Genomic DNA, 55,443 nt, shown 5'->3' on the forward strand with positions numbered 1-55,443 from the left:
GGCGGGCGTCCGGCCGAGCAGGCCCCGACCACCGATGTGTTCGCGATCGGCGGTGATCCGGGCGGTGGGATGCCCACGGCCGGAGAGGAACTGGGCGGTGGGCGGCGGGAGGACACCGTCGCCGCCGTCGTCCGGCAGTGGCGGGCCGTGCACCCCGGTCTCGACACCGGGCCCATGGAGGTCATCGGCCGTATCAACCGCTGCGCCGCCCTCCTCCAGCAGGCCGAGGACGCCCCGCTGCGCCGGGCGGGACTGAGCCGACCCGAGTTCGACCTGCTCGGCGCGCTGCGCCGCACCGGGCACGAGCTGACCCCCGGGGAGCTGGCGCGGGAGACCTTCTCCTCGGGCGCCGCCGTCACCAAGCGCCTGAAGCAGCTGACCGAGCGCGGCCTGGTCGAACGCCGCGGCGACAGCCGCGACCGCCGTGTCGTCCACCTCCGCCTCACCGACACCGGACGTGACCTCGTCGACGGCATCCTGCCCGCCCAGCTCGCCTACGAGACCGCCGTCCTGTCCGGCCTCGACGGCCCCGAGCAGGGCGAACTCGCCGCGCTGCTCGGCGAGTTGCTGGGCCAGCTGGAGGGCCGCCTCGGCGCGTTGCGGGCCTGAGCCCGAACCGTCCGCACGGCGGGGCGACGTCTGCGGACAGTCCGGGTCACCACCGTCGCCTCAGAAACCGTCACCGGCCCGGTACACGCCGAACATCGCCCCCTGCGGGTCCCGCAGCACCGCGATGCGCGGCCCGTCGGGCACGGACGTCGGCACCATCAGGACGGTGCCGTGCCGCTGGACGACGGCGGTCGTGTCGTCCACGTCCGCCACCGCGAAGTACGGCAGCCAGTGCGGCGGCACCTCGGGCGGGAACTTGTCGTCCATCGTCACCATGCCGCCGAAGCCGGCGCCGCCGACACCCCACCGGGTGTAGCGCTCCCCGGCGTCGACGCTCCAGTCGAACACCTGCGTGTAGAAGGCCACGGCCTGTTCCGGATCCCGCGTGAACAGCTCCACCCAGCCCAGCGCCCCGGGCGCGTTGAACAGCGCGGCGCCCGGGAAGGTCCCCGCCTGCCACAACTGGAACGCGGCACCGCCCGGGTCGGCGGCCACCGCGAAACGGCCCGCGTCGAACACGTCCATCGGGCCGAGCGGTACCGCACCGCCCGCCTCCGTCACCGCACGGGCGGCAGCGTCCGCGTCGGCCACCGCGAACGACACGTTCCAGGCGACCGGCTGCGACGGCTGGTAGAGCGGGGCGAGCGCGGCGACGGCCGCGTCCCCGACGTGCGCGACGGTGTAGCAGCCCGCCTCCTGCCGGGGGTCCCTCTCGGGCCGCCAGCCGAACAGCCGGGTGTAGAACCGCTGGGCCGCCTCCAGATCGCTGGTCCCCAACTCGGTCCAGCAGGGCCCGCCGGTCACCGGTGCGTCGAGCTTCATGGCGTTCCTTCCGCAGGAAACCCCCTCCAGCACGCTAAGCCGCCGCCGGGGCTGCCTGCCATCGGGGAAAACCCACTGGTGTGCGTCGCCCGCCCCGGCGTACCCTCCCCCCGTACCGCACCGCGTGGCGGCCTCCAGTTTTCTTCACCCCGCCCGGAGGTACGCCATGCCCGCACCCGAGGTGCGCCCCTTCCGCCGAACCGACCGCGACCAGCTCACCGACCTGGTCAACCTGCCCGTGGCGGCGGTCGCCCCCGGCGTCTCCGTCTCCGTGAACACCGTCCTCGGCGATCTGGAACGGCAGCCCGGCGAGTTCGTCACCGACCCGTGGGTGGCCGAGCGGACGACGCTCGTCGCCGAGCAGCGCGAGCACCTCGTCGCCGCGGCCCACCTGCTGCGCTACCGCGCCGACGCCGGGGTGGGCGCGGCCTACCGGGGCGCCGCCGAGATCAACTGGTTCGTCCACCGCCCGCCGGCGGCCCTCCGGCCGGACACCGACCGGGCCGCGGACGGGTTGATGCGGGCCTGCCTGGCGCAGTTCGCCCGCTGGAAGGCCCGCGTCCGGTACGCCGACGGCGCGCTCCCCGCCCCCCTCGTCTACGGCGTGCCCCGCCCCTGGCCGCACGTCCGGGCCGTCTACGAACGCGCCGGGTTCCAGCACGTCGGGGACACCGAGGTCATCCTGATCGCCCGCGTGGCCGACCTGCCGGCCCACGAACCCCGGCCGGGCGTCACGGTCGAGCGCACGCTGGGGGAGTGCGGCACCCGCTTCACGGCCCGCGCCGAGGGCCACGCCCTCGGCTTCATCGAGGTCGGCACGGCCCTGGCCCGCCCGGAGCGCCACGCCCGCGCGGCGGGCCTCGCCGACATCGGCAATCTGCACATCGACCGCGGGCAGCACGGCACCGGCCTGGAACACCGGCTCCTAGGGCCTGTCGTTTGGATCACGCCGCAGACGCGGGGTCTGGCACGCACATCTGCCGCGTTGTCGTCGGTTGCCGACGCTCCGCGTCGACGCCCTCCTCCGCCTTGCAGCCGCACGCGCCAGACCCCGCTCACCGGCGCTGAAAAGCACCGTCGCTTCCCTGCGACCTGATCCAAACGACAGGCCCTAGCCCAGGCCGCCGACTGGCTTCGCCTGTGCGGCATCGACCGGCTCGTCGCCTACGAAGGGGCCGCCGACACCCGCATGCCCGACCTTCTGACCGGGGCGGGCTTCTGTGAACTGACCCGGACCGACCGGGGCTGGGAGCACCGCCCCGGGCGACCTCAGATGCCCGGCCGGTAGCGCATCGGGTGGTCGGCGGGGACCTCCACCAGCACGATCGGCGTCCCGTCCGGATCCGCGATCCACATCTCGACCAGCCCCCACGGCTCCTTCACCGGCGGCCGTACGATCTCCACGCCCTTCGCCCGCAGCTCGTCCTGTGCCGCCGCGACGTCGTCGACCTGGAGCCACAGGCGGACGGCGGGCTCCGGGGGAGTCCCGGACCGGCCCGAGACTTCCAGGAAGCCGCCGCCCATGAAGTAGACCGTGCCGCGCTCGGGCCCCGTGCCGAACTCCCGGTACACGGCGAGGCCCAACTGCTCGCCGTAGAAGGCACGGGACTTCTCGGGGTCGGCGGGACGGAGCAGGATCCGGCTGCTGAGTACATGCACCATGCACGGGAGCCTAGTGGCAGGGTTACGCTCATCCCTGCCCGAGCCGCGCCCAGGACACGGAGACGTACGCCCATGGACACCCTCGCCACCGCACTGACCTACCGCGACGCCACCGACGCCGACGTGGACGAGCTGGTCGCGCTGATCGAGTCGGCGTACCGGGGCGACTCCAGCCGCGTCGGGTGGACCACCGAGGCGGACATCCTGGAAGGGCAGCGGACGGACCCCGAGGGTGTGCTGGCCGTCATCAAGTCGCCCGACAGCCGGCTGGTGACCGTGGAGCGGGAGGGCCGGATCGTCGCCTGCTGCCAGTTGGAGCACCGCGGTGACCACGCCTACTTCGGCATGTTCGCGGTCAGCCCCGCGCTCCAGGGCGCCGGCCTCGGCAAGGTGATCATCGCGGAGGCGGAGCGGCAGGCCCGGGAGAGCTGGGGCGTCAAGGAGATGCACATGACCGTGATCTCCGTCCGCGACGACCTCATCGCCTGGTACGAGCGCCGCGGCTACCGCCGCACGGGCCGGATGACCCCCTTCCCGTACGGCGACGAGCGCTTCGGCATCCCCCGGCGCGACGACCTGCAGTTCGAGCTGCTCGTGAAGGAGCTCGGCTAGCCCCTACGCCGTGAAGCGCCCCGTGCGCTTGATGTCCGGGTGGTCGGTGGTGGCGCCGTCCAGGCCGAAGGCGCGGACCAGGCGCAGATGGTCCTGCGTGTTCACCACCCAGCCGATGATCCTCAGGTCGGCCTCGCGGGCGCGCTCCACGATCTCCAGGGTGAGCCGGCGGATGTTCAGGCAGACGGTCTCGGCACCGGCCGCGACGGCGCGATCCACGATGTCGGTGCCATAGCGGCTGGCGATGAGCGCGGTGCGCACCCCCGGCACCAGTGGCTTGATCTCGGCGATCGCCTCGTCGTGGAACGAGGACACCTCCACCCGCCCGGCCAGCCCCCGCTCGTTCATCACCCGCGCCAGGGCCCGCGCCGCCTGCGCGTCCTTGATCTCGGCCTGGAGCGGCGCCTGGACGGCCTCCAGGACCTCCTCGAAGACCGGCACCCGCTCGCCCCGCCCCGCGTCCAGGGCCCGCAGCTCGGCGAGGGTCTTCTCGGCGATCGGCCCGGTGCCGTCGGTCGTGCGGTCCACATCCGTGTCGTGCATGACGACGAGCGCGCCGTCCTTGCTCAGGTGCAGATCGAGTTCGATGGCGTCGAGGCCCGCCTCCTGGGCGGCGACGAAGGACCGGAGGGTGTTCTCGGGTTCCACACCCATGACTCCGCGGTGACCGATGGTGAGGAAGTTCAAGACGCGACTCTCTTCCGTCGACAGGCGGCACTGGGGGCCTGACGGCCCACCTGACCGTATCGCCTGTACCCACCCCGTGCAGAGAGTGAGCGCATGGTCGGCGCGCATACGGGCACAAGCATGACCGGCAGGAAAAAGTGCGGTGAAGGCCGGGGTCGGGCAGGATAATTTCCCGAGGTGGCCCTTGCTGGGAGGAACCTCGTGTGTATACGGTCGGGGTACGCGAGATTCTCCCGTGGAGGATGGGACATGACGGAAATTCTTGTGCCGGTGGGTTCGGAGGAGCGGGTTCCTCCCGTGGCCAGGGTGGTGGAGCACCCGGCATGGCCCGTGCTCAAGGATGCCGTGGAGCGGATCCGGCCATGGCAGTCCAAGGACGGATCGATCGACTTCGACGCCGAGGGCGCGCCCGACCCCGCCGACGCCGAACTCGCCGTCCGCCGGGTCGCCGACGCGGTGCTGGAGCTCTCCCCGCTGCTCCCGCACGACAGCGCCTACCACGAGGCCCTGGTCAAGGACCTCGGCCGGTGGGCCGACGACGGCTTCCGCGTGCCCGACTTCCTCGACTCGCTGCTGGCCTTCCAGCCCGCCGCGAACCGCGCGGACGGCCTCCAGCACCTGGTCGTCTTCCCGATGTACACGCAGAACGGCAACCCGGACCGCAACCTCGAAGCGGTCGTGCTGCGCATGGTCTGGCCGGACTGGCTGGCCGAACTGGAGCGCACCCGCTACGACAACCCGCTGTTCTGCGGCATCAAGTTCGAGGACTTCACGTCCGGCTACGACACCAACTCCGCCGTGCTGTTCCCGGAGACCATCGCGGTGCGCGAGGCGCCGGAGCGGTTCACCTGGGGCGGCATCTTCTGCGACCGCGAGGCCGCCCGCTTCCGCCGCGTGACCGACGCCGCCGTCGACATCCTCGGCCTGGAGCTGCCCGAGGACGTCGCCGCGATGGTCCACGACCAGAAGCGCTGCGAGGAGGCGTTCGTGCTGTGGGACATGGTCCACGACCGCACCCACAGCCACGGCGACCTGCCGTTCGACCCGTTCATGATCAAGCAGCGCCAGCCGTTCTGGATGTACGGCCTGGAGGAGCTGCGCTGCGACCTCACTGCCTTCAAGGAGGCCGTGAAGCTGGCGGCCGAGGGCGTCCCGCAGGCCCGTGACGTCCAGGTAGCGGTCCTCTTCGACCGCATGTTCCGCTTCCCGGTCACCGGCGAGCGCGTCCGCAACTACGACGGCCTCGGCGGCCAGCTCCTCTTCGCCTACCTGCACAAGCACGATGTCGTCCGCTGGACCGACAACAAGCTCTCCATCGACTGGGAGCGCGCCCCGCAGGTCACCAACGAGCTGTGCGCCGAGATCGAGCAGCTGTACCGCGACGGCATCGACCGCCCCAAGCTCGTCCACTGGTTCGCCGGCTACGAGCTGGTCGCCACCTACCTCTCCCCGCACCCGGGCTCCAAGTGGGCCAAGGGCCCCGACGCCCTGGACCTGACGCAGCCGCCGCGGAAACTCGTCGATGACGTGCTTCCGGACGAGTTTCCGCTGAGCATGTTCTATGAGGCACTGTCCAAGAAGCTGAAGAACGTGATCGCCTCCACCAAGGGCATCACGGCGGACGGCGCCGAGCGGATCGCCGCGTGAGCGATCGGCGAAGCGAGAACACGGCTCAGGAGGCGAAGACCATGGCGGGGAACGGGGCGCTCAGCGGCGCGGTGATCGCGGTGGCCGGAGCGGGAGGACCCGCCGGGCGGGCCGCGCTGCTCAGGCTGGCCGAGGCGGGGGCCACCGTCATCGGCTCCGACAACGACCCGGAGCGGCTGGCGGAGGCGGTGGACGCGGCGAGCTACGCGACCGGCGGCGCCACCGTCACCGGCGACACGGTCGACCTGCTCGACCTGCAGGCCACCCGCGACTGGGCGAACCGCATCGAGAAGGACTTCGGCCGCGTCGACGGCCTGGTCCACCTCGTCGGCGGCTGGCGCGGCAGCGAGACCTTCACCCGGACCAGCCTGGACGACTGGGACTTCCTGGAGATGCTGCTGGTGCGCACCGTCCAGCACACCTCCCTCGCCTTCCACGAGGCCCTCCAGCGCAGCGACCGCGGCCGGTACGTGCTGATCAGCGCCGCCGGCGCCAGCAAGCCCACCGCGGGCAACGCCGCGTACGCCGCCGGCAAGGCGGCCGCCGAGGCGTGGACGCTGGCCATGGCCGACTACTTCCGCAAGGCCGGGGGCCCCGAGGGCCCGACGTCGGCGGCTGCGATCCTGGTGGTGAAGGCACTGGTGCACGACGCGATGCGCGCCGAGCGCCCCAACGCGAAGTTCGCGGGCTTCACCGACGTCAAGGACCTGGCCGAGGCCATCGCCGGGGTCTGGGAGAAGCCCGCCGCCGAAGTGAACGGAAACCGTCTGTGGCTCACCGAGAAGCCGTGAACCCGCCGAAGACCGACGCCCGCCGCCATCACGACCCCGACGTCCGCGGATTCGCCAGCGACAACTACGCCGGCGCCCACCCGGAGGTGCTCGCCGCCCTGGCCCTGGCCAACGGCGGGCACCAGGTCGCCTACGGCGAGGACGCCTACACCGAGAACCTGCAGAGCGTCGTCCGCAGCCACTTCGGGCCCACGGCCGAGGCGTTCCCGGTCTTCAACGGCACCGGCGCGAACGTCGTCGCCCTCCAGGCGGTCACCGACCGCTGGGGCGCGGTGATCTGCGCCGAGAGCGCGCACATCAACGTCGACGAGTGCGGGGCGCCCGAGCGGGTCGGCGGCCTGAAGCTGCTCACCGTCCCGACGCCGGACGGCAAGCTCACCCCCGAGCTGATCGACCGGCAGGCATACGGCTGGGACGACGAGCACCGCGCGATGCCGCAGGTCGTCTCGATCGCCCAGGCCACCGAACTGGGCACGGTCTACACGCCCGACGAGATACGCGCGATCTGCGACCACGCCCACGCGCACGGCATGAAGGTGCACCTGGACGGCTCCCGGCTGGCCAACGCCGCCGCCACCCTGGACGTCCCGATGCGGACGCTCACCAACGCGGCCGGCGTCGACATCCTCTCCCTGGGCGGCACGAAGAACGGCGCCCTCTTCGGCGAGGCCGTCGTGGTGATCGACCAGGACGCCGTCAGCCACATGAAGCACCTGCGCAAGCTGTCCATGCAGCTCGCCTCCAAGATGCGCTTCGTGTCGGTGCAGCTGGAGGCCCTGCTCGCCCGGGACCTGTGGCTGCGCAACGCCCGCCACGCCAACGAGATGGCGCAGCGCCTCGCCGAGGGCGTGCGGGCCGTGCACGGCGTGGAGATCCTCTACCCGGTGCAGGCCAACGCGGTCTTCGCCCGCCTGCCCCACGACGTGAGCGAGCGCCTGCAGAAGCGCTTCCGCTTCTACTTCTGGGACGAGGCCGCGGGCGACGTCCGCTGGATGTGCGCCTTCGACACGACCGAGGACGACGTGGACGCCTTCGTGGCGGCGCTGAAGGAGGAGATGGCCCGCTAGGGGGTGTCCGCAAAGTCCCGCCTGCCCCGCGACGCCTGGCACGCTCCCCCAAGCTCTTCGAGCAGGGGGTACCCCCACTCGCCGCACCGGGCCCCGACCCAAGTACATCCAGTACGTGGGCCAGGGCCCGGCACGCCGAGAGCACGCACCAGACGCCGCAGGGCCCGCCCTCCGGGCGAACGGCGCGACTTTGCGGACACCCCCTAGGGCCACCTCCCCGCCCCGGTTCAGCCGTTGACGACGATCCGCGCGCTGTTGTTGCGCAGGTTCGGGTCGAACTCCCGGATGCTCAGCTCGGGATCGTCGTTGACGGTCGCCACGGTGGCCTGCGCCCCGCGCACCACACGGTCGATCCGCAACCGGATGTCGAAGGTGTACGACGCCTTGTCGTGCAGGTAGATCGGCGTCTTGCAGTAGTAGGTCGCGGGGGACGCGCCGTCGCCCGAGGGCCAGCAGTTCTCCTCCTCCGGCGGGATCACGACCGTGGTGCCCTCCGGCGCCTGGAACCGCACCGTCGCCACCGCCGCTCCCGCGCCCAGCGACGCCACCCACGCCGGGCCGCGGTTGAGGACGGTGACCTGGGCCGTCACGGTCTCGCCCGCTGCGCCGCGCACCTTGCTGCCGGTGAGCTTCAGGTCGGCGGTGTTCCGGGCCTCGAGGATGACGCTCCCGTAGTTGTCCTGAGGGTCGATGTCGGGCTCCGAGGCCACGGACCGGGCGGCCAGGGGGCGCAGGTCCAGTTCCGAACCCGTCCCCCTGGTCCACGTCCACTCGCCGCGGGCCTCCTGGTACGCCTCGTCCGAGTAGGGCTGGACGGAGTGGTCGAACCGCTCGTACAGCGCGTTCCGCCCGACGCCGAGCCGCGTGCCGAGCGCGTACCGCTGCCCCGGGGCCACCGACTCGTCCAGCACGCACAGGGCGGAGGTGCCCCGGTCGTCCTGCCGGTACTCGCAGTTCGCGTGCCGCTCCTTGAAGCGCAGGCCGTACGAGGCGTCGAGCCACAGCAGTGTGCGCTCGGCGGTGCGGTTGCCGCTGTTGGACAGCGTCGCCCGCACGCTCGTCTCGGTGCCCGGCCGCAGGCCCCGCTGGTCGTCGACCGGGCCGAGCCCGAGGTCCGGCCCGTTGCCCACGCCGACCCGCGTCTCACCGGCGTGGGACGTCAGGTCACCGGCGGCGGCCGAGTAGCGCACGTATCCCGAGGCGCCGGTGTCGGCCCCCGGCAGCGCGCTCAGCCGGAACGTGGCGGCCGGCACGCTCTCCGTCCCGTCGGGCATCTCCGGGAACGCGCAGACCGCCCTGGCCTCCGTCTCGGGCACGCAGTTCGCGGGCCACGCCACCCGAGCGAAGGCGGCGACCTCGCTCACGTCGACCGTCAGCCGCCCCGCCGGCACCCTGCCGTCGGCGACATCCCGGCTCACCCGCACGTCCAGGGTGCGCTCCCGCGCGTTGCCGTCCGCGTCCGCGCCGGGCAGCACCGTCTCGTACGGTGCGCTGATCCACAACTCGTTCTCCAGGGCGTACGCGGGCCCGGCCGCCGTCCCGGCCGCCACGAGGGCGCAGCCGCCGAGCGCCACGCCCAGCAGGCGCTGTAGATGCTTCATGCCGTCTCCTTGTCGCTGATCCGCTGAGCCGAGACCGGCGGGGGACGGGAAGGGTTGTGCCGGGGCGAAGGGTTGCGGCGGTGTTCAGCCGTTCTCCCGAGCGCTGCATACATATGCGCTTGAGGGAAAATTCATTGACCGGGGAGTGGTCTCTCCCTATGCTCTGGCCGCATGCAGCTGATCCAGGAAACCCCTGACCTGTCCGCGTACTTGGCCGCTGATGAGGCAATCGACCACGACCATCCGCGCGTGCGCGAGACGGCCGCGAAGCTCGCTCAGGGCGTGGCGGACTCGTATGAGTATGCGCGGGCCGCGTTCGAATTCGTGCGCGACACCATTCCCCACTCGCAGGACTCCGGCGACCTCTGCGTCACCTGGCGCGCTTCCGATGTCCTGGAACAGCGCACCGGCATCTGCTACGCCAAGGCCCACGCGCTGGCCGCGCTGCTGCGGGCCGAGGACATCCCGACCGCGCTCTGCTACCAGAAGTTCGACGAGGTGCACGGGCTGGTCGCCGTCCGCTTCCACGGCGCCTGGCACCGGCAGGACCCCCGGGGCAACAAGCCGGGCGTGGACGCGCGGTTCTCCCTCGACGGCGAGCGGCTCGCCTTCACACCCGACCCGGCATCCGGTGAACGGGACTACCCGGTCCTGTACGCGGCGCCGCACCCGGTCGTACTCGACACCCTGAAAGCGGCTCGCGACCGGCCCCACCTGTGGCGGACGCTCCCCACCGCGCTCTGAGGCCCCGCCCACCCGCTCCCTTCCGGGGGCGAGGGCGTCGACCGCGTCGCGCGGACCGGGCGCGTCAGTGCGCCTCGGCCTCCCGCACCTGCTCCGGCGTCGGCGCCGTGCCGCCGAGGTGGGCCGGCATCCACCAGGTGTCCTCCGGGCCCTTCGGGCGCACCGGGTAGGCGCGCTGGGCGGCCTCCAGGAGCTCCTGGACGCGCTCGCGCACCTGGCGCGTGATGGCACCCGCGTACTTGTCGCGGGAGGCCTCGATCGCCTCGCCGACCCGGATCGTGATGGGGATGTGGCTGCGCTTGAAGTTGCGCGGGTGGCCCTTGGTCCACAGCCGCTGGGTGCCCCACACGGCCATCGGGACCAGCGGGACGCCGGCCTCCTGGGCCAGACGCGCGGCACCCGACTTGAAGCTCTTCAGCGTGAACGACTGCGAGATCGTCGCCTCCGGGAAGACCCCGACGATCTCGCCCGACCGCAGCGAGTCCAAGGCGTGCGCGTACGCCGCCTCGCCCTGCTTGCGGTCCACCGGGATGTGCTTCATGCCGCGCATCAGGGGGCCCGAGATGCGGTGGCGGAAGACGGACTCCTTCGCCATGAAGCGCACGAGACGTTTCTGCGGCAGCGCCGCCAGGCCGTTGAAGACGAAGTCCAGGTAGCTGATGTGGTTGCTCACCAACACGGCGCCGCCCGAGCGCGGGATGTTCTCCGAACCCTGACAGTCGATCTTGAGGTCCCACACCTTGAACAGCGTGCGGGCGAAACCGACGACGGGGCGGTAGACGAGCTCTGCCATGGGCGGTTCGGACCCTTCCTGCTCTGCCTGGGAAGGGATTCCCAGCGGACAAGTTACGCAGCCGTAGGTTTACGGCTTGTCGCAGATCGTGCCCGAAGAACGGCCGGGTAGCCAGTCCCCGTGCCCGTGGGGGAGGAGATTCTCGTCACGTCGCCGCCGGATCCCACCTCGTGCTTTTACGCGCGCATTACTCCGCGCGTACCGTGACCCGGCGGATGAGCAGGTACAACTCGCAGCCCAGGCAGTACCCGAAAGCGGCGTTCAGGAAGGCGGCGGCGAGCGCGGCACCGGTCGCCGCGAGCCCCAGCCAGTCAGGGACCAGGGTGTAGCCGACGAGCCCGAGTCCGGCGAAGAGCAGCCCCACCGCCTGGGCGAAGCGCGGCGGTTCGGGCGCCTCGAACTCGGTCGGCGGCCCGAGCCGGGACCGTACGGCCTTGGCGAACAGCAGGCCGTACGGCGAGCGGCCCACCCCGCCCGCCGCGCCCAGCAGGAACGCCAGCGTCTGCCAGGCCAGCAGCCACGCGTTCCCCGTGACCAGGACGACCGCCAGGACGGCGGTCGTCACGGCCGCGCCGAAGCGCGGCCCTCGTGCGTCGATGTCCATGGGAACCAAGCATTCCGCAGGGCGGGCCCGTTGGGAGGGCGGGAATCTTTGCGGTCTCGTGAACGCTTGTAGCGGGTGATGACCGGACTGGTGGTGTGTGTGCTGGTGCTCGCGGCGGCGAGCGCCTACGGAGTGCTGCGACGGCGGCGGAGCGGGAGAGTGCGGGTGCGCGGGCGGGACGACGGCAAACGGCTCGATGCGGCGGAGCTGGGCACGGAACTCGGCGAGCGGGCCACGCTCGTGCAGTTCTCCAGCGCGTTCTGCGCGCCCTGCCGGGCCACCCGGCGGGTTCTCGGCGAGGTGGCAGGCCTGGTCCCGGGCGTGACCCACGTCGAGATCGACGCGGAGGCCCATCTGGACCTCGTGCGCCGGCTGGACATCCTCAAGACCCCGACCGTGCTGGTCCTGGACGCCGACGGCCGGGTGGTGCGACGGGCCACCGGCCAGCCGCGCAAGGCCGATGTGATCGCCGCTCTGGGGGAGGCGGTGTGAGGGGTCCGGCGGGAGGCGGTGCGAGAGTGCGGAACCGCCAGTGAGCCATCTCCCACATCACGGAACGAACTTGACTGTGCGTACCATTTATCGTCAGCCTGACCCCATGCCTGCGGACCTTCTCGCCACGACCGACCTCATGCGCTCGGTCTTCCGGCGGCACGCGGCGGGAGTGGCCGTCATCACCGCCCGTGGCGACGCCGGTCCGGTGGGCTTCACCGCGACGTCCCTCACCTCCGTCTCCGCCGAGCCGCCCCTGCTGTCCTTCGGCATAGGCACCGGCGCCTCCAGCTGGCCCGCGATCGCGGCGACCGGCCACGTCGGCGTCCACATCCTCGGCGAGCACCAGCAGGAACTCGCCGCCACGTTCGCCCGCAGCGGGGCCGACCGCTTCGCGGCGCCCACCGCCTGGCGCGAGGGACCCGAGGGGGTCCCCGTGCTCGACGGCGTGCTCGCCTGGTTGGTGGGCCGGGTCGTCACACGCGTCCCCGCCGGGGACCACCGGATCGTGATCGCCGAGGTCGTGCACGGCGACCCCACGGGCACCGGCCGCCCGCTCCTCTACCACCAGGGACGCTTCCAGCGCCTGGGCGACTGACCGGGTGTCCCCCCGGGCTGCGTGACCGTCGAGTTCCGGTTACGCTGCGTTGCGAAGGTCACAGTTCAAAGCGCTTGCTTAGCGGGAACGAACTGGATGTACTGACGAGTAATATTTCGCTCGGAGCGTGGGTCGCCCCGACCGGGATCGGCCGCTTGAGGCGCCTATGCTGCCTGCAAGAGGCAGCCGAGAAATGACGATGCAGTAGGAGAGCCGGCGTGAGCTTGAGGATCGTTGTCACTGTGAAGTACGTGCCCGACGCCACTGGCGACCGGCACTTCGCCGATGACCTGACCGTCGACCGGGACGACGTGGACGGTCTGCTCTCCGAGCTCGACGAGTACGCGGTCGAGCAGGCGCTGCAGATCTCCGAGAACTCCGACGACGACGTGGAGATCACCGTCCTGACGGTGGGCCCCGAGGACGCCAAGGACGCCCTGCGCAAGGCGCTGTCCATGGGCGCGGACAAGGCGATCCACGTCGAGGACGACGACATCCACGGCACCGACGCCATCGGCACCTCCCTGGTCCTGGCCAAGGCGATCGAGAAGGCCGGCTACGACCTGGTCATCTCCGGCATGGCCTCCACCGACGGCACCATGGGCGTCGTGCCCGCGCTGCTCGCCGAGCGCCTGGGCGTCCCGCAGGTCACCCTGCTCTCCGAGGTCTCCGTCGAGGAGGGCACGGTCAAGGGCCGCCGCGACGGAGACGCCGCCTCGGAGAACCTGGAGGCGTCCCTGCCGGCCGTCGTGTCGGTCACCGACCAGTCGGGCGAGGCGCGTTACCCGTCCTTCAAGGGCATCATGGCGGCCAAGAAGAAGCCGGTGGAGTCCTGGGACCTGTCCGACCTCGACATCGAGGCCGAGGAGGTCGGCCTGGAGGGCGCCTACACGGTCGTCGACGGCGCGGCCGAGCGCCCGGCCCGCACCGCGGGCACGATCGTCAAGGACGAGGGCGAGGGCGGCAAGCAGCTCGCTGAGTTCCTCGCGGGCCAGAAGTTCATCTGAGCCCGGATTCGCTGACCGCCCCTCATCTTTCGCAAGCAGGAGAGAAGAAGTCCCATGGCTGAAGTTCTCGTCTACGTCGACCACGTGGACGGTGCCGTCCGCAAGCCCACCCTGGAGCTGCTGACCCTGGCCCGCCGCATCGGCGAGCCCGTCGCCGTCGCGCTGGGCAACGGCGCCGCCGACACCGCCGCCACGCTCGCCGAGCACGGCGCGGTCAAGGTCCTCACCCACGACGCCTCCGAGTACGCCGACTACCTGGTCGTACCGAAGGTCGACGCCCTCCAGGCCGCGCACGAGGCCGTCTCCCCGGCCGCCGTGCTGGTGCCGTCCTCCGCCGAGGGCAAGGAGATCGCCGCCCGCCTGGCGCTGCGCCTGGGCTCCGGCATCATCACCGACGCCGTCGACCTGGAGGCCGGCGACGAGGGCCCGGTGGCCACCCAGTCGGTGTTCGCCGCGTCCTTCACCACCAAGTCCCGTGTCTCCAAGGGCACCCCGGTCATCACGGTCAAGCCCAACAGCGCCGCCGTGGAGGCCGCCCCGGCCGCCGGCGCGGTCGAGGCCCTGTCGGTGACCTTCTCCGCGCAGGCCACCGGCACCAAGGTCACCGGCCGTACGCCGCGTGAGTCGACGGGCCGTCCGGAGCTGACCGAGGCCGCGATCGTGGTCTCCGGCGGCCGTGGCGTCAACGGCGCGGAGAACTTCGCGATCATCGAGGCCCTCGCCGACTCCCTCGGCGCGGCCGTCGGTGCCTCGCGTGCCGCGGTGGACGCGGGCTGGTACCCGCACACCAACCAGGTCGGCCAGACCGGCAAGTCGGTCTCGCCGCAGCTGTACATCGCCTCCGGCATCTCCGGCGCGATCCAGCACCGCGCCGGTATGCAGACCTCGAAGACGATCGTGGCGATCAACAAGGACGCCGAGGCCCCGATCTTCGACCTCGTCGACTACGGCGTCGTCGGCGACCTCTTCGACGTCGTCCCGGCCCTGACCGAGGAGATCAAGGCCCGCAAGGGCTGATCGGCCCCGCACGCGGAAGGCCCCCGTGACCGCGCGATCGGTCACGGGGGCCTCTTCTCATCCCAGGGTCATCGAGGCCTGCACCGGCAGATGGTCGCTCGGATACGTCCCGTCCACGCTGAAGGTGTTCATCCCGGCCCAGTGCGTGGTCACGCCGGGCGTGGTGAGGATCCAGTCGATACGCCGCCCGCCGGGTCTGAGCCTCCGGTAGCCGTGGTGCGTCCCGTACGCCGGGCCCCGCGAGGCCGCCGCGTCCCAGGTGTCCACCAGCCCGATGTCCAGCATGAGGTCGTACACCCGGTTGTCGTGGGCGGCCGCGTTGAAGTCGCCGGTGACGATGACCGGTAAGGACCGGTCCCACCCGGCGATCGTCTCGCCGATGAGCTCCGCGGAGCGCTCCCGGGCGTACTGGCTGACGCTGTCCAGGTGGGTGTTGAGGACGTAGAACTCCCGTCCCCCGTCGGCGAGATCGGCGAAACGGACCCAGGTGACCATGCGCAGCCAGTCCGCGCCCCAGGTGTTCGAGGCGATCGCGTACGGGGTGTCGGACAGCCAGAAGTGATCGAACTCGATCGGGCTGAGTCTGCGTGTGTCGTAGAAGACCGCCATGAACTCGTCCTTGCTGCCGCCCCCGCGTCCGGTGCCGATCCAGTCGTGGTGCCCGCCGAGATCCTTCTCGATCGCGCGCACCTGCCGGTAGAGCCCTTCCTGGGTGCCGATGACGTGCGGCAGCTCGCGGCGGAGCAGTTCCCGCATCACCGGTCGGCGCACGTCCCAGCGCGGTGTCTTGTCGACGACGGTCGCGAAGCGGACGTTGAACGTCATGACGTTCAGGGCGCCCGGGTGCTCGTCGGCGGAAGCGGGCTGTGTCGGGCCCGCGGTGGTGAGCAGCGGTCCTGAGATGGCGGCGGCCGCAGCCGCCTTGAGCCCGTGGCGGCGCGTCACTCCGGCCTCGTTCGGCACGTGGTCTCCCTCCCCTTGCACGTCAGGATGAAGCTTGCCTGCTGAATACGGAAGATGAGGGCGGGTCGGCAGTGACCAAGGGTGAAGGACGGGGAAGCCCACTTCAAGACGGTGTTGACCAGGGCGAAGGTCGGCCGATAGCTTCGCTCTACGGATTGTTGATTCCGTACAGCGGAAAACAGGAGGGTCTGGGAATGGGTCAGGGCCAGCAGGAGAAGGTGGCGACGAGCCTCGCGGGCGCCGTCAGCGAGGAGATCAGCGCCTCCCTCGCCCCGGTCGACGCCGAACTGGAGCGCCGCTATCCCGGAGACCCCGCCACCCGCCAGCCCGTCCACACCGTCTACGTGCCCGGCGACGCCTTCACCGCCGACACCGTCCGCTCCTGGGGCGACCGCGCCCTCGCCGCCCTCGACGAGCACGCCCCCGACGCCGCCTCCTTCGCCGCCGTCCTCGGCCTGGCCGACGAACTCGCCGAGCCCGTCCACGCGCGCGTGCGCACCAAGCTGGAGCGCGAGCCCATCGAGGACCTCCGCGTCGACTTCGAGGACGGCTACGGCAACCGCCCCGACGCCGAGGAGGACGAGGCCGCCGCCCGCGCCGCCCGGATCATCGCCGAGGCGTACGAGGACGGCACCGCGGCCCCCTACATGGGCATCCGCATGAAGTGCATGGAGGCGCCCGTGCGCGCCCGGGGCATCCGCACCCTCGACATCTTCCTCACCGGCCTGATGGAGGCCGGCGGCCTGCCCTCCGGACTGGTCCTCACCCTGCCCAAGGTGACCTACGCCGAGCAGGTCACCGCCATGGCCCGGCTGCTGGACGCCTTCGAGAAGACCCACGGCCTGGAACCCGGCCGGATCGGCTTCGAGATCCAGATCGAGACCAGCCAGTCCATTCTCGCCGCCGACGGCACCGCCACCGTCGCCCGTATGATCCAGGCCGCCGAGGGCCGCGCCACCGGACTCCACTACGGCACCTTCGACTACAGCGCCTGCCTCGGCGTCTCCGCCGCCCACCAGGCCAGCGACCACCCCGCCGCCGACCACGCCAAGGCCGTCATGCAGGTCGCCGCGGCCGGTACGGGCGTCCGCGTCTCGGACGGCTCGACGAACGTCCTGCCGGTCGGCCCCACCGAGAAGGTCCACGCCGCCTGGCGCCTGCACTACGGCCTCACCCGCCGCGCCCTGGCCCGCGCCTACTACCAGGGCTGGGACATGCACCCCGGCCACATCCCCACCCGCTACGCGGCCGTCTTCGCCTTCTACCGCGAGGGCTTCGAGCAGGCCGCCGGCCGCCTCGCCCGCTACGCCAACCGCACCGGCGGCGACGTCATGGACGAGCCGGCCACCGCCAAGGCCCTCAGCGGCTACCTGCTGCGCGGCCTCGACTGCGGCGCCCTCGACATCGGGGAGGTCGCCCGCCTGACCGGCCTGACCCGGGCCGATCTGGAGAGCTTCGCGACGCCCCGGCGGGGGAACCTGACGGCGTCCGCCTGAGGGCTGCCGGGCGCGCACGTACCGGCATGGTCACAGCCGTCGACGACGGCTGTCGCCGTCACCGCCGCCCCGTAGTCTGTACGCCACGTACGGGCGTGTCGGGACGTCCGGTGGGGTCACAGGAACGGGGCAGCGGTGTCAACGGGGGAGTACGGGCAGGTGGACGGGGCCGGTCGGCTGCTGGCGGGCCGTTACCGCGTCACGGCCCAGCTGGGGCGCGGCGGCATGGGCGTCGTCTGGAAGGCCGTCGACGAGGTCCTGGGCCGCGAGGTCGCCGTCAAGGAACTGCGCACCTACACCGACGCGGCCGGTCCCGAACTGACCGGTCTGCAACTGCGGATGCAGCGCGAGGCACGGGCGGCGGCCCGGGTGCGCCACACCGGCGTCATCGCCGTGCACGACATCGCCGAGGTCGACGGCCGCCCGCTCATCGTCATGGAGCTGGTCGACGGGCCGTCCCTGGACGACGTCCTGCGCGACCGCGGCACGCTGGACCCGCGCGAGGTCGCCGGGATCGGCGCGAAGGTCATGGACGCGCTGGCCGCCGCGCACCGCGTGGGCGTCCTGCACCGCGACGTGAAGCCCGGCAACATCCTGCTCGACCGTTCGGGCCGGGTCGTCCTCACCGACTTCGGCATCGCCACCATGGACGACCCGGGCGACGGCTCGGCCACCCACCTCACCCGCAGCGGCGAACTCGTCGGCTCCCTCGACTACCTGGCCCCCGAGCGCGCCCAGGGCGCCGACCCGGGCCCCGCCTCCGACATCTGGGCCCTGGGCGCCACGCTGTACGCGGCCGTCGAGGGCACCTCGCCCTTCCGCCGGACGTCCACGTTCTCCACGCTCACCGCCATCGTCACCGAGCCGCTCCCGGAACCCCGCAACGCCGGCCCGCTCGGCCCCGTTCTGCGGCAACTGATGGAGAAGCGCCCCGAGTCCCGCCCCGAGGCCGACCAGGCCCGCCGGCTGCTCCAGTCGGTGGCGGACTCGGGCAGCGCGGACACACCGACGTCGTCGCTGCGGGGACCCGCGGCCTCGCCCCCGCGCCCGGAGACGGAGCGCAGCATGCCGTCGGTACCGCCTGGCTTCGGCCCACCGCAGCAGGCGCAGCCGGGCGCGAGCGGAACCCACGAGAGCCAGGGCACGCCGGGCTTCGGCCCGGCCAACGGCCTCGGAGCGTTCGGGGCTTCCGGGGTTCCGGGGGCTCCCGGGGCGCCAGGTGCTTCCGGGATCTCCGCGGCCTCCGGGATCTCCGCAGCTTCCGGGATCTCCGCGGCGGCCGGAGCGGCGGGCAATGACCGGCCCGAGCAGGCAGGGCCGGGCGGCAGCACCCCCACCGGCCCGATGGACCCCCACCCCGCCGCCCGTCGCAAGAAGACCCGGGCCCTGCTCGCCGCCGCGGCCGTCGCCGTCGTTCTCGGCGTCGCCGGCACCACGGTCGCCCTGCTCAGGGACTCGGGCAGCACGGACTCGGGCGGCCGCACCGATGCCGTCGGCGCCGCGGCCTCCTCCGAACCCGGCCGCACCGACGACGGCTCCAACGCCCCGCGGGCCACCGAGCAAGGCGACGAGAAGGGCAAGGCCCCCTCCAAGAAGCCCGACGACGACAAGGAGCCCGAGCCGTCCGGCCGGCCCTCCACCTCGGCTCCCGCGAAGTCCTCCGGAGGCACCACAGGTGACACGACCGGCGGCGGCACATCGGCCGGTGGCACCTCCGGCGGCGGCTCGGGCGACGGCGGCGCGACCGGCGGCGCCCCGACCACCCCGGCCCCCGACCCGGCCTGCCACGCCATCGGCGGCGGCAAGTACAACTGCACGGTCTGGAAGACCGCCGACTCCTACACCGCCTCCGGCACCAAGGTGGGCATCCTCAAGGCGGGCACCAACTACTTCTACTGCCAGCAGAACCTGGGCCGCCGCGAGACGTCCGGGGAGTGGACCAACGTCTGGTGGGCGAAGACCGACGACGACAGCGGCAACGCGGACGTCTGGGTCAGCGACGTCTACATCAAGGGCGGCGACAACGACGCGCCGGTCCCCGGGCTCCCGGTCTGCTGAAGCCGCGCCGAGACCGCCGCGTACCGCTCCAGCCCGGAGGCCGTCACCAGCTTCTCCTCGACGAACAGCCGGGTGCCCCGCGCGCACAGCCGCCGGTCGGCCCGAGCCCGCGCGCAGAACTCCTCGGGCACGACGCCGAACAGCTCCCTGAAGCGCGGCAGACCCACCAGCAGCTCGGTGAGCAGCTCCCGCTGGCCCGGGTGGGTGCGCGGCGCGCCCGTGCCGTCGTGCAGGACGCCGTGCCGGTTGACGTAGGCGTACGCGCCGGGCAGCCGGGTGCCGTCCGCCAGGTCGATCCGCACGTCCGGCGCGGGCAGCCAGGCCCGGTCGAAGTTGCCGCCCGGCACCGGCACGCCCTCGCTCGCGTCGATCACCGCGAGCTGCTCGGCGTCGAGCCAGAGGACGAACAGTTCCCGCACGGTGTCCGGGGCGCCGACCGGCGAGGCCGACACGTACCCCATGCGGCTCACGTGCGCCGAGACACCCGCGTCGACGCCCGTCACCCGGGCCTTCACCATCGGCAGCGGCGACATGATCCCGAACTCCAGCATCTTGTGCCGCAGCTGCCCCGGGCAGGCGTTGGAGCCGATGGCCAGGACCGGCGTGCGGTCCTCGTGCACCAGCCGTTCCAGCGGCAGGAAGCGGTCCCCGTCGAGAAGCCCGGAGTCCGCCGGCCACGCCCCCGGATACAGCAGGGGATGCTCGCGCGGCGCCTCGGCGAGGCCGAGTGCCCGCAGCGTGCGATCGGTGTGCCGGTCCATGGGCCGCTCAGTCCGCCGGGGGGAGTTCGCCCGAGCCGCGGGTGATCAGCCGGGTCGGCAGCTCGATGCGTTCGGGGATGACCAAGGTGCCGTCCAGCTGCCGGAAGAGACGCTCGGCGGCGGTGCGGCCGATCGCCGCCGCGTCCTGGGCGACCACCGTGACGCCCGGCTGGAGCAGGTCGGCGAGCTCGATGTCGTCGAAGCCGACCAGGGCGACGCGGCGGGACTGCTCGGCGAGCACCCGGATCACCGTGACCGTCACGCGGTTGTTGCCCGCGAAGACCGCCGTGACCGGGTCCGGGCCGGACAGCATCGCCTCGGCGGCCCGGCGCACCCGCTCGGGGTCGGTGACGCCGAGGGACATCCAGGAGTCCGCCACCGGTATGCCCGCGTCCTCCATCGCGGCCCGGTAGCCGCGCAGCCGCTCGGCGGCGGTGTGGATGCGGGGCATGTCGCCGATGAAGCCGATGCGGCGGTGCCCGTGGGCGATGAGGTGGGCGACGCCGTCGCGGGCGCCGCCGAAGTTGTCCGACAGCACCACGTCGGCGTCGATGTGCCCGGCCGGCCGGTCCACGAACACCGTGGCGACCCCCGCCTTGAGCTCCGGCTCCAGATACCGGTGGTCGTCCCCGGCCGGGATCACCACGAGACCGTCCACCCGCCGCGCGCACAGGGCCAGCACCAGCTCCTGCTCGCGCTCGGGGTCCTCCGCGCTGGAGCCGTTGATCAGCAGGGCGCCGTGCGCGCGGGCCACCTCCTCCACCGACCGGCTCAGCGGCCCGTAGAACGGGTCCGCGAGATCCTCCAGGACCAGGCCGATGCTCGCCGTGCGGCCCTTGCGCAGCACCCGGGCGCTGTCGTTGCGGCGGAAGCCGAGCGCGTCGATCGCCTCCTGGACCCGGCGCTCCGTCTCGGGGGTGACCCCGGGCTCTCCGTTCACGACCCGCGAGACCGTCTTGAGGCCCACCCCGGCACGGGCGGCCACGTCCTTCATGGTCGGACGGTTGCCGTAGCGTGTTGCGGAGCGGAGATGGGTCTGGGGCACGGTGCGGTGTCCTGTCCTGTCGTCCACGTGGGTGCGTCGGTCCTGGGCTTGTATGAGGATGTGGCGTCGAGCATAGAGCCTGGACAACGTTGTCAGGCTCGGGGGAGACTGTCCACCGCACCCTCCGGCCCGGGCACCGCCGCGGGGCCGGGGCCGCGGCTTGTCCTGCCCGATGGCTTTTTTCTCGGCGTTTTTCTCATGGTTGACGGGGAGATCCGACACTGATGCACACCGACCTCGTGGCCGCGCTCGACATCGGCGGCACCAAGATCGCCGGCGCCTTGGTGGACGGCCACGGCCGGATCCTGGTCCGCGCCCAGCGGCCGACGCCCGCCCGGGAGGACGGCGACACCGTGATGCGGGCCGTGGAGGAGGTGCTCGGCGAGCTCGCCGTCTCTCCGCTGTGGGAGCGCGCCGCGGCCGTCGGGATCGGCAGCGCCGGGCCCGTCGACGCATCGGCGGGCACGGTGAGCCCGGTGAACGTGCCCGGCTGGCGCGACTACCCGCTCGTCGCCCGGGTCCGGGCCGCGGCCGGGAACCTGCCCGTGGAGCTGATCGGCGACGGTGTGGCGATCACGGCGGCCGAGCACTGGCAGGGCGCCGCGCGCGGCCACGACAACGCGCTCTGCATGGTCGTCTCCACGGGCGTCGGTGGCGGCCTGGTGCTCGGCGGGCGGCTGCACCCCGGGCCCACGGGCAACGCGGGCCACATCGGCCACATCAGCGTGGACCTCGACGGCGATCTCTGCCCGTGCGGCTCGCGCGGCTGCGTCGAGCGCATCGCGAGCGGCCCCAACATCGCCCGCCGGGCCCTGGAGAACGGCTGGCGGCCCGGCCCCGACGGCGACACGTCCGCCGCGGCGGTGGCCGCCGCCGCCCGGTCCGGCGACCCGGTCGCGGTCGCCTCCTTCGACCGGGCCGCCCAGGCCCTGGCCGCCGGGATCGCCGCCACCGCGACCCTGGTGGAGATCGACATCGTCGTCATAGGCGGGGGAGTGGGCAAGGCGGGCGACCTGCTCTTCGCCCCCCTGCGCAAGGCCCTGCGCGGCTACGCGACCCTGTCCTTCGTCCAGCACCTGACCGTGGCACCGGCCCAGATGGGCACCGACGCGGGCCTGGTGGGTGCGGCTGCGGCAGCGCTGGCGAAGCGTGCGGACGCCGCCGCGGCAGGGGTGTGAGACCGGGCAGGAACGTTCAGGCGGTGCGGACCGGGCGTCTCCCGGGGCTCGCCCGCCCTTGATCCGGAAGGAACCCCTCCGGCCCAGGCGGCATCTGGCCCCGCGTGAGCGTCGGGATGCTGTTCTTCGGGCTGGGCTTCATGGGCGGGTGGGCGGCGGCCCTCGCCGCGCTGGGGTACGCCGTCGTCACGCTGGTGCGCGTCCGGTCACGGGACCGGACGAACCGGACGCGGCGCCACGGCCACCTCGCGGCCAGGCTGCTGGTCCCGGCGCCCGCGTACCGGCGCTTCGACGTGACGCTCGCCGTGGCGGCCCTGCCGGCCGACCTCTGGCTGGTGTCGGCGGTCATCGTGTTCGGGGCCGACGGCGTCTTCACCGAGGACTGGATGGGCTACCCCGGCATGATCGACCCCACCGGGCAGGGATACCAGGCCGGCGTGGTGAGCATGCTGCGCACGACCGCGTGGTGGACCGCGGGGATCGCCGTCCTCGCCCGGTGCTGGACGACCGCCGGCGTGCAGCTGTGCGTGCTGCCGCCCGCCGCCTGGTGGATCGGCTCGTTCGACACCTACTACACCTGACGGAGACCGGTTACCGCATCTGACGCGGACCGGTCCGGGATGCCGGGCTCTGTCACGGAAACCGACCGCATGTCAGTGCGATGTGACACGATCGCGCATGTGAGCAGCAGACCCGCCTCGGCGCAGCGCCTGAGCGACCTCGCCCGGCTGCGCCGCGTCAAGGACCGGATCGACCGGGAGTACGCGCAGCCGCTGGACGTCGAGGCGCTGGCCCGGGGAGTGCACATGTCGGCCGGGCACCTCAGCCGCGCGTTCCGGCAGGCGTACGGCGAGTCGCCGTACAGCTATCTCATGACGCGCCGCATCGAGCGCGCGATGGCGCTGCTGCGCCGCGGCGACCTCAGCGTCACCGAGGTGTGCTTCGAGGTCGGCTGCCAGTCGCTGGGCACCTTCAGCACGCGCTTCACCGAGCTGGTCGGCATGCCGCCGAGCGCCTACCGGCGGGAGGCGGCGCGCGCGACCGCCGGGATCCCGTCGTGCGTGGCGAAGCAGGTCACCAGACCGGTCAGGAATCGAGAAGCGCCCGCCGGGAGCCGAAACTAGCGTGGGGGCCATGGACATCACCATTCACGCGAGTTTCCTGCCGCACGACGACCCGGACGCCGCCCTGGCGTTCTACCGCGACACCCTCGGCTTCGAGGTCCGCAACGACGTCGGCTACGAGGGCATGCGCTGGATCACGGTCGGCCCCGCCGGCCAGCCCGGGACGAACATCGTCCTGCACCCGCCGGCCGCCGACCCCGGCATCACCGAGGACGAGCGCCGCACCATCGCCGAGATGATGGCCAAGGGCACCTACGCCAGCATCGTCCTCGCCACCCCCGATGTCGACGGCACCTTCGAGCGGCTGCAGGCGAGCGACGCCGAGGTGGTGCAGGAACCGGTGGACCAGCCCTACGGCGTCCGCGACTGCGCCTTCCGCGACCCCGCGGGCAACATGGTCCGCATCCAGCAGCTCAAGGGCCAGTAGCGGCCCGCGCAGTACCCACCCCGCGCCGCACCCGGGAGGGCCGGCGCGGGGCAACGAGATCGTCCGAGCGCGGCAGCCCCGCCCGAAAGATGGAGACACGATGAGCCAGGCCACGACGGCGGACAGACAGTCGCCCGGGCCGCACGTCGCCGACAGCCATGACGTGATCCGCGTGCACGGCGCGCGCGAGAACAACCTCAAGGACGTCAGCATCGAGATCCCGAAGCGCCGGCTGACGGTGTTCACCGGCGTCTCCGGCTCGGGCAAGAGCTCCCTGGTGTTCGACACGATCGCGGCGGAGTCGCAGCGGCTGATCAACGAGACCTACAGCGCCTTCCTGCAGGGGTTCATGCCGAACCTGGCCCGTCCCGACGTCGACGTGCTCGACGGGCTGACCACCGCGATCGCCGTCGACCAGCAGCGGATGGGCGGCGACCCGCGCTCCACGGTCGGCACCGCCACCGACGCCAACGCGATGCTGCGCATCCTCTTCAGCCGGCTCGGCGAGCCGCACATCGGCCCGCCCAGCGCGTACTCCTTCAACACCGCCTCGGTCAGCGCGAGCGGCGGGATCAGGGTCGAGCGCGGTGCGGACAAGACCAGGACGGTCAAGGCGACCTTCTCCCGCACCGGCGGCATGTGCACCCGCTGCGAGGGCCGCGGCAAGGTCTCCGACATCGACCTCACCCAGCTCTACGACGACTCCAAGTCGATCGCCGAGGGCGCCTTCACCATCCCCGGCTGGAAGGCGGACAACGTCTGGACCGTGGGCGTCTACGCCCAGTCCGGCTTCCTCGACCCGCACAAGCCGATCCGCCGGTTCACCAAGAAGGAGATGCAGGACTTCCTCTACGGCGAGCCGACCAAGGTCAAGGTCAACGGCGCCAACCTCACCTACGAGGGGCTCATCCCCAAGATCCAGAAGTCGTTCCTGTCCAAGGACAAGGAGGCGATGCAGCCGCACATCCGGGCGTTCGTGGAGCGGGCGGTCACCTTCACCACCTGCCCCGAGTGCGACGGCACCCGGCTGACGGCGGCGGCCCGGTCGTCGAAGATCGACAAGATCAGCATCGCCGACGTCTGTGCCATGGAGATCCGGGACCTGGCCGAGTGGGTCCGGGGTCTGACGGAGCCGTCGGTGGCCCCCCTGCTCACCGCGTTGCAGGGCACGCTCGACTCGTTCGTGGAGATCGGCCTCGGCTACCTGTCGCTCGACCGGCCGGCGGGCACGCTCTCGGGCGGCGAGGCGCAGCGCGTGAAGATGATCCGCCACCTCGGCTCCTCGCTCACCGACGTCACGTACGTCTTCGACGAGCCCACCATCGGCCTGCACCCGCACGACATCCAGCGCATGAACGACCTGCTGCTGCGGCTGCGGGACAAGGGCAACACGGTGCTCGTCGTGGAGCACAAGCCGGAGACGATCGCGGTCGCCGACCACGTCGTCGACCTCGGCCCGGGCGCCGGCACGGCGGGCGGCACGGTCTGCTTCGAGGGCACGGTCGAGGGACTGCGGGGGAGCGGCACCGTCACCGGCCGTCACCTGGACGACCGGGCCGTCCTCAAGGAGACGGTCCGCAAGCCCACCGGCGCACTGGAGATCCGGGGCGCGTCCGCCAACAACCTCCAGGCCGTCGACGTCGACGTGCCGCTCGGGGTGCTCACCGTCGTCACCGGAGTCGCCGGCTCCGGCAAGAGTTCGCTGCTGCACGGATCGATCCCCGCCGACGCGGGCGTGGTCTCGGTGGACCAGAGCCCGATCAAGGGGTCGCGGCGGAGCAATCCCGCCACCTACACCGGGCTGCTCGAACCGGTCCGCAAGGCGTTCGCCAAGGCCAACGGCGTGAAGCCGGCCCTGTTCAGCGCCAACTCCGAGGGCGCCTGCCCCACCTGCAACGGCGCCGGCGTCGTCTACGTCGACCTGGGCATGATGGCCGGCGTCGACACCCCCTGCGAGGACTGCGAGGGGAAGCGGTTCCAGGCCTCGGTGCTGGAGTACCACCTCGGCGGCCGCGACATCAGCGAGGTCCTGGCGATGTCGGTGACGGAGGCCGAGGAGTTCTTCGGCACCGGTGAGGCGCGCACCCCGGCCGCGCACCGGATCCTGGAGCGGCTCGCGGACGTCGGCCTCGGTTACCTCACCCTCGGTCAGCCGCTCACGACGCTGTCCGGCGGTGAGCGGCAGCGGCTGAAGCTGGCCACGCACATGGGCGACAAGGGCGGGATCTACCTCCTCGACGAGCCGACCACCGGCCTCCACCTCGCGGACGTCGAGCAGCTGCTCGGCCTGCTGGACCGGCTCGTCGACTCCGGCAAGTCGGTCGTCGTCATCGAGCACCACCAGGCGGTCATGGCGCACGCCGACTGGATCATCGACCTCGGCCCCGGCGCCGGTCACGACGGCGGCCGGATCGTCTTCGAGGGCACCCCGGCCGACCTCGTCGCGGCCCGCTCCACACTGACCGGGGAGCACCTCGCCGCCTACGTGGGCGCCTGAGGCGGCGGCAACCCGCACACCGGGTCGGACATAAAGGGCGAAAAGTGTGAATAGCGACACGCTCCGAGGGCACTCCGTCCCTGAACCACCCCCCTCGGAACGGAGCCGCTGATGATCATCAAGAAGATGCACGAAATGGGCGTCCGCAGCGAGCACGCCTACATGGCCGCCATGGCGTCCGTCGGCTTCAGCGTCGTCGCCTGGATGGGCTCCCTGAAGATGGAACCCGGCACCGGACTCGCCCGTGCCGACCGCTGGGGCATCTTCGTCGGCGAATGGGCACCCACCTTCTTCGGCCTCGGCCTCGCGCTGTCCCACTACGAACAGCACGACGGCACCCTCACGGCCGACGTCCACGAATTCCGGCAGACGAAGAAAGCCGGCTGAACGGCCCACCCCGACGAGCGCCCGGCGCCGTCTTCGCGGACCCTGATGCCATGGCGTCCGTGAAACCCGTCGTGGTCTACCCGCCTGCCGCGGACGGCGGCAGGCGGGTCCGTGTGGACGACCAGTTCCTCGGCATCGCCTACGGACTGCTGGACATCGCCGAATTCCTGCGGCGGGCGGGAATCGAGGACGCGGACGAGGCGTACGTGGCGGCGTCCGGGCTGATCGAGTGGCGGGGCGGCGGCCCCGGCACCTGGGGCACCGAACCGGACGGCGACCCGGCCTGAGGTATTTCCTCGCCCGGTCGTACGCCGCTGCGTGACCCCACAGCGCCTCGGGCCGTTGTGCCGGGCATGAAGAAGCGCAGCATGCTCGCCATCGCCTCCCTCGCCACCGGCTTCGTCGTCGCGGCGGTCACCCCGTCCCACGCCCTCGGGGAGAGCCTCGGCACTCTCAGCGTGGACGACACCCTCAAGACGCTCGACGAGACGGTCGCCAAGGACAGCCTGTCCCTGGACCGGGAGGACGGCAGCCAGGAGAAGGAGAAGGGCTGACGAGCCGCCCGGCCCCGGCCCACGGCGCCGGCGCTCCCCGCGTGAGGGGGGCGCCGGCGCCGTCGTCATGCGCCCTCAACTGCGGCTGGTTTTCGTGGCAGGGTGAAGCGGGCAAGCCTCAGGGGGCCAACAGAAGAGGGGGACCTGTGACCGTCGTCTGGATCAACGGCGCGTTCGGTGCGGGGAAGACCACCACCGCACGGGAGCTGATCGAACTGATCCCGAACAGCACGCTCTTCGACCCGGAGGTCATCGGCGGCGCGCTAGCCCACCTGCTGCCGCCCAAACACCTCGCCGAGGTCGGCGACTTCCAGGACCTGCCGATCTGGCGACGCCTCGTGATCGACACGGCGGCGGCGATGCTCGCCGAGCTCGGCGGGACCCTGGTGGTCCCCATGACCCTGCTGCGCCAGGAGTACCGCGACGAGATCTTCGGCGGACTGGCCGCGCGCAGGATTCCGGTCAGCCACATCCTGCTCGCTCCGGCCGAAACGATACTGCGGGAGCGCATAGCCGGCCGCGAGGTGCCACCCGACCTCCCCGACGGTGAGATGCGAATACGCCGGTGGTCCTTCGACCACATCGAGCCGTACCGGGCCGCCCTCGCCTCCTGGCTCACCGCCGATGCCCACCCCGTGGACACCAGCGACCTCACGCCGTACCAGACCGCCGCCCGCATCGCCGAGGCCGTCAACAGCGGTGCCGTGCCCGTCTGCGACATCGTGCAGACGCCCGAGCCCACCGCCGAGACGCTCGCGGCCGGGGTGCTCCTCTTCGACGAACAGGACCGGGTGCTCCTGGTCGACCCCACCTACAAGCCCGGCTGGGAGTTCCCCGGCGGGGTCGTCGAGCCCGGAGAGGCGCCCGCGCGGGCCGGGATGCGGGAGGTCGCCGAGGAGACCGGCATTCACCTCGAGGAAGTGCCCAGTCTGCTCGTCGTCGACTGGGAGCGGCCCGCGCCCCCCGGGTTCGGCGGACTGCGGCTCCTCTTCGACGGCGGTCTCCTCGCCTCCGCGGAGGCCGAACGGCTGCTGCTGCCCGGCCCCGAGCTGCGCGACTGGCGGTTCGTCACCGAGGAGGAGGCCGCCGAACTGCTGCCGCCCGTGCGCTACGAGCGACTGCGCTGGGCGCTGCGGGCGCGGGAACGCGGAGCCGCGTTCTACCTGGAAGCCGGGGTTCCGCTCGGCTGACGGCGAGCTGCCGGCCCGCGCCCTTTACCCGGCCCGGGGGATTCCGAGGGAAAAGCAAAAGGAAATGCCGCCGGACCCAGGGCCAATCGATTCCCAAGGAATCTCCCGCATTCCTCCATGCAGCGGGTAATCACACTCCCCACTTGCGTCAACACTGTTCCATGACCGCAAACAGTCCCTTTTCTGGCCCCTGCTCGGCTTGACCGGACTCGCACGGCGTTGCGAAAGTCCGCAGAGTCTCACGGCGGAAGTTACGACCGCCACCCAATTTTCCTTGCCCCAGGGGCAGATCCGGGATGTCCGTACGATGACCACGCAACACCAGCCGGTCGACACCGGCGGCGGCACCGCGCTGCTGACCGAGCCGTCGACGCAGGACCCCAGACCCGGCGGCACGGTCGTCGCCGGCCGCTCGCCGGCCCGGATGGCCTGGCGGCGGATCAGGCGGGACAAGGTCACCATGACCGCTCTGGTGGTCACCCTCCTGTTCATCGCCGTCGCCCTGCTCGCGCCGGTCCTCACCGCGGTGACCGGCTGGGGACCGATCACCCCCGACAACAAGGCGATCAACCCGGACACGGGCAACTTCCCCTACGGATCGCTGGGCGGCATCAGCGCCCAGCACCTGCTCGGCGTCGAACCGGGCACGGGCTACGACCTGTTCGCCCGGATCGTCTACGGCCTGCGCACCTCCCTCTACGTGGGATTCGCCTCGGCCGTGCTGTCCACCGCCGTCGGGGTCGTGGCGGGCCTCGCGGCCGGGTACTTCGGCGGCTGGGTCGACTCCCTGCTGTCCCGGATCATGGACGTGATGCTGGCGTTCCCGCAGCTGCTGTTCATCATCGCGCTGACCCCCGTGATCCAGAACGCGCTGCAGACCAACAGCCACGGCGGCACCGACGAGAACCTCCGGCTGCTCGTCCTCGTCCTCAACATCGCCGTCTTCGCCTGGGCGTACACCGCCCGGCTGGTGCGCGGACAGGTCCTGTCGCTGCGCGAGCGGGAGTTCGTCGACGCCGCGCGGCTGATGAGCGCCGGCCGGCGGCACATCCTCTTCCGGCAGCTGCTGCCCAACCTCTGGGCGCCGATCCTGATCTCCTTCGCGCTCGCCGTCCCGCAGAACATCACCACCGAGGCGGCCCTGTCGTACCTGGGTGTCGGCGTGATCCCGCCCAACCCCGACTGGGGAGCGCTGCTGTCGGACGCCTCCCAGTTCTTCCTCCAGGACCCGACGTACCTCTTCGTGCCGGGCGTCCTGCTCCTCGTCCTGGTCCTGGCGCTCAACCTCCTCGGGGACGGCGTCCGGGACGCCCTGGACCCCCGCGCCCGGCGCGGCTGACAAGCCACCCCCCGAGTATCGACCCGGCGGCCCCACGAACGGCCGCCGAGCCCGTAGCCAGAACGGAGTTTCCTCAATGACGCGCAACACGCGCAGATCGCGCACGGTCGCTCTCACGGCCTCCGCCGTGATGATCGCCCTGGGGGCCACCGCATGCGGAGGGTCCTCCGGCAGCAGCGGCAGCGGCGCCCCCGGCAAGGGCGGCACCCTGACCATCCTGGACAAGGCCGACTTCGACCACCTGGACCCCCAGCGCGTCTACACGACCGAGGGCCAGAGCATGGACCAGGAGATCGTCCGGACCCTCACGGGCTGGGAGGAGACCGGCCCGAAGCCGAAGCTGGTCGGCGATCTGGCCACCGACACCGGCACGCCGAGCAAGGATGCCACAGTGTGGACCTTCCACCTGCGGCACGGCGTCAAGTACCAGGACGGCACCGAGGTCACCGCACAGGACGTCAAGTACGGCGTGGAGCGGGGCTTCTCCTCCGACATCAACGGCGGCCCGCCCTACGCGGCGCAGTGGCTCGTCGGCGGCTCCGACTACAAGGGCCCCTACCAGGGCAAGGAACTCGGCTCCATCCAGACGCCGGACAAGTACACCATCGTCTTCCACCTGAACCAGCCGGTGGCCGACTTCAACGAGACCACCGCGATGCCCGGCTGGTCCGCCGTGCCCAAGGCCCATGACACCGGCTCGACCTATGACACCAAGGTCTGGTCGGACGGCCCGTACATGATCAAGTCGTACACGAAGAACAAGGAACTCGTCCTCACCCGGAACCCGCACTGGTCGCAGTCGACCGACCCGATCCGGCAGCAGAACGTCGACGGGATGGACGTCAAGTTCGGCCAGGACGAGTCGGCCATCGACCAGCAGCTCAAGGCCGACGCCGGCACCGCCCAGACCTCGATCCAGCAGTGGCCGATCGCCGGATCCGACCTGGCCCAGATGGCCAACGACCCGTCCCTCAAGGGCCGTTACTACAAGATTCCCGCACCCGGCATCAACTACCTGGCGATCAACACCACCCGCGTCAAGGACCTCCGGGTGCGCCAGGCGATCGAGTACGCCATCGACAAGACCACGGTCCGCGGCGCCTTCGGCGGCTCGGCGTACGGCGACTACGCCACCACCATGCTGAGCCCCGGCATCGGCGGCTACCAGAAGTTCAACCTGTACAGCGCCAACCCGGCCGGCAACCTCGCCCAGGCCAAGGCCCTGATGAAGCAGGCGGGCAATCCGAAGCTGACGATGTCGATCGCGGTGGAGAACACTCCCACCCATGAGCACTTCGCCGACGCGGTGAAGACCGCGCTGGAGCGCATCGGCATCCACGTCAACATCTCCCCGATCGACGCGTCGAACTACTTCAGCACCGTCAACAACACGAAGAACCAGTACGACCTGACCTGGGGCGACTGGATCGCCGACTGGCCGAACGCCTCCACGGTGCTGCCCACCCTCTTCGACGGCCGGCTGATCAAGAAGAACCCGCAGGCCAACCAGGACCTGTCGTACCTGAACGACCCGAAGGTCAACGCGCTGATCGACAAGGCCGCCAAGCTCTCGGACGTCCAGCAGCGCAACGCCACCTACGGACAGATCGACCGGCAGGTCCTGAAGGACGCCGCCGTGGTCCCGCTGATGTACATGAACTTCACCGAGATGTCCGGCTCCAAGGTCGGCGGGGTCATCCCCGACTCGATCGTGGCCGAGCCGAGCCTCGTCCACGTCTACATCAAGCACTGACGGACGCGTCGCCTCTCCACCCCCGCCGGCGGCCCCGGCCGCCGGCGGGCATCCCACTCACGTCAGGTCCCGGCACCCCATGTTTCGTTACCTCATCAGACGCCTTCTGGCGGCGGCCCTGATCATGCTGGTGATCACCACGATCACCTTCTTCATCTTCTTCGCCCTGCCGTCCGACCCCGCGCTCCTGGCCTGCGGCAAGACCTGCTCGCCCTCCCGCCTCGCGGAGATCAAGCACTCCCTGGGCCTGGACCAGAGCTACCTGACGCAGTACTGGGAGTTCTTCAAGGGGCTCTTCGTCGGCCGTGACTTCGGCGACCAGAGCGTGCGCATCCACTGCGGGGCGCCCTGCCTCGGCGTCTCCTTCCAGACCGACACCCCCGTGCTGACCACCCTGCTCCAGGACTTCCCGGCGGACCTCTCCCTCGGGCTCGGCGCCGCCGTGGCCTTCCTGATCCTGGGCGTCGGCCTCGGCACCGTGGCGGCGGTGCGCAGGGGCAGGGCCGCGGACAAGGCGGCGGTCGGACTCGCCCTGTTCGGTGTGTCGGTGCAGATCTACTTCATCGGTCTGCTCCTGCTGTACGTGTTCGTCGACAAGTTCCAGATCCTGCCGACCTCCGGCTACACCTCGATCACCGAGGACCCGGTCGGCTGGTTCCAGGGGCTGATCCTGCCGTGGACCACCCTCGTCATCGTCTACCTCGCGATGTACACCCGGCTCACCCGCTCCTCCATGCTGGAGGTCTTCGCCGAGGACTACATGCGCACCGCCCGCGCCAAGGGCCTGTCCGCCTCCAAGGTCGTCCTCAAGCACGGGCTGCGGGCCGCCATCACCCCGATCATCACCATCTTCGGCATGGACGTCGGCTCCCTGATCGGCGGCTCCGCGGTCATCACCGAGTCGGTGTTCGGCATCAACGGCATCGGCAAGCTCGCCGTCGACTCCGTCCAGAACTCCGACCTGCCGGTCATCCTCGGCACCACGCTCTTCGCCGCGACGTTCGTCGTCATCGCCAACGTCGTCGTCGACCTGGTGTACGGCCTCGTCGACCCGCGCGTGCGCCTCGCCTGAGCCCTTCTTTCGTCCTTAGGAACACCCGTGTCCGTTCAGACCTCACCGCAGCCCGCGGACCTCGCGCCCGCGCCCGCCCCCTTCCTCGACGTACGCGACCTCAGGGTGCACTTCCCCACCGAGGACGGCCTCGTCAAGTCCGTCGACGGCGTCTCCTTCACCCTGGAGAAGGGCCGCACCCTCGGCATCGTCGGCGAGTCCGGCTCCGGCAAGTCGGTGACCTCACTGGCCCTGCTCGGACTGCACAAGGGCACCCGCGCCCAGGTCGGCGGCGAGATCTGGCTGGAGGGCAAGGAGCTCGTCGCCCTGCCCGAGGCCGAGATGCGCGAGCTGCGCGGCCGCACGGTCTCCATGATCTTCCAGGACCCGCTCTCCGCGCTGCACCCCTTCTTCACCGTCGGCTCCCAGATCGCCGAGGCCTACCGCGTGCACCACCAGGTCTCCAAGAAGGAGGCCAAGGACCGCGCGGTGGAGATGCTCAAGCGGGTCGGCATCCCGCAGCCCGAACGCCGGGTCCGGGACTACCCCCACCAGTTCTCCGGCGGCATGCGCCAGCGCGCCATGATCGCCATGTCCCTGGTCTGCGACCCCGCCCTGCTCATCGCCGACGAGCCCACCACCGCCCTGGACGTCACCGTCCAGGCGCAGATCCTCGACCTCATCGGCGACCTCCAGGAGGAGTTCGGCTCCGCCGTCGTCATCATCACCCACGACCTCGGCGTGGTCGCCGACGTCGCCGACGACATCCTGGTGATGTACGGCGGCCGCCGCATCGAGTACGGCACCACCCGGGACGTCCTCAAGGACCCCCAGCACCCCTACACCTGGGGCCTGTTGCAGTCCATGCCGCACCTCACCGGCGACGTCGGGGAGCGGCTCAACCCGATCCCGGGCACGCCGCCCAGCCTGATCAACCTGCCCGAGGGCTGCGCCTTCCACCCGCGCTGCGCCTACAAGGGCTGGGTCCCGGAAGGGCGGTGCACGGTGGAACGGCCCGAGCTGCGCCTCGTCTCCGGCAGCGAACGGCACCTCGCCGCCTGCCACCTCGCCGACGAGGCCAAGCAGGAGATCCGCGGCGGAACGGGCCCGGACGAGCGCCGCGCCGGAACCGACCGGGCCGCGCAGTGACGGCGGCGGACGAAAGGGAGCATGCCGTGAGCACCACCGAGCCCCGCACCGGGCACAGCACCGACCGCCCGAGCGGCGAGAACCTCCTCGACGTACGCGGTCTGCAGAAGCACTTCCCCATCCGGCAGGGCATCATCTTCCAGCGGCAGATCGGGGCCGTCCGCGCCGTCGACGGCATCGACTTCTCGGTCGGGGCCGGCGAGTCACTGGGCCTGGTCGGCGAGTCGGGCTGCGGCAAGTCCACCACGGGCCGCCTGATCACCCGGCTGCTCGAACCCACCGGCGGATCCGTGGTGTTCGACGGCCAGGACATCACGCACCAGCCCCCGGGGCGGATGCAGGAGGCCCGCCGGAGCCTCCAGATGATCTTCCAGGACCCGTACTCCTCGCTGAACCCCCGGCACACCGTCGGCACCATCATCGAGACGCCGATGCGGCTCAACGGCATCAACCCGCCCCAGGGCCACAAGAAGCGCGCCCAGGAACTGCTGGAGACGGTCGGCCTCAACCCCGAGCACTACAACCGCTACCCGAACGAGTTCTCCGGCGGCCAGCGCCAGCGCATCGGCATCGCCCGCGCCCTCGCCCTGCGGCCGAAGCTGATCGTCGCCGACGAACCCGTCTCCGCGCTGGACGTCTCCATCCAGGCGCAGGTCGTCAACCTGCTCCAGGACCTCCAGCGGGAGTTCGGCATCGCCTTCCTCTTCATCGCGCACGACCTCGCCGTCGTACGGCACTTCTCCGAACGCGTCGCCGTGATGTACCTGGGCAAGATCGTCGAGGTCGCCGACCGGGAGTCCCTCTACACCCGGCCGCGGCACCCCTACACGCACGCCCTGCTGTCCGCCGTGCCCGAGGCCGACCCGGACGCCGTCGAGCGGCGCGAGCGCATCCGGCTGGCCGGGGACGTGCCCTCACCGATCGACCCGCCCTCCGGCTGCCGCTTCCGCACCCGCTGCTGGAAGGCCCAGGACAAGTGCGCCGCCGAGGAGCCCCCGCTCGTGCGCGTCGAGGGCAGCCCCTCGGGCCATCTGACCGCCTGCCACTTCCCCGAGGAGCCGACGGTCGCGGCCCGCGAGGAGGACATCGTCCTGGACCCGGCGCTCGGCTAGGGCCTGCCGAATGAGACATGGACGTCTCATCTGAACGGATCTTATGAATCATGAGACGTCGGTGTCTCATACGAAAGGACTACTCGGATATCAACCGTCGCGGCGATCCGCTGTCGAGGGCTCGGGGCGAACCATGAAGGGAGCCTGCAGAAAGGTGGTGGCACGATGCCGCACCGAGAACTCGATTCCCTCCTCGACGAGCTGACACGCATCGCGGCGCTTCCGCTGGAGCGCGGTGAAACGCTCCCGGCCCGGGCTTACACCAGCGAGGACTTCTACCGCCTGGAGCGGGAGCACATTTTCCGCGCCGACTGGCTGTGCGCCGGCCACGTGGACCAGGTCGCCCGGCCCGGCGACTACCTGCGCACCGATGTGCTGGGCGAACCGCTGGTCATCACGCGTGACGAGGACGGCGAGCTGCACGCGCTGTCCCGCGTGTGCCGCCACCGGTTCATGGACGTGCTCCCTGCGGAGACCACGCCCGAGCAAGGGTCCCTGAAGCGGCTGACGTGCCCGTACCACACGTGGACGTACCGGCTGAACGGCGAGTACGCCGGGCAGCTGGCCGGCGCGCCCCTGATGGGCAAGGTGGACTTCGACCGTGCGGCGTGCCGGCTCCCCAGGTACCGCCTGGAGGTGTGGAACGGCCTGATCATGATCTGCGCCGATCCCGAGGCACCGGCGCTGGGCCCGCAGCTCGACGGGCTGACGGACAGGCTGGCCCCCTACCGGCTGGCGGATCTGATCGTGGCCTACACCGCCGGCTGGGAGAACATCCCCGCGAACTGGAAGGTGGGACTGGAGAACGGCTCGGAGAACTACCACCACATGGGGAGCCACGCGGCCACCCTGGAGCCGTTGCTGCCGGGCAGGGACACCGTCGTCGACGAGTGCGACGGGCGCTGGTTCACCATGTACACGCCCTTCGCCGCGGACGCCCTGGCGGAGGCGGCGACGACGGCGGAAGCGGCCGGGGACGGCGCGCCGGGGGCGGTAGGCACCCTGATCCCCGGGCTCGGAGAGCGCGAACTGTCAGGGATGACGATCGCGGGTGTCTTTCCCCACCTGGCGATGGCCCTCCTGCCGGACAGCGTGACCTTCCTGCGGCAGATCCCCACGGGCCCGGGCACCCACGACGCCCACTTCACGGTGCTCGTGCCGGCCGAGGTCCGGGACAAGCCGGGATTCGACGCCTACGTGGCCGCCGCGCGTCAGCAGCTGGAGACCATCCAGAGCGAGGATCTGGTGGCCATCCGAGGAGTGCAGCGGGGACTGGCCACCGATCCGGGGCCGTCGGGCGGGCGCTTCTCGCACCTGGAGCGTCCCCTGTGGCAGTTCCAGCGTTATCTCGCCGACCGCCTCGTCGACCGTACGCCGGTGCCGTGACCGACCGCGTCGTGGCCCGCATCGCAGTGATGCCCGCGCGCCGCGTTGCGCAGTGCGCGGGACGCCCCGGCCGTCACCGGATCGCCGTGACCGAAGCAGGCCACGTCCGCGCCGAGGTCCGCCAGCCGCCCGCAGGCGGCGAGGACCTGGCCGCGATCGAGGTTGAACACGCCGGGGATCACCGAGCCGTCCACGGGTGACGCCGCGACCGTGTCACCCGTGAACAGCACGCCGTGCCGCGGGAGATGGAGCGCGATGCTGCCCCGCGTGTGCCCCGGCACATGGACGACGTGCGCCCCGCCGCCCACCTCCAGCACCTCGCCGCCGCTCAGCTCCGTCACCTCCTTTGGCCGGACGAAGCCGCCCTGCGGCAGCAGCCGCCGCGCCTGCTCGTGCAGCGGCCGCTCCCAGTCCTCGAACAGGGGCTCCGGCCCCGGGAGTTCACCCCGCACGAACGGCGCGTCCAGCCGGTGCGCCAGCACCTCGGCCCCACTGAGCGCGACGAACTCGCCCGCCCCGCCCACGTGGTCCTCGTGGAAGTGCGTGAGCACGATCCGCCGCACGGCCCGGGGATCCGAACCCAGCGCGGTCACCGCCTCGGCGATCGCCGCCCCGGAGCCCGCGGGGCCGGCGTCGATCAGCGTCCACGCGTCGCCGTCACGCCAGAGGTAGGCCTGGCCGACCGGGAAGCGCAGGAGATGGAGGCGGGGGAGGAGCGCGACGACGTCCATGGGACGACCGTAGAGAAGGCCCCCGCCCGAGGACGAGGGCCTTCTGCCGAGAGCAGAGCGGTCAGCCCGCCGCGTAGTTCCGCAGGAACAGCGCCTCCGCCACCGACAGCCGCTCCAGCTCCTCGGGCGACACGCTCTCGTTCACCGCGTGGATCTGTGCCTCCGGCTCGCTCAGCCCGATGAGCAGGATCTCCGCCCGCGGGTACAGGGCGGCGAGGGTGTTGCACAGCGGGATCGAGCCGCCCTGCCCGGCGTACTGCATCTCCTGCCCCGGGTACGCCACCGCCATCGCGTCCGCCATGGCCTGGTACGCCGGGCTGGTGGTGTCGGCGCGGAAGGCCTGGCCCTGGCCGATCTGCTCGGTGCTGACCCGCGCGCCCCACGGCGTGTGCGCCTCCAGGTGGGCCTGGAGCAGCTTGGTCGCCTCGGCGGCGTCCACACCCGGCGGCACCCGCAGGCTGACCAGTGCACGGGCGCTCGCCTGCACCGACGGGGTGGCGCCGACGACGGGCGGGCAGTCGATGCCGAGCACGGTCACGGCCGGGCGCGCCCAGATGCGGTCGGCGACCGTCCCCGACCCGATCAGCTCGACGCCGTCCAGCACCTTGGCGTCCCGCCGGAACTGCTCCTCGTCGTACTGCAGTCCGTCCCAGGCCGCGTCGGCGGTGAGCCCGTCGACGGTCGTCGAACCGTCCTCGGCGCGCAGCGAGTCCAGGACGCGGATCAGGGCGGCCAGGGCGTCCGGCGCGGCACCGCCGAACTGGCCCGAGTGCAGATTGCCCGCGAGCGTGTCGACGCTCACCCGCAGCATCGTCATGCCCCGCAGGGTCGAGGTGACCGTCGGCAGACCGACCCGGAAGTTGCCCGCGTCGCCGATGACGATCGTGTCCGCCTCCAGCAGGCGCGGGTGTTCCTCGGCGTACCGTTCCAGGCCGCCCGTGCCCATCTCCTCCGAGCCCTCGGCGATCACCTTCACGTGGACCGGCACGCCGCCGTTCGCCTTCAGCGCGCGCAGCGCCAGCAGATGCATGATCAGACCGCCCTTGCAGTCGGCGGTCCCGCGCCCGTACCAGCGCCCGTCCCGCTCGGTCAGCTCGAACGGCGGGGTCGTCCAGCCGGCCTCGTCCAGCGGCGGCTGCACGTCGTAGTGGGCGTAGAGCAGGACGGTCTTCGCGCCCGCCGGGCCGGGCAGGTAGCCGTAGACCGACTGCGTGCCGTCGGGGGTGTCGAGCAGCGCCACGTCCTGGAAGCCCTCGGCGGTCAACGCGTCCGCGACCCAGCGGGCGGCGCCCTCGCTCTCGCTCCTCGGGAACTGCTCGAAGTCGGCCACCGACCGGAAGGCCACCAGTTCGGTGAGCTCCTGCTTCGCCCTGGGCATCAGCGAGGCGACGGTCTCGGCGACCGGATTGGGCGACATGGGCACGCTCCTTGTGGGTGCGACGTTGTAGCGGTGAGTGCCGTAGATCCTCCCACAGCGGCCTGTGACCGGGTCGGCCGTAGGATGCGGGAGGTAGCAGCGGCAGGCGGCTTGATCGGAGCAGTAGACCATCGTGAGCAGCGAGAACTCTTCGGCGGACGACGTGCGGCAGGTGTGGGACGTCGTCGTGGTGGGCGCGGGACCGGCGGGCGCTTCGGCCGCGTACGCGGCGGCGGTCGCCGGGAGACGCGTGCTGTTGCTGGAGAAGGCGGAGCTGCCGCGGTACAAGACGTGCGGCGGCGGCATCATCGGCCCCTCCCGCGACTCGCTGCCGCCCGGCTTCGAGCTGCCCCTCAGGGACCGGGTGCACGCGGTGACGTTCTCCAACAACGGCCGCTTCACGCGCACGCGCCGGTCCCGGCAGATGCTGTTCGGGCTGATCAACCGGCCCGAGTTCGACCAGCAGCTCGTCGAGCACGCGCAGAAGGCGGGCGCCGAGCTGCGTACGGGGGTCACGGTCCAGCGGGTCGAGCAGCACGGCTCCGCGGTGCCGGACCGGCGCACGGTGGCGGTCGTCCTGCAGGGCGGCGAGGTCGTGCTGGCGCGGGCCGTGGTCGGGGCGGACGGCAGCGCCAGCCGCATAGGTGCCCACGTCGGGGTCAAGGTCGAGCAGGTGGATCTCGGCCTGGAGGCGGAGATCCCGGTGCCGGACACGGTCGCCGAGGACTGGAAGGGGCGGGTGCTCATCGACTGGGGCCCGATGCCCGGCAGTTACGGCTGGGTCTTCCCCAAGGGCGACACCCTGACGGTCGGGGTGATCTCGGCGCGCGGTGAAGGCGCCGCGACGAAGCGGTACTTGGAGGAGTTCATCGGGCGGCTGGGCCTGGCGGGCTTCGAACCGAGCATCTCCTCCGGGCACCTGACCCGCTGCCGGGCCGACGACTCGCCGCTGTCGCGCGGGCGGGTGCTGGTGTGCGGTGACGCGGCGGGGCTGCTGGAGCCGTGGACCCGCGAGGGCATCTCCTTCGCGCTGCGCTCGGGGCGGCTCGCGGGGGAGTGGGCGGTGCGGATCGCCGAGGCGCACGACGCCGTGGACACGCGCCGGCAGGCCCTCAACTACGCGTTCGCGGTCAAGGCCGGGCTGGGCGTGGAGATGAGCGTCGGCAAGCGGCTGCTGACCGTGTTCGAGCGCCGCCCCGGCCTGTTCCACGCGGCGCTGACGGGCTTCCGGCCGGCCTGGAAGGCGTTCAAGGAGATCACCCAGGGCTCGACGTCGCTGGGCGAGATCGTCCGCACGCACCCGATGGCCCAGAAGGCCCTGACCGCCCTGGACCGCCGTCCGGTGACCGTCGACGAGGTCAGCCCGTCGGAGTGATCTCGAAGACCGGGTGGTCGGGGGCGATGCGGCGCAGCTCGGCGTCCGGGGAGTCGGGGCCCACGCCGTTGAAGAAGACCCCGACCTCCGCCTTCCAGCGCTTGAGGTAGGCGCGCAGGATCGGGGCCTTGTCGTCGTCGGCCACCTCCGTCGCGGTGAACGGGTCCACGCGCTTGCCGAGGTGCAGTTCGCCGCCGCCCGCGGCGCGCATGTTGTGCGTCCACTGGACGTGACCGCGGGGCGCGACCAGGTACTGCCGGCCGTCGAGGGTGAGCAGGTTGACCGGAGTGGTACGCCACTGGCCGCTCTTGCGGCCGCGGACGGCGAGGACGCGGGAGCCCCAGACGCTGACGCCGCGGCGGGTCAGCCAGGCCACGAAGCGGTTGAAGACGTTGACCGTGAGCCAGCCGGGCTTCTGGACGTGTGTGGACATGGGGTCCCCCTGAGAGTGGATGGAGCGGTGCTCTCTTTTGTGAGCACTGCTCTCGCTTGGCTGGTGCCAGTCTGCACGAGACTGCTGCTCCAAAGCAAGAGCAGTGCTCTCGCTTGTGTCTGGCGCTCTCGTTTGTGTGCACCGCTCTGCTTTCATGGCACACTGCCCCGCATGAGCACCGCACACGGCGCCCGCGCCCGGGCCAGGATCGAAGTCACCGCGGCCATCAAGGACGAGGCCCGCAGACAGCTCGCCGCCGAGAGCGCCGCCAAGCTCTCCCTGCGTGCCGTGGCCCGCGAGCTCGGCATGGTCTCCTCCGCGCTGTACCGCTACTTCCCCAGCCGTGACGACCTGCTGACCGCGCTCATCATCGACGCCTACGACTCCCTCGGCGAGAGCGCCGAGGCGGCCCACCGCGCGGCAGCCGAATCCGGCCCTCGACAGCGCTGGATCACCGTCTGCGAGGCCGTGCGCGCCTGGGCGCTCGCCCGTCCGCACGAGTACGCCCTCATCTACGGCTCGCCCGTCCCCGGCTACACCGCGCCCGAGACCACCGTCCCGGCCGCCGCCCGGGTCGGCAACCTCCTCATCGGCATCCTGCGCGACGCCTACCGCGGCCTCGGTCTGGCCCGGCCCTCCCTGCCCGCCGAACTGCGTCCCGAGGCCGAGCGGATGGCCGCCGACCTCGCGCCGGACCTCCCGCCCGAAACGGTGACGGCCCTCGTCGCGGCCTGGGCCCAGCTGTACGGACTGGTCGGCTTCGAGCTGTTCGGACAGTTCAACCGGGTGGTGGAGGACCGCGAGACGTTCTTCCGACACGCGGCGGGGCAACTCGCCCAGGGGGTGGGGCTGGTGTATCCGCAGCGGGGGCCGGCCGCCTAGCGCCGACGCGTCGACGGCTGCCGTACTCCCCGTGGAGTACGCGTGATCACCACGCCGGGGTGACGCCCTCGTCGCCGGGCGGCGTCTAGCGTGGCCGGTATGGACGAGCAGTGGGTGCGGGGCGGGTCGCCGCAGGGGTGGCGGCACGGGCCGCCGTGGGGGGACCGGTGGGGGGAGGGGGAGCGTGCGCCCCGGTGGCCTTGGCGGTCCACCGTCGTCGTCACGGTGTTCGTCCTGGCCGGGTCCACTTTCGCCGCGCACGGCCAGCAGGGCGAGCGGGTGGACCTGGACCCCTCCGCGCGCGTGCTCCTGCTCGTGGCCGGCGTGCTGCTGCTGTGGCGGAAGCGGTACCCGGTGGCCGTGGTGTTCGGTACCGCGGGTGCCGTCCTGGTCTACTTCGGGGCCGGGTATCCGTACGGGCCGGTGCTGTTCACCGTCGCACTGGCGTGCTTCAGCGCGATCGTCGCCGGACACCGGTGGGCGGCGTGGGGCGCGATGGCGGCGCTGTGGGCCGGGCACGTGCTGATGGGGCACTGGCTGTACGCGTGGCTGCCGCCCTCGGGGGACTCCGCCGCCCCCTGGGGCGAGCAGATCGTCGTCGCGACCTGGGTGGTGGCGGTCGCGGCGGTGTCGGAGCTGTTCCGGGTCCGGCGCGAGCAGTGGGCCCGCGAGCGGGCCGAGCGGGCCGAGGCCGCGCGGCGGCGGGCCGACGAGGAGCGGCTGCGGATCGCGCGGGAGCTGCACGACGTCCTCGCGCACAGCATCTCCGTGATCAACGTGCAGGCGGGTGTCGGTCTCGCCCTCCTGGACTCCGACCCCGAGCAGGCCCGTACGGCGCTCACCACCATCAAGGACAAGAGCAAGGAGGCGCTCGGCGAGGTCCGCCAGGTGCTCGACACGCTGCGCGCCCCCGGTGCCGCCCCCCGCGCCCCCGCGCCCGGGCTCGACCGGCTGCCCGAGCTGGTGGAGCAGGCGGCGAGCGCCGGCCTCACGGTGGACGTCGAGGGGGAACCGCCCCGGCTCGCGCCCGGCACGGACCTCGCCGCCTTCCGGATCGTCCAGGAGGCCCTGACCAACGTCGTACGGCACTCCGGGTCGCGGCACGCGCGCGTGCGCCTCGCCCACGACGCGGGCGCGCTGCGGCTGCGCGTCGACGACGACGGGCCCGCGACCGGCACGGACGCGGGCGGCAGCGGCAACGGGCTGGCCGGGATGCGGGAGCGGGCCGCCGCGCTGGGTGGCACGATCGAGGCCGGACCCCGCCCGGACGGCGGCTTCCGGGTGCTCGCCGTACTGCCGCTGACGCCTTCGGCCGACACGTGAGCCGAACCAGACCCGCTGGAGGAGAACCGGTGATCCGTGTACTGCTCGCCGACGACCAGTCACTGGTCCGGGCTGGGTTCCGGGCGCTGCTCGACGCGCAGCCGGACATCGAGGTGGCCGCCGAGGGCGCCGACGGGGAGGAGGCCGTGCGCCGGGTCCGCGAACTGCGGCCGGACGTCGTCCTGATGGACATCCGCATGCCCGCGCTCGACGGCCTGGCCGCGACCCGGCGGATCACCGAGGACCCGGCCCTGAAGGACGTCAAGGTGGTCATGCTCACCACCTTCGAGCTCGACGAGTACGTCTTCGAGGCGATCCGCTCGGGCGCCTCCGGCTTCCTGGTCAAGGACACCGAGCCGGACGAACTCCTGCGCGCGGTACGGGCGGTGGTGGCGGGGGACGCGCTGCTCTCGCCCGGCGTGACGCGGCGGCTGATCGCCGAGTTCGCGGCCCGCTCCAAGGAACCGGCGGCGGCCGACGCGCTGGCCCGGCTCACCGAGCGGGAGCGGGAGGTGATGGCCCTGGTCGGCATCGGCCTGTCCAACGAGGAGATCGCCCGCCGACTGGTCGTCAGCCCGCTCACCGCCAAGACCCACGTCAGCCGCACGATGGTGAAGCTCGGCGCCCGCGACCGGGCCCAACTGGTCGTCCTCGCCTACGAGTCGGGGCTGGTACGGCCGGGCTGGCTGGGCTGAGCCGCCGACCGGAACCGGACCAGCACACTGACCACCCGGACGGCGAAGAGGACGGGCGCGAGCACCATCCCGACGCGCAGCAGCAGGCTCTCCGGCGTGTCCGGCAGGTCGAAGAGGAGCGCGGGGCCGGCCACGGCCCCGAAGACGACCGCAGCGGCGAAGGCCGCACTGCACAGCGCGTAGCCGATCTCGACGGTGATCGCGTCCCGTTCGGCCTGCGTGCGCCGTCCCCCGTGATGAGTCATACGGCGAGTCAAACAGGACGGCGACCGGCGGGCAAGCGACTAGGTGTGCTGTCCGGACAGCACATCTAGGCGGCGACGCCGGCTGCGGGCTTGTCCAGGACGTACGCCGTGTAGCGGGTGGCGCGCCCGATGGCCCGGTGGGCCCGGACGACGGCGATGACCTCGTCCCAGTCCCGCGCGTCGAGTGTCCTCAGGCCGGGCCACCGCACGCACAGGGCCCGTCGGCCGGCCCGGGTGGACGCGGCGCCGACGAACAGGGCGCAGAGTCCGGCCGCCCGGTGGAGCACGGGGGTGGTCCAGTCGAGGATCCGGCGCGTGGTGAAGCCGGCGGCGGACGCCGTCCGCGGGTACCGCTCGCACGGTTCGAGGTCGTCGAAACGCCACGTCGCGCGGACGAGGCCCGTCGGGTCGAGGGCCCCGATCGGCTGATCCGTACGGGACGTGACATCCACCAGGACGAGCCGGCCTCCGGGGCGGAGCAGCCGGAAGCTTTCGTTCAGGAACGACCTGCGGCCCTCATGGCCGAAGTGGAAGGCGGCCTCCAGGCAGTGCACGCGGTCGAAGGAGCCATCCGTCAGCGGGATCTCCGCAGCCCGCGGCGGCAGGGCCGTGGCGTCGGCGACGGCGAAACGCACACCGGGAAGGCCACCGAAGCGGCGACGCGCCTGGTCGATCTGCGCGGGCTGGACGTCCACCCCCAGCGCCCGGCATCCCGCGGCGCCCAACCGCGCCGTCGTGGCGCCGCGACCGCATCCCGCGTCCAGGACGAGCTGTCCGGGCCGGGCGTCAAGCAACGCCAGCGACCGGCGGGCCAGTCGGCGCTGGAAGGGCACCGGCCCGGTCAGCACCACGAACGGCAGGGTGGGCAGCGTGAAGTAGCCGATGTCGGCCAGGCTGTCCCAGCCGAGGTGCCGCAGCACCCGGAAGAGCACGCTGTCGTCGTTGTACGCACTCGCCAGGTCCCGGCCGTCACCCATCCCGCAGCCTCCGTTCCCCAGCCGCCCCCACACCGCTACCACTACCCCTCTCACCGCGCGGACCTGCGCCTACACTGACCCCATAAGGGACGTTCGTGACGTACCGGAACCACCGTGCGCTATCAGCGGATGCTCGTGCCGGCCCTCGCCCTGGTCCTCGTGACGCTGCCCGCGCTCTCCCCGCGGGCCCGGGGCGAGGAAGTGCCGCGCGGCCCCACGTTCGCCGCGCGCGCTCTGCAGGCGCTGATCGACGGTGTCCAGTTCGGAGTGATCATCGCGATCACCTCGGTCGGGCTCTCGCTGATCTTCGGCACCATCCACCTCATCAACTTCGCGCACGGTGAGTTCGTGACGATCGGCGCCACCTTCGCGTTCTTCCTCAACGTCTCCGCGGCCGGTCCGGGCTGGCACCTCATTCCCGCCGCCCTCGCCGCGGTGGCCTTCGGCGCCCTGCTGGGCGGAGCGGTCGAGCGCGGCATCTGGCGCCCGCTGCGGGCCCGGGGCACCGGGCTGATCAACATGTTCATCGTCACCATCGGGCTCTCGCTGCTGCTGCGCCACGTCGTCCTCGTGCTCTACGGCACCCGGCCCGCCTCCTACGCCCAGTACGACATCCAGAGCACGATCGACCTCGGCCCGGCCGGCATCACCCCGCGGGACCTCACCGTCACCCTGCTCTCCGTGCTGGTGCTGCTCGGCATCGCCGCACTCCTGCAGAAGACGCGCATCGGCACGGCCGTGCGGGCCGTCGCCGCCAACCGTGACCTCGCGGAGGCGTCGGGCATCGACGTGCAGCGGGTGGTGCTGTTCGTGTGGATGCTCGCCGGCGCTCTGGCCGCGCTCGGCGGGGTCTTCTTCGGCCTGGTGGAGATCGTCACCTGGGACATGGGCTTCAAGCTCCTGCTGCTCATGTTCGCGGGGATCATCCTGGGCGGCCTCGGCTCCGCCTACGGCGCGATGGCCGGCAGCCTCGTCATCGGGATCGTCGCCCAGATGTCGACCCTGTGGTTCCCGGTCGACCTGCAGTACGCCTGGGCGCTGCTGGTCCTCATCCTCGTCCTCCTCGTCCGGCCGCAGGGGATCCTCGGCCGCGCCGAACGCGTGGGGTGAGGGGGCGCCATGGACTTCTCCGCCATCGTCGCCGACGCCCTGCGCTCGGGGATCGGCCCCATCGCCGCCGTCTACGCCCTCGCCGCGATGGGGCTCAACCTGCACTTCGGCTACACGGGCCTGCTGAACTTCGGCCAGGTCGGGTTCATGCTGGTCGGCGGCTACGGGCTCGCCATCACGGTGTCGACGTACGACGGTCCGATGTGGCTCGGCGTCCTCGGCGGGATCGCCTGCGCGATCGTGCTGGCCCTGCTCCTCGGCCTGCCCACCCTGCGGCTGCGCGCCGACTACCTCGCGATCACCACCATCGCCGCGGGGGAGACGCTCCGGCTGTTCTACCGCTCCAGCTGGGCCGAGCCGGTCACCGGCGGGGTGTTCGGGCTGCAGCGGTTCGCGAACGACTTCTACGCGCTCAACCCCATCGAGCCCGGCACCTACGGCGTGTGGCTCGTGCGGTTCGGCTCCCGCGACCTCTGGGTGATGATCGTCGGATGGGCGCTGGTGATCGTGGTCGGAGGGCTGCTCGCCCTGCTGATCCACAGTCCCTGGGGCCGTGTCGTCCGGTCGATCCGCGAGGACGAGGTCGCCGCCCGCAGCCTCGGCAAGAACGTCTACGCGTACAAGATGCAGAGCCTCGTGCTCGGCGGCGTCATCGGGGCGGTCGCGGGCATGACGCAGGCGATCCAGGTGCAGTCCGTGAACCCGGACAACTACGACCCGGGCGTCACGTTCTTCCTGTACACGCTGCTCGTCCTCGGCGGCGCTGGGCGGATCCTCGGGCCGGTCGTGGGCGCGGTCCTGTTCTGGTTCGTCCTCAGCTTCCTCGACAGCGCGCTCCGCCAGGCCATCGACGCCGAGTACATCTCGCCGGACCTCATCAGCACCTCGGAGGTCGGGGCGGTGCGCTTCGCCCTGGTCGGGGTCGCCCTGATGCTGCTGGTCGCGTTCCGGCCGCAGGGCATCCTCGGCAGCCGGAAGGAGATGCTGCTCAGTGGCCGCTGACCCGCTCGTGCCCGCACCGGACCGGCTCTCCGCGATCCGGCCCGAGCCGGGGGTGCGCAAGCCCGATCCCCTGCTGGTGCTGGACCAGGTGACCCGCACCTTCGGCGGCCTGACCGCCGTGCGGGTCGAGCACCTGGAGGTGCAGCGCGGGGCCATCACGGCACTCATCGGGCCCAACGGCGCCGGAAAGACCACGCTGTTCAACGTGGTGAGCGGCTTCGACCGGGCCGACGGCGGACGGTGGTCGTTCGACGGACAGCCGCTCACCGGCTCCCCGGCGCACCGCGTGGCGCGGCGGGGACTGGTCCGTACGTTCCAGCTCTCCAGGGCGCTCGCCCGGCTCACGGTGCTGGAGAACCTGCTGCTCGCCGCGCCCGGGCAACGCGGCGAGCGGATGCTGCCCGCGCTGCTGCGACCGCTGTGGCGCGGACAGGAACGGGAGACGGAGCGCCGGGCCGACGAACTGCTGGACCGGTTCCGGCTCGCGCCCCTGCGCGACGACCACGCCGGCACGCTCTCCGGGGGGCAGCGCAAACTGCTGGAACTGGCCCGTGCGTTGATGACCCGGCCGGTCATGCTCCTGCTCGACGAGCCGATGGCCGGGGTGAACCCCGCGCTGACCCAGTCGCTGCTCGGACACATCACGCAGCTGCGCGACGAGGGGCTGACGGTCTGCTTCGTCGAGCACGACATGGACGTCGTCATGGGCATCAGCGACTGGGTGGCCGTCATGGCCGACGGGCACCTGGTGGCCGAGGGCCCACCGCACACCATCGGCCGGAACGCCGCCGTCGTGGACGCCTACCTGGGCAGGCGGCACGACGAGCCGGGGGCGGCCGAGGAGAAGGGGGAGGGGGAGGGGAAGGAGGAGTAGCGATGTCCGCCGAGGAGCAGGTGCCGGTGCTGGCGGCAGACGACATCGTCGCCGGCTACGTGCCCGGTGTCGATGTGCTGCGCGGCTGCAGCGTCGAGGTGCGGCCGGGCGAGGTGGTCGGCGTGATCGGCCCCAACGGCGCCGGGAAGTCGACGCTGGTCAAGGCCGTCTTCGGGCTGCTGCGGGTGCGCGGCGGGACCGTGCGGCTGCGCGGCGAGGACGTGACCGGCCGGCCCGCGCACGAGCTGGTCCGGCGGGGTGTGGGCTACGTACCGCAGCTGCAGAACGTGTTTCCCACGCTGACCGTCGAGGAGAACCTGCGGATGGGGGTCTACCTGCGGCCCAAGGACCACGCGCGGCGGGTCGCGGCGGTCGAGGAGCTCTTCCCCGTGCTGGCCGACCGCCGCAGGCAGAAGGCCGGCGCGATGTCCGGCGGCGAACGCCAGATGCTCGCGATGGCCCGCGCCCTGATGATGGAACCGCAACTGCTGCTGCTCGACGAGCCGTCGGCCGGCCTGTCACCGCTCCACCAGGACCACGTCTTCGACCGGTGCAGAATGATCAACAGCGCGGGCGTCGCCGTGCTCATGGTCGAGCAGAACGCCCGCAGGTGCCTGCAGTTCTGCGACCGCGGCTACGTCCTCGACCAGGGCCGCAACGCGTACACCGGCACGGGTACGGCCCTGCTGCACGACGAGAAGGTGATCGAGCTCTACCTCGGCACGCTCGCCCGCGTTCGTTGACTCCCGTCTCTCCGGTCCTGCCTGCCGGTTCTCCCCGGTCCTGCCCGTGGGTCCTCCCGGTCACTCCGCGGCCCTGCTGGTCTCGGTCCGCAGGGTCTCCAGCCGTCCTTCGTCGTTGTAGCCGTACACCTCGATCGACGCCTGGCCGGGCTCGCCCTGGTCGGTGAAGTCGAGGGGTCCGCTCACACCCTCGTAGTCGATGTCCCTGCCGTCGGCGAGCAGCCTCTTGCAGGCGGCGAACGAGTTGCACTTCTCGCCGTCCCGGGTGATCCCGTTCATCTCCTTCACGTACGCGCCCGGGTCGTCGGACTCCGCCTTCTCGGCGGCGAGCGCGATCGTCGTCACGCAGTCGAACACCTGCGGTGCGAACTGCAGCTCCTTGAGATCCGGCGCGAACTCCTTGAGGTCCTTCACGTACTGCTCGTTCGACGCCGAGGCCGGCGCGGTCCCCTTCATCCCGGAGAGCCGCTCCGGCTGGCCCGGCGCCACCAGCGAGGGCAGTTCCTCGCTGCGCAGTCCGTCGGCGCCGTAGACACCGATCCGGTCGGGCCCGAGTCCGGACTCGATCATGCCCTGGAGGATCTGGGTGCCCTCCTCGAAGGCGATCACCACGGCGGCGTCCGGCCGGGAGTTCTCGATCTGCTGGACGACCTGGTCGAAGTTGGTCGCCTCCGGGTCGTAGGTCTCGGCGAGCGTCACCGTCGCACCGCGCTCCTCCAGCGTCTTGCGGGTGGCCTCCATCAGGCCACGCCCGTAGTCGTCCGCCCGTGCGACCAGGGCCACCCGGTCGTGGCCGTCGTCGCGGACGACATCCGCGAGGATGGGCCCCTGCAGCGCGTCGCTCGGGACGGTACGGAAGTAGAAGCCGTCGTCCTCGTAGTCGGTGAACGTGGGAGCGGTGTTCGACCCCGAACACTGCACGACGCCCGCTCCGGTCACCCGGTCGATGAACGCCAGCGACATGCCGGACGCCGCGGCGCCGACGATCGCGTCCACGCCTGCCGCGAGGACCCGGTCCGCCGACTGCGCGGCGACGGCCTCCTGGCCCGCCTCGTCACTGGAGACCACGGCCGGCACGGGCTTGCCCAGGACCCCACCGGCGTCATTGATCTTCTGGATCGCGAACTTCAACGACTCGATCTGGGGCGGGCCCAGGTAGGCCAGCTGTCCCGTCTCCGGCAGGACGTAGCCGAACTGGAGCTCACCATCGCCCGGCTCGGCTTGGGCCGTGCCCGTCGTACCGCAGACGGCCACCACCAGAGCGGCCGCGCTTGCGAAGATCGCGGACCGCTTTGTCGACGCTTTCATCTCCGCCTCCGCTCGTCACGGGCGGCGGAGGTCGGCTGGCCGGCCCTCCGCCCGCCACCTGTACACGAGCGTAGAACTCATCATGAGACCGGAAAAGTATGAAACGTACACTTTTTCGATCGATTGTGCTGCCCGCCTTCGCCTCCCTAGTCGCGTACGGGGACGCGCTCCGTCTCCTGCGGGGTGGACTTCGCGACCACGACGGACGGCCGCTTCCGTCGGGGCCGCAGGCCGGTGAGGGTGATCAGCAGGCCGGCGAGGGCGACGAGCGTCACGACCACCAGTCCGGGCCGGTAGCTGTCGAGCACGGCCTGCGGGGAGGGGCTGCCGCCCTCGGGGGAGTTCGCGGTCACCACCGCCGTCACCACCGCGAGGAAGATCGCGCCGCCCACCTGGACCGAGGTGTTGAGCAGCCCCGAGACCATGCCCTGCTCGTGCTCGTCGACCCCGTTGGTGGCCTGCACGTTGAGGGACGGGAAGGTCAGCGCGAAGCCTGAGCCGACCAGCAGCATCGTCGGCAGGATCACCGCCGCGTAGACCGGGTCGAGGTCGATGCGCAGGAACAGCACGTAGCCCGCCACCATCAGCGCGAAGCCCAGCACGATCAGCCGGGCCGTGCCGAACCGGTCGATGACGGCGCCCACCTTCGTCGCGGACAGCGCCACCAGCGCGCCCGCCGGCAGGAAGGCCAGGGCCGTGTGCAGCGCCGACCAGCCGAGCAGCTGCTGCATGTAGAGCGTGACCAGGAACTGGAAGCCGATGTAACTGCCGACGAACGTCAACGCGCCCAGCTGGGCCCGCACCTGCGGCCCCGAACGCAGCACGCCGAGCCGGATCAGCGGGCTCGGGCTGCGCCGCTCCACGGCCACGAAGACCGCCAGCAGGACGGCCGCGGCCGCGAAGGACAGGATCGTCCGGGCCGAGCCCCAGCCCACCTCGGGCGCTTCGACGACGGTGAAGACGAGCAGCAGCATCGAGGCGGTGCCGAGCACGGCGCCGGGGATGTCGTAACCGCCCTCGGCGCGCTCGCGCTCGCTGCGCGGCAGCAGCTTCAGGCCCGCGATCAGGGCGATCAGGGCGATCGGGGCGGGCAGCAGCATGGTGAGCCGCCAACTGGCCTCCGTCAGCAACCCGGAGAAGACCAGGCCCATCGAGTAGCCGGTGGCGCCGCAGGTGGTGTAGATGGCGAGGGCGCGGTTGCGCAGCGGGCCCTCGGGGAACGTCGTGGTGATGATCGACAGGCCGGCGGGAGCGGTGAAGGCCGCGCTCAGGCCCTTGACGAAGCGGCTGGCGATGAGCAGGGGCCCCGAGTCGACGAGACCGCCGAGCAGCGAGGCCAGCGCGAAGACGCCCAGGGCCACCAGGAAGACCTGGCGCCGGCCCAGCAGGTCGGCGGTGCGTCCGCCGAGCAGCAGCAGGCCGCCGTAGCCCAGGATGTAGCCGCTGACGATCCACTGCAGCGCGGAGGTGGACAGGCCGAGGTCGGCGCCGATGGACGGCAGTGCGACGCCGACCATGGAGACGTCCAGGGCGTCCAGGAACATCGCGGCGCAGAGCACCAGGAGGGTGCCCCAGAGGCGGGGAGTCCAACGCCCTTCGGACGTCGGCGTGGTGAGCGGAGAGGTCATGCCCGAGAGATTACATGCGCATGCATGAGATGCAAGTGCATTTAATTCGGGTGCAACAATCCCGGTTCTCTGTTACGGTGCGTCCTCATGGCGGCGAAGCAGGCCGAGCAGGCGCTCGTGGAACAGTGGCGCGACATCCTGGCGCTGCACGCGCGAACACAGTGCGAACTCGACCGGGTTCTGCACGAACACGGCCTGTGCGCCAGCGACTTCGAGGTGCTCGACGTCCTCGCCGGATGCCGGGCGGCGAAGGGCACCCCCTCCTACCGCGTGCAGGAGATCTCCGAGCGGGTCCATCTGAGCCAGAGCGCGCTGTCGCGGCTGATCGCCCGGCTGGAGAAAGAGGGCCTCGTCGAGCGCTGCATGTGCCCCGAGGACCGGCGGGGCGTGCGGGTCTCCCTCACGGCGAAGGGGCGCGCGCTGCACGGCGAGGTACTGCCCGTGCAGCGCGCGGTGCTGGCGCGGATGCTGGCGGACGACTGAGCCCGGTCAGATCCCCGAGGTCTCCCGCCACAGCTCGGCGAGCGCCCGGTCGCCCGTGACCGACGGCAGGGGAGCCCGGTTCCACAGCGCCAGGTACAACTGCTCGGCCGGGCCGGACAGTTCGCACTCGGCCTCTTCGGACGCGCCGCGCGTGGTCACGGGCGGCTCCGGGGACAGCCGTACGGTCCACACCGCGTCGGTGTCGTCCGCGCGAACCCGCAGCACGCGCGGCTCGGGGGTGCGGACCCGGCTCTGGGGGCGGGCGTGGAAGCCGCGCAGCAGTTCGTCGATGCCGTCGGTCGCGAAGTCCGCGGCGACGGCGGTCGTGCCGCCCCCGCGCGCGGACTCCGCGTCCACCCGGTGCACGGTCGTCTCGTGCGCCTGCCGCCGGATCCAGAAGGCCAGCGGGGACGGCGCGGGCAGGAAGGTCCAGCACTCCACATCGGGCGAGGCGCCGGCCAGCACGCCGATGAGGCGGCTGTGGCCGTCGCGGTACCAGGCGAGGAGCTCCGCGCCGTCCAGGCCGGTGGGTTCGTCCAGCAGGCGGCGCTCGGTGTGCCCCTCGGTCACGTACGAGGCGGCCCAGCGGTGCACGGTGCCCATGTGCAACAGCAGGTCGCGCACCTGCCACCCCGGGCACGTCGGCACCTTCGCGTCCGTCCCGGCTTCCTCGGCGGCCGTGGCCAGCAACCGGCCCTCTGTCTCCAGCACTCGAAGCAACTCGGCGGTCTCCATGGCGCCGAGTCTGCCCTATGGAGCACGCTCCAGCGCCGGAATATCGGGGCACGCTACGGCAGCGGCGTCCCGCCCGTCGCGTTGACGATCTCGGCGGTGATGTACGACGCCTCCTGCGAGGCCAGGAAGACGTACGCCGGTGCCATCTCGGCCGGCTGCGCGGGCCGTCCGATCGGCGCCTGCTTGCCGAACTTCTGCGTGTCCGGCATGGTCGCCGGGATCAGCGGCGTCCACACCGGGCCGGGCGCCACCGCGTTGACGCGGACGCCCCGGTCGATCACCATCTGCGCCAGCCCCTGGGTGAAGGTGACGATCGCGCCCTTCGTCGTCGCGTAGTCCAGCAGATGCGGACTGGGCTTGTACGCCTGCACCGACGTGGAGTTGATGATGCTGCCGCCCTCCGGGATGTGCGGCAGGGCGAACTTGCACAGCCAGAACATGCCGTACAGGTTGGTGCGCATCACCCGGTCGAACTGCTCGGTGGAGATCGACTCGATGCCGTCGGGCTGCGACATCTGGTACGCCGCGTTGTTCACCAGGACGTCGATCCGGCCGAACTCGTCCACGGCACGGCCGATCAGCGCCCGGCAGTTCTCCTCCTCCCGTACGTCGCAGGAGACGGGCACGGCACGGCGGCCGGCCTCCTCGACCAGCCGGGCGGTCTCGGCGGCGTCGTCCTTCTCGTCGTCCAGATGGGTGAAGAGCACGTCGGCTCCCTCGCGGGCGAACGCCAGGGCCACCGCGCGGCCGATCCCGGAGTCCCCGCCGGTGATCACGGCCTTGCGGCCGGCCAGCCGGCCACTGCCCCGGTAGGACTCCTCACCGTGGTCCGGGGGCGGGTCCATGGGGCCCGTCCAGCCCGGGTGCGGCTGGTCCTGGGAGGGAAACTCCGGTGTCGGGTGCTGCTCGCCGGGGTGCTGCTGTTCGGTCACGGGTCTGCCTCCTTGTGCGTGGCTACGGCCCGGTGATCACCACGGGCGTGGCCCCGGGTACCCAGGAACACGGCAGTGCCGACCGGCCGACCGCGGAGGATCGCCGGACCGCGGCGACCGGGCCCCTCAGCCCGGGAGCCGACGGCCTCGCCGAGGCCGGTGTGTGCTCCCGGGGATCGGGCCGTCAGCCGGCCGGCCGGGAGCGGACGGTCTCGCCTGGGCCGGTGTGTGCCCGGGGATCGGGCCGTCAGCCGGGGGAGGCCGGTGTGTCCGCGGCGGACCCCTGCGGCCGCGGCTGACGGTCCCCGGCCGCCCGCCCCGTCGCCGCCCCGACGAGCGCCCCCACGGCCGCCGCCACCGCCGCGAGGACCGCCACGCTGGTCAGCGCGGCCGGCAGGGTGAACCAGTCCGCCATGAAACCGATCGCGGGCGGGCCGAGGAGCATGCCCCCGTAGCCCAGGGTGGAAGCCGTGGCGACGCCCCCGGGGCCGGCGAGCGCGCCCGCGCGTTCCACGGCGACGGGGAAGAGGTTGGCGAGGCCCAGGCCCGTGACCGCGTACCCCAGCAGGGCCGCCCACAGCGAGGGGGCGAGCGAGCCGAGCAGCATCCCGGCCGCCGCGGTGGCGCCGCCGGCGACGACGGTCCGGGTCTGCCCGAGGCGCTCCAGGAGCGTCGTGCCGGTCAGCCGTCCCACCGTCATCGCGAGCGCGAAGCAGGAGTAGCCGGCGGCCGCGGCGCCCGGCGAGGCGTCCAGGTCCTGTTCCAGGTGCAGGGCGCCCCAGTCGGCCAGCGCCCCCTCCCCGTACGCGGTGCACCCGGCGATCACGCCGAAGACGATCACCAGCCACCGGGTCCGGCCGTCGAGCCGGCGAGGGGCGCCGCCCCGCTCGGTCCGCTCCCGCTCGCGCGGCGCCGGGGGCTCGTGCCGCAGCAGCGTGGGTCCCGCCGCGGCCGTCACCAGCAGCCCGACGACGGTCAGCAGCAACAGGTGCCGGGTGGGCGAGAGGGACCCCGCGACCAGCCCGCCCAGCCCGGCGCCGATCATGCCGCCCAGGCTGAACGCGGCGTGGAAGCTCGGCATGATCGGCCGCCGCAGCGCGGTCACCAGTTCGACCGCCGCGCTGTTGAAGGCGACGTTGATCCCGCCGTACGCCGCGCCGAAGAGCAGCAAGACCAGGCCGAGCGCCAGGGTCGAATGGGTGAGCGGGGGCAGGGCGACGCTGAGGGAGAGCAGGACGGCGCAGACGACGGTGACCCGGTGGTTGCCGTAGCGGCGGCACAGGCGTCCCGTGAGGGTCATGGTGACGACGCCTCCGGCGGAGACGCCCAGCAGGGCGAGGCCGAGGGCGCTGGCGGAGGCGTCGGTCTGCTCCTTGATGGCGGGGATCCGGACGACCCAGCCGGCGAAGACGAAACCGTCGAGGGCGAAGAAGACGGTGAGCGCGACACGGAGTCGGGTGAGGGAGTTGCCGTAGCCCGGCACGGCACTGTGCGTTCGGGATTTGTTTATTCGCGGCACAAAGTCAGGCTAGGTGGGTGCGGGGGTGAGGACAAGGTGCGACGCTGGGGACGAGAGCTGTCCGCCGAGCGAACGCGGGAGGGCGCATGGGACGGGACGTACCGGCCCTGGTGTTCACACGGGAGGACCGTCGTCGGTACCGGGAGAAGATGCACACCGACCTCGAGGTGCTCGCGCGGATGCTGCGCGAGTCGGGCTTCGAGAGCGAGCGCCCGCAGGTCGGGCTGGAGATCGAGCTCAACCTGGTGGACGACGACGGACTCCCCGCGATGCGGAACACCGACGTGCTCCGGGCGATCGCCGACCCCGCCTGGTCGAGCGAGCTCGGCCGCTTCAACCTGGAGATCAACATCCCGCCCCGGCAGCTCACGGCCGGCGGCCCCGGCTCCTGGGAGCAGGCCATCCGCGACGCGCTCAACCACGCCGAGGACCGCGCCGCGGCCGTGGGCGCCCACCTGATCATGGTCGGCATCCTGCCGACCCTGGGGGAGCCGGACGTGAGCGAGGCCGCCCTCTCCGGCGACCCGCGCTACCGGCTGCTCAACGAGCAGATCTTCGCGGCGCGCGGCGAGGACCTGCGGATCACGGTCGACGGCGTGGAACGCCTGTCGACCTACGCCGACACCATCACCCCCGAGGCCGCCTGCACCAGCACCCAGTTCCACCTCCAGGTCGCCCCGAAGGAGTTCCCGCACTACTGGAACGCGGCCCAGGCCATCGCGGGCGTGCAGATCGCCCTGGCGGCCAACTCGCCCTTCCTGTTCGGCAAGGAGCTGTGGCGCGAGACCCGCATCCCCCTGTTCGAGCA

General features: G+C 71.8%; 57 protein-coding genes (1 of these 57 running past the window's edge). 38 read left to right on the forward strand and 19 right to left on the reverse strand.

Features of this window, described 5'->3' with window-relative positions; genetic code table 11:
• Positions 1–69 precede the first annotated feature (69 nt).
• Entirely contained in the window at positions 70–609 is a 540-nt protein-coding gene (locus tag ABZ386_RS07210) for a MarR family transcriptional regulator (RefSeq protein ID WP_351337148.1), read from the forward strand.
• 60 nt (positions 610–669) lie between these two features.
• Here the strand turns inward: ABZ386_RS07210 and ABZ386_RS07215 are convergent, their stop codons facing one another.
• Entirely contained in the window at positions 670–1,431 is a 762-nt protein-coding gene (locus tag ABZ386_RS07215; protein ID WP_358964060.1) for a VOC family protein, read from the reverse strand.
• A 166-nt stretch (positions 1,432–1,597) separates the two neighbouring features.
• On the opposite strand from ABZ386_RS07215, the gene ABZ386_RS07220 reads away from it, so the two are divergent.
• Positions 1,598–2,527 (forward strand): N-acetyltransferase, encoded by a 930-nt coding sequence (locus tag ABZ386_RS07220; protein ID WP_358964062.1) that lies wholly within the window; start codon positions 1,598–1,600, stop codon positions 2,525–2,527.
• A gap of 173 nt (positions 2,528–2,700) precedes the next feature.
• Here the strand turns inward: ABZ386_RS07220 and ABZ386_RS07225 are convergent, their stop codons facing one another.
• The gene (locus tag ABZ386_RS07225; RefSeq protein ID WP_114250510.1) at positions 2,701–3,093 is read right to left on the reverse strand and encodes a VOC family protein; all 393 of its coding nucleotides are present in this window, start codon (positions 3,091–3,093) and stop codon (positions 2,701–2,703) included.
• A gap of 72 nt (positions 3,094–3,165) precedes the next feature.
• On the opposite strand from ABZ386_RS07225, the gene ABZ386_RS07230 reads away from it, so the two are divergent.
• A complete protein-coding gene (locus ABZ386_RS07230; RefSeq protein ID WP_351336727.1) occupies positions 3,166–3,705 on the forward strand; it encodes a GNAT family N-acetyltransferase in 540 nt (179 codons plus the stop codon).
• A gap of 3 nt (positions 3,706–3,708) precedes the next feature.
• Here the strand turns inward: ABZ386_RS07230 and ABZ386_RS07235 are convergent, their stop codons facing one another.
• A complete protein-coding gene (locus ABZ386_RS07235; protein WP_351336724.1) occupies positions 3,709–4,392 on the reverse strand; it encodes a glycerophosphodiester phosphodiesterase family protein in 684 nt (227 codons plus the stop codon).
• A gap of 249 nt (positions 4,393–4,641) precedes the next feature.
• Between ABZ386_RS07235 and ABZ386_RS07240 the strand changes: the two genes are divergently transcribed.
• The 3 genes from ABZ386_RS07240 to ABZ386_RS07250 are packed head-to-tail and all read left to right on the forward strand — an operon-like array spanning position 4,642 to position 7,897.
• On the forward strand, positions 4,642–6,039 hold the full coding sequence (locus ABZ386_RS07240) for a DUF6421 family protein (protein WP_351336721.1): 1,398 nt from the start codon (positions 4,642–4,644) through the stop codon (positions 6,037–6,039).
• A 41-nt stretch (positions 6,040–6,080) separates the two neighbouring features.
• The gene (locus ABZ386_RS07245) at positions 6,081–6,830 is read left to right on the forward strand and encodes an SDR family oxidoreductase (protein ID WP_351337146.1); all 750 of its coding nucleotides are present in this window, start codon (positions 6,081–6,083) and stop codon (positions 6,828–6,830) included.
• Positions 6,827–7,897, forward strand: coding sequence for a low specificity L-threonine aldolase (locus ABZ386_RS07250; RefSeq protein WP_355726232.1), 1,071 nt, complete (start codon positions 6,827–6,829; stop codon positions 7,895–7,897). The genes ABZ386_RS07245 and ABZ386_RS07250 overlap by 4 nt, the downstream gene beginning before the upstream one ends.
• 227 nt (positions 7,898–8,124) lie before the next feature.
• Here ABZ386_RS07250 and ABZ386_RS07255 read toward each other — a convergent pair whose 3' ends face one another.
• Complete coding sequence (locus ABZ386_RS07255; RefSeq protein WP_356614929.1) at positions 8,125–9,498, reverse strand: hypothetical protein; 1,374 nt, start codon at positions 9,496–9,498, stop codon at positions 8,125–8,127.
• 171 nt (positions 9,499–9,669) lie between these two features.
• Between ABZ386_RS07255 and ABZ386_RS07260 the strand changes: the two genes are divergently transcribed.
• Positions 9,670–10,242 carry a transglutaminase family protein gene (locus tag ABZ386_RS07260; RefSeq protein WP_358964066.1) on the forward strand — a complete coding sequence of 191 codons (573 nt, stop codon included), beginning with the start codon at positions 9,670–9,672 and terminating at the stop codon, positions 10,240–10,242.
• 64 nt (positions 10,243–10,306) lie between these two features.
• On the opposite strand, the gene ABZ386_RS07265 is transcribed toward ABZ386_RS07260, so the two are convergent.
• Positions 10,307–11,035, reverse strand: coding sequence for a lysophospholipid acyltransferase family protein (locus ABZ386_RS07265; protein ID WP_351336711.1), 729 nt, complete (start codon positions 11,033–11,035; stop codon positions 10,307–10,309).
• 187 nt (positions 11,036–11,222) lie between these two features.
• Positions 11,223–11,639, reverse strand: coding sequence for a DUF4395 domain-containing protein (locus ABZ386_RS07270; RefSeq protein WP_358964069.1), 417 nt, complete (start codon positions 11,637–11,639; stop codon positions 11,223–11,225).
• Positions 11,640–11,717: 78 nt separating this feature from the next.
• Between ABZ386_RS07270 and ABZ386_RS07275 the strand changes: the two genes are divergently transcribed.
• From ABZ386_RS07275 to ABZ386_RS07290, 4 genes are all read left to right on the forward strand, one after another.
• Positions 11,718–12,131 (forward strand): thioredoxin family protein, encoded by a 414-nt coding sequence (locus ABZ386_RS07275; protein ID WP_351336705.1) that lies wholly within the window; start codon positions 11,718–11,720, stop codon positions 12,129–12,131.
• A gap of 106 nt (positions 12,132–12,237) precedes the next feature.
• A complete protein-coding gene (locus ABZ386_RS07280; protein WP_358964072.1) occupies positions 12,238–12,729 on the forward strand; it encodes a flavin reductase family protein in 492 nt (163 codons plus the stop codon).
• A 218-nt stretch (positions 12,730–12,947) separates the two neighbouring features.
• Positions 12,948–13,736 carry an electron transfer flavoprotein subunit beta/FixA family protein gene (locus ABZ386_RS07285; RefSeq protein WP_351336699.1) on the forward strand — a complete coding sequence of 263 codons (789 nt, stop codon included), beginning with the start codon at positions 12,948–12,950 and terminating at the stop codon, positions 13,734–13,736.
• 54 nt (positions 13,737–13,790) lie between these two features.
• A complete protein-coding gene (locus tag ABZ386_RS07290) occupies positions 13,791–14,753 on the forward strand; it encodes an electron transfer flavoprotein subunit alpha/FixB family protein (protein WP_351336697.1) in 963 nt (320 codons plus the stop codon).
• Between the two features lie 57 nt (positions 14,754–14,810).
• On the opposite strand, the gene ABZ386_RS07295 is transcribed toward ABZ386_RS07290, so the two are convergent.
• Positions 14,811–15,716, reverse strand: coding sequence for an endonuclease/exonuclease/phosphatase family protein (locus tag ABZ386_RS07295; RefSeq protein ID WP_358964075.1), 906 nt, complete (start codon positions 15,714–15,716; stop codon positions 14,811–14,813).
• 194 nt (positions 15,717–15,910) lie between these two features.
• Here ABZ386_RS07295 and ABZ386_RS07300 point away from each other — a divergent pair, with 194 nt between their 5' ends.
• Positions 15,911–17,212: an aldolase/citrate lyase family protein gene (locus ABZ386_RS07300; protein ID WP_351336692.1), complete on the forward strand. Its 1,302-nt coding sequence runs from the start codon at positions 15,911–15,913 to the stop codon at positions 17,210–17,212.
• 135 nt (positions 17,213–17,347) lie between these two features.
• Positions 17,348–19,270, forward strand: coding sequence for a protein kinase (locus ABZ386_RS07305; RefSeq protein WP_358964077.1), 1,923 nt, complete (start codon positions 17,348–17,350; stop codon positions 19,268–19,270).
• Here the strand turns inward: ABZ386_RS07305 and ABZ386_RS07310 are convergent.
• Together ABZ386_RS07310 and ABZ386_RS07315 are read right to left on the reverse strand one after the other, a co-directional pair.
• Complete coding sequence (locus ABZ386_RS07310) at positions 19,216–20,031, reverse strand: hypothetical protein (RefSeq protein ID WP_356505721.1); 816 nt, start codon at positions 20,029–20,031, stop codon at positions 19,216–19,218. The genes ABZ386_RS07305 and ABZ386_RS07310 overlap by 55 nt on opposite strands.
• A 7-nt stretch (positions 20,032–20,038) precedes the next feature.
• Positions 20,039–21,076 (reverse strand): LacI family DNA-binding transcriptional regulator, encoded by a 1,038-nt coding sequence (locus ABZ386_RS07315; RefSeq protein ID WP_355727936.1) that lies wholly within the window; start codon positions 21,074–21,076, stop codon positions 20,039–20,041.
• A gap of 224 nt (positions 21,077–21,300) precedes the next feature.
• Here ABZ386_RS07315 and ABZ386_RS07320 point away from each other — a divergent pair, with 224 nt between their 5' ends.
• From ABZ386_RS07320 to ABZ386_RS07390, 15 genes are all read left to right on the forward strand, one after another.
• Positions 21,301–22,254, forward strand: coding sequence for an ROK family protein (locus tag ABZ386_RS07320; protein ID WP_356505719.1), 954 nt, complete (start codon positions 21,301–21,303; stop codon positions 22,252–22,254).
• Between the two features lie 104 nt (positions 22,255–22,358).
• Positions 22,359–22,835: a hypothetical protein gene (locus tag ABZ386_RS07325; RefSeq protein WP_356505717.1), complete on the forward strand. Its 477-nt coding sequence runs from the start codon at positions 22,359–22,361 to the stop codon at positions 22,833–22,835.
• Positions 22,836–22,934: 99 nt separating this feature from the next.
• Positions 22,935–23,378 (forward strand): helix-turn-helix transcriptional regulator, encoded by a 444-nt coding sequence (locus tag ABZ386_RS07330; protein WP_198678076.1) that lies wholly within the window; start codon positions 22,935–22,937, stop codon positions 23,376–23,378.
• A gap of 10 nt (positions 23,379–23,388) precedes the next feature.
• Complete coding sequence (locus ABZ386_RS07335) at positions 23,389–23,805, forward strand: VOC family protein (RefSeq protein WP_198678075.1); 417 nt, start codon at positions 23,389–23,391, stop codon at positions 23,803–23,805.
• A gap of 100 nt (positions 23,806–23,905) precedes the next feature.
• Positions 23,906–26,302 (forward strand): excinuclease ABC subunit UvrA, encoded by a 2,397-nt coding sequence (locus ABZ386_RS07340; RefSeq protein WP_358964082.1) that lies wholly within the window; start codon positions 23,906–23,908, stop codon positions 26,300–26,302.
• Positions 26,303–26,413: 111 nt separating this feature from the next.
• Positions 26,414–26,689, forward strand: a complete 276-nt coding sequence (locus ABZ386_RS07345) for a hypothetical protein (protein ID WP_351336669.1) — start codon at positions 26,414–26,416, stop codon at positions 26,687–26,689.
• Between the two features lie 50 nt (positions 26,690–26,739).
• Positions 26,740–26,976, forward strand: a complete 237-nt coding sequence (locus ABZ386_RS07350) for a hypothetical protein (protein WP_351336666.1) — start codon at positions 26,740–26,742, stop codon at positions 26,974–26,976.
• 66 nt (positions 26,977–27,042) lie between these two features.
• A complete protein-coding gene (locus ABZ386_RS07355) occupies positions 27,043–27,243 on the forward strand; it encodes a hypothetical protein (protein ID WP_351336663.1) in 201 nt (66 codons plus the stop codon).
• Between the two features lie 146 nt (positions 27,244–27,389).
• Positions 27,390–28,433 (forward strand): NUDIX domain-containing protein, encoded by a 1,044-nt coding sequence (locus ABZ386_RS07360; protein ID WP_355720585.1) that lies wholly within the window; start codon positions 27,390–27,392, stop codon positions 28,431–28,433.
• A 307-nt stretch (positions 28,434–28,740) separates the two neighbouring features.
• Complete coding sequence (locus tag ABZ386_RS07365; RefSeq protein WP_114250482.1) at positions 28,741–29,772, forward strand: ABC transporter permease; 1,032 nt, start codon at positions 28,741–28,743, stop codon at positions 29,770–29,772.
• A gap of 76 nt (positions 29,773–29,848) precedes the next feature.
• Positions 29,849–31,525: an ABC transporter substrate-binding protein gene (locus tag ABZ386_RS07370; protein WP_351336655.1), complete on the forward strand. Its 1,677-nt coding sequence runs from the start codon at positions 29,849–29,851 to the stop codon at positions 31,523–31,525.
• A 79-nt stretch (positions 31,526–31,604) separates the two neighbouring features.
• Positions 31,605–32,597: an ABC transporter permease gene (locus ABZ386_RS07375; protein WP_351336652.1), complete on the forward strand. Its 993-nt coding sequence runs from the start codon at positions 31,605–31,607 to the stop codon at positions 32,595–32,597.
• Positions 32,598–32,624: 27 nt separating this feature from the next.
• A complete protein-coding gene (locus tag ABZ386_RS07380; RefSeq protein WP_351336650.1) occupies positions 32,625–33,725 on the forward strand; it encodes an ABC transporter ATP-binding protein in 1,101 nt (366 codons plus the stop codon).
• Positions 33,726–33,751: 26 nt separating this feature from the next.
• Positions 33,752–34,837 (forward strand): dipeptide ABC transporter ATP-binding protein, encoded by a 1,086-nt coding sequence (locus ABZ386_RS07385; RefSeq protein ID WP_351336647.1) that lies wholly within the window; start codon positions 33,752–33,754, stop codon positions 34,835–34,837.
• Positions 34,838–35,002: 165 nt separating this feature from the next.
• Complete coding sequence (locus ABZ386_RS07390) at positions 35,003–36,223, forward strand: aromatic ring-hydroxylating dioxygenase subunit alpha (RefSeq protein WP_358964085.1); 1,221 nt, start codon at positions 35,003–35,005, stop codon at positions 36,221–36,223.
• Here ABZ386_RS07390 and ABZ386_RS07395 read toward each other — a convergent pair.
• Both ABZ386_RS07395 and ABZ386_RS07400 read right to left on the reverse strand, forming a co-directional pair.
• A complete protein-coding gene (locus tag ABZ386_RS07395) occupies positions 36,181–36,954 on the reverse strand; it encodes an MBL fold metallo-hydrolase (protein WP_355720575.1) in 774 nt (257 codons plus the stop codon). The genes ABZ386_RS07390 and ABZ386_RS07395 overlap by 43 nt on opposite strands.
• A 61-nt stretch (positions 36,955–37,015) precedes the next feature.
• Positions 37,016–38,371: a dipeptidase gene (locus ABZ386_RS07400; RefSeq protein WP_351336639.1), complete on the reverse strand. Its 1,356-nt coding sequence runs from the start codon at positions 38,369–38,371 to the stop codon at positions 37,016–37,018.
• Positions 38,372–38,504: 133 nt separating this feature from the next.
• On the opposite strand from ABZ386_RS07400, the gene ABZ386_RS07405 reads away from it, so the two are divergent.
• Positions 38,505–39,746 (forward strand): geranylgeranyl reductase family protein, encoded by a 1,242-nt coding sequence (locus ABZ386_RS07405; protein WP_351336636.1) that lies wholly within the window; start codon positions 38,505–38,507, stop codon positions 39,744–39,746.
• Here ABZ386_RS07405 and ABZ386_RS07410 read toward each other — a convergent pair.
• Positions 39,730–40,179 (reverse strand): nitroreductase family deazaflavin-dependent oxidoreductase, encoded by a 450-nt coding sequence (locus tag ABZ386_RS07410; RefSeq protein ID WP_355720570.1) that lies wholly within the window; start codon positions 40,177–40,179, stop codon positions 39,730–39,732. The two genes, ABZ386_RS07405 and ABZ386_RS07410, sit on opposite strands and share 17 nt — an antisense overlap.
• A gap of 171 nt (positions 40,180–40,350) precedes the next feature.
• Between ABZ386_RS07410 and ABZ386_RS07415 the strand changes: the two genes are divergently transcribed.
• From ABZ386_RS07415 to ABZ386_RS07425, 3 genes are all read left to right on the forward strand, one after another.
• Complete coding sequence (locus ABZ386_RS07415; RefSeq protein ID WP_358964089.1) at positions 40,351–41,061, forward strand: TetR/AcrR family transcriptional regulator; 711 nt, start codon at positions 40,351–40,353, stop codon at positions 41,059–41,061.
• Between the two features lie 99 nt (positions 41,062–41,160).
• Positions 41,161–42,384, forward strand: a complete 1,224-nt coding sequence (locus tag ABZ386_RS07420; RefSeq protein ID WP_358964092.1) for a sensor histidine kinase — start codon at positions 41,161–41,163, stop codon at positions 42,382–42,384.
• A gap of 29 nt (positions 42,385–42,413) precedes the next feature.
• On the forward strand, positions 42,414–43,079 hold the full coding sequence (locus tag ABZ386_RS07425) for a response regulator transcription factor (RefSeq protein ID WP_358964095.1): 666 nt from the start codon (positions 42,414–42,416) through the stop codon (positions 43,077–43,079).
• On the opposite strand, the gene ABZ386_RS07430 is transcribed toward ABZ386_RS07425, so the two are convergent.
• Positions 43,040–43,324, reverse strand: a complete 285-nt coding sequence (locus ABZ386_RS07430) for a DUF6332 family protein (RefSeq protein WP_358964097.1) — start codon at positions 43,322–43,324, stop codon at positions 43,040–43,042. The genes ABZ386_RS07425 and ABZ386_RS07430 overlap by 40 nt on opposite strands.
• Positions 43,325–43,389: 65 nt before the next feature.
• Complete coding sequence (locus ABZ386_RS07435; protein ID WP_358964100.1) at positions 43,390–44,301, reverse strand: class I SAM-dependent methyltransferase; 912 nt, start codon at positions 44,299–44,301, stop codon at positions 43,390–43,392.
• A 114-nt stretch (positions 44,302–44,415) separates the two neighbouring features.
• Here ABZ386_RS07435 and ABZ386_RS07440 point away from each other — a divergent pair, with 114 nt between their 5' ends.
• Genes ABZ386_RS07440 through ABZ386_RS07455 form a run of 4 tightly spaced genes read left to right on the forward strand, consistent with a single transcriptional unit; the run spans position 44,416 to position 48,030 of the window.
• The gene (locus ABZ386_RS07440; RefSeq protein WP_355723836.1) at positions 44,416–45,411 is read left to right on the forward strand and encodes a branched-chain amino acid ABC transporter permease; all 996 of its coding nucleotides are present in this window, start codon (positions 44,416–44,418) and stop codon (positions 45,409–45,411) included.
• A gap of 9 nt (positions 45,412–45,420) precedes the next feature.
• Positions 45,421–46,413 (forward strand): branched-chain amino acid ABC transporter permease, encoded by a 993-nt coding sequence (locus ABZ386_RS07445; protein ID WP_114250464.1) that lies wholly within the window; start codon positions 45,421–45,423, stop codon positions 46,411–46,413.
• Entirely contained in the window at positions 46,403–47,287 is an 885-nt protein-coding gene (locus tag ABZ386_RS07450) for an ABC transporter ATP-binding protein (RefSeq protein ID WP_351336617.1), read from the forward strand. The genes ABZ386_RS07445 and ABZ386_RS07450 overlap by 11 nt, the downstream gene beginning before the upstream one ends.
• A 2-nt stretch (positions 47,288–47,289) precedes the next feature.
• On the forward strand, positions 47,290–48,030 hold the full coding sequence (locus ABZ386_RS07455) for an ABC transporter ATP-binding protein (RefSeq protein ID WP_351336614.1): 741 nt from the start codon (positions 47,290–47,292) through the stop codon (positions 48,028–48,030).
• Positions 48,031–48,090: 60 nt separating this feature from the next.
• Here the strand turns inward: ABZ386_RS07455 and ABZ386_RS07460 are convergent, their stop codons facing one another.
• Together ABZ386_RS07460 and ABZ386_RS07465 are read right to left on the reverse strand one after the other, a co-directional pair.
• The gene (locus ABZ386_RS07460; protein ID WP_351336611.1) at positions 48,091–49,338 is read right to left on the reverse strand and encodes an ABC transporter substrate-binding protein; all 1,248 of its coding nucleotides are present in this window, start codon (positions 49,336–49,338) and stop codon (positions 48,091–48,093) included.
• 146 nt (positions 49,339–49,484) lie between these two features.
• Complete coding sequence (locus tag ABZ386_RS07465; protein WP_358964103.1) at positions 49,485–50,966, reverse strand: MFS transporter; 1,482 nt, start codon at positions 50,964–50,966, stop codon at positions 49,485–49,487.
• An 87-nt stretch (positions 50,967–51,053) separates the two neighbouring features.
• On the opposite strand from ABZ386_RS07465, the gene ABZ386_RS07470 reads away from it, so the two are divergent.
• The gene (locus tag ABZ386_RS07470; protein WP_351336605.1) at positions 51,054–51,449 is read left to right on the forward strand and encodes a MarR family transcriptional regulator; all 396 of its coding nucleotides are present in this window, start codon (positions 51,054–51,056) and stop codon (positions 51,447–51,449) included.
• 6 nt (positions 51,450–51,455) lie between these two features.
• On the opposite strand, the gene ABZ386_RS07475 is transcribed toward ABZ386_RS07470, so the two are convergent.
• The 3 genes from ABZ386_RS07475 to ABZ386_RS07485 all read right to left on the reverse strand — a co-directional run bounded on the left by ABZ386_RS07475 (position 51,456) and on the right by ABZ386_RS07485 (position 54,599).
• Entirely contained in the window at positions 51,456–52,184 is a 729-nt protein-coding gene (locus ABZ386_RS07475) for a maleylpyruvate isomerase family mycothiol-dependent enzyme (protein ID WP_351336602.1), read from the reverse strand.
• 53 nt (positions 52,185–52,237) lie between these two features.
• Positions 52,238–53,116, reverse strand: a complete 879-nt coding sequence (locus tag ABZ386_RS07480) for an SDR family oxidoreductase (RefSeq protein ID WP_114250457.1) — start codon at positions 53,114–53,116, stop codon at positions 52,238–52,240.
• A gap of 247 nt (positions 53,117–53,363) precedes the next feature.
• The gene (locus ABZ386_RS07485; protein ID WP_358964106.1) at positions 53,364–54,599 is read right to left on the reverse strand and encodes an MFS transporter; all 1,236 of its coding nucleotides are present in this window, start codon (positions 54,597–54,599) and stop codon (positions 53,364–53,366) included.
• Positions 54,600–54,721: 122 nt separating this feature from the next.
• Between ABZ386_RS07485 and ABZ386_RS07490 the strand changes: the two genes are divergently transcribed.
• A protein-coding gene (locus ABZ386_RS07490) for a glutamate--cysteine ligase (RefSeq protein ID WP_356505689.1) crosses the window boundary here: on the forward strand, positions 54,722–55,443 show its beginning. 757 nt of this gene lie beyond the right edge of the window; 722 of the gene's 1,479 nt are visible here — the first part of the coding sequence; its start codon is at positions 54,722–54,724; its stop codon lies beyond the right edge, outside the window.

This window comes from Streptomyces sp. NPDC006140, assembly GCF_040628815.1.
In the GTDB taxonomy this organism is placed as follows: Bacteria; Actinomycetota; Actinomycetes; order Streptomycetales; family Streptomycetaceae; genus Streptomyces.

Coding starts and splice junctions, on each gene's coding strand:
- ABZ386_RS07415 (WP_358964089.1), top strand. CDS start 40,351: ATGAGCACCGCACACGGCGCCCGCGCCCGGGCCAGGATCGAAGTCACC.
- ABZ386_RS07270 (WP_358964069.1), bottom strand. CDS start 11,639: ATGGACATCGACGCACGAGGGCCGCGCTTCGGCGCGGCCGTGACGACC.
- ABZ386_RS07240 (WP_351336721.1), top strand. CDS start 4,642: ATGACGGAAATTCTTGTGCCGGTGGGTTCGGAGGAGCGGGTTCCTCCC.
- ABZ386_RS07410 (WP_355720570.1), bottom strand. CDS start 40,179: ATGTCCACACACGTCCAGAAGCCCGGCTGGCTCACGGTCAACGTCTTC.
- ABZ386_RS07455 (WP_351336614.1), top strand. CDS start 47,290: ATGTCCGCCGAGGAGCAGGTGCCGGTGCTGGCGGCAGACGACATCGTC.
- ABZ386_RS07390 (WP_358964085.1), top strand. CDS start 35,003: ATGCCGCACCGAGAACTCGATTCCCTCCTCGACGAGCTGACACGCATC.
- ABZ386_RS07445 (WP_114250464.1), top strand. CDS start 45,421: ATGGACTTCTCCGCCATCGTCGCCGACGCCCTGCGCTCGGGGATCGGC.
- ABZ386_RS07355 (WP_351336663.1), top strand. CDS start 27,043: ATGAAGAAGCGCAGCATGCTCGCCATCGCCTCCCTCGCCACCGGCTTC.
- ABZ386_RS07470 (WP_351336605.1), top strand. CDS start 51,054: ATGGCGGCGAAGCAGGCCGAGCAGGCGCTCGTGGAACAGTGGCGCGAC.
- ABZ386_RS07350 (WP_351336666.1), top strand. CDS start 26,740: ATGGCGTCCGTGAAACCCGTCGTGGTCTACCCGCCTGCCGCGGACGGC.
- ABZ386_RS07215 (WP_358964060.1), bottom strand. CDS start 1,431: ATGAAGCTCGACGCACCGGTGACCGGCGGGCCCTGCTGGACCGAGTTG.
- ABZ386_RS07370 (WP_351336655.1), top strand. CDS start 29,849: ATGACGCGCAACACGCGCAGATCGCGCACGGTCGCTCTCACGGCCTCC.
- ABZ386_RS07335 (WP_198678075.1), top strand. CDS start 23,389: ATGGACATCACCATTCACGCGAGTTTCCTGCCGCACGACGACCCGGAC.
- ABZ386_RS07275 (WP_351336705.1), top strand. CDS start 11,718: ATGACCGGACTGGTGGTGTGTGTGCTGGTGCTCGCGGCGGCGAGCGCC.
- ABZ386_RS07290 (WP_351336697.1), top strand. CDS start 13,791: ATGGCTGAAGTTCTCGTCTACGTCGACCACGTGGACGGTGCCGTCCGC.
- ABZ386_RS07465 (WP_358964103.1), bottom strand. CDS start 50,966: ATGACCTCTCCGCTCACCACGCCGACGTCCGAAGGGCGTTGGACTCCC.
- ABZ386_RS07210 (WP_351337148.1), top strand. CDS start 70: ATGCCCACGGCCGGAGAGGAACTGGGCGGTGGGCGGCGGGAGGACACC.
- ABZ386_RS07400 (WP_351336639.1), bottom strand. CDS start 38,371: ATGTCGCCCAATCCGGTCGCCGAGACCGTCGCCTCGCTGATGCCCAGG.
- ABZ386_RS07420 (WP_358964092.1), top strand. CDS start 41,161: ATGGACGAGCAGTGGGTGCGGGGCGGGTCGCCGCAGGGGTGGCGGCAC.
- ABZ386_RS07395 (WP_355720575.1), bottom strand. CDS start 36,954: ATGGACGTCGTCGCGCTCCTCCCCCGCCTCCATCTCCTGCGCTTCCCG.
- ABZ386_RS07435 (WP_358964100.1), bottom strand. CDS start 44,301: ATGGGTGACGGCCGGGACCTGGCGAGTGCGTACAACGACGACAGCGTG.
- ABZ386_RS07340 (WP_358964082.1), top strand. CDS start 23,906: ATGAGCCAGGCCACGACGGCGGACAGACAGTCGCCCGGGCCGCACGTC.
- ABZ386_RS07300 (WP_351336692.1), top strand. CDS start 15,911: ATGGGTCAGGGCCAGCAGGAGAAGGTGGCGACGAGCCTCGCGGGCGCC.
- ABZ386_RS07345 (WP_351336669.1), top strand. CDS start 26,414: ATGATCATCAAGAAGATGCACGAAATGGGCGTCCGCAGCGAGCACGCC.
- ABZ386_RS07310 (WP_356505721.1), bottom strand. CDS start 20,031: ATGGACCGGCACACCGATCGCACGCTGCGGGCACTCGGCCTCGCCGAG.
- ABZ386_RS07430 (WP_358964097.1), bottom strand. CDS start 43,324: ATGACTCATCACGGGGGACGGCGCACGCAGGCCGAACGGGACGCGATC.
- ABZ386_RS07260 (WP_358964066.1), top strand. CDS start 9,670: ATGCAGCTGATCCAGGAAACCCCTGACCTGTCCGCGTACTTGGCCGCT.
- ABZ386_RS07475 (WP_351336602.1), bottom strand. CDS start 52,184: ATGGAGACCGCCGAGTTGCTTCGAGTGCTGGAGACAGAGGGCCGGTTG.
- ABZ386_RS07365 (WP_114250482.1), top strand. CDS start 28,741: ATGACCACGCAACACCAGCCGGTCGACACCGGCGGCGGCACCGCGCTG.
- ABZ386_RS07255 (WP_356614929.1), bottom strand. CDS start 9,498: ATGAAGCATCTACAGCGCCTGCTGGGCGTGGCGCTCGGCGGCTGCGCC.
- ABZ386_RS07220 (WP_358964062.1), top strand. CDS start 1,598: ATGCCCGCACCCGAGGTGCGCCCCTTCCGCCGAACCGACCGCGACCAG.
- ABZ386_RS07230 (WP_351336727.1), top strand. CDS start 3,166: ATGGACACCCTCGCCACCGCACTGACCTACCGCGACGCCACCGACGCC.
- ABZ386_RS07245 (WP_351337146.1), top strand. CDS start 6,081: ATGGCGGGGAACGGGGCGCTCAGCGGCGCGGTGATCGCGGTGGCCGGA.
- ABZ386_RS07265 (WP_351336711.1), bottom strand. CDS start 11,035: ATGGCAGAGCTCGTCTACCGCCCCGTCGTCGGTTTCGCCCGCACGCTG.
- ABZ386_RS07375 (WP_351336652.1), top strand. CDS start 31,605: ATGTTTCGTTACCTCATCAGACGCCTTCTGGCGGCGGCCCTGATCATG.
- ABZ386_RS07460 (WP_351336611.1), bottom strand. CDS start 49,338: ATGAAAGCGTCGACAAAGCGGTCCGCGATCTTCGCAAGCGCGGCCGCT.
- ABZ386_RS07225 (WP_114250510.1), bottom strand. CDS start 3,093: ATGGTGCATGTACTCAGCAGCCGGATCCTGCTCCGTCCCGCCGACCCC.
- ABZ386_RS07280 (WP_358964072.1), top strand. CDS start 12,238: ATGCCTGCGGACCTTCTCGCCACGACCGACCTCATGCGCTCGGTCTTC.
- ABZ386_RS07320 (WP_356505719.1), top strand. CDS start 21,301: ATGCACACCGACCTCGTGGCCGCGCTCGACATCGGCGGCACCAAGATC.